This window comes from Stenotrophomonas sp. YJH_SMC_46, from assembly GCF_059370315.1.
The window spans coordinates 615,446-672,547 of record NZ_JCAFTO010000003.1 but is presented as its reverse complement, the minus strand read 5'-3'; the positions used below and the strand labels follow the sequence as shown (position 1 = coordinate 672,547).

The window sequence follows — 57,102 nt, the reverse complement described above, 5'->3', positions numbered from 1 at the left end:
TCAACCGCATCGATGACGCGATCATCGGCTGCGCCATGCCGGAAGCCGAGCAGGGCATGAACGTGGCGCGCATCGGCGTGCTGCTGGCTGGCCTGCCAAACACCATCGCCGCGCAGACCGTGAACCGCTTCTGCTCCTCCGGCCTGCAGGCCGTGGCGCAGGCCGCCGACGCGATCCGCCTGGGCAACGCCGACCTGATGCTGGCCGGTGGCACCGAGTCGATGTCGATGGTGCCGATGATGGGCAACAAGATCGCCATGGCACCGAGCGTGTTCGACAACGACCACGTGGCCATCGCCTACGGCATGGGCATCACCGCCGAGAAGGTGGCCGAAGAGTGGAAGGTCTCGCGCGAAGACCAGGACGCCTTCGCCCTCGCCTCGCACCAGAAGGCCATGGCGGCGATCCAGAACGGCGAGTTCAAGGACGAGATCAGCCCGTACGAGATCGTCTCGCACCTGCCGGACCTGGCCGACGGCCAGCGCATCATCACCCGCAACAAGATCGCCGACACCGACGAAGGCCCGCGCCCGGATTCCTCGGCTGAAGGCCTGGCCAAGCTGCGCCCGGTGTTCCGCAACGGCCAGTTCGGCGGCACCGTCACTGCTGGCAACTCGTCGCAGATGAGCGATGGCGCCGGTGCCGTGCTGCTGGCCTCGGAACAGGCGATCAAGGACTACGGCCTGACCCCGCTGGCCCGTTTCGTCAGCTTCTCGGTGGCCGGGGTGCGCCCGGAAGTGATGGGCATCGGCCCGATCGCCGCGATCCCGAAGGCACTGAAGCAGGCCGGCCTGACCCAGGACCAGCTGGATTGGATCGAGCTCAACGAAGCGTTCGCCGCGCAGTCGCTGGCGGTGATCCGCGATTGCGGCCTGGACCCGGCCAAGGTCAACCCGCTGGGCGGCGCGATTGCCTTGGGCCACCCGCTGGGTGCAACCGGCGCGATCCGTACCGCGACCCTGCTGCACGGCCTGCGTCGTCGCCAGCAGAAGTACGGCATGGTGACGATGTGCATCGGCACCGGCATGGGCGCGGCGGGTATTTTCGAGGCGCTGTAAGGTTCAAAGCGTTGCCGGCTGATTGCTGGCGGTGGGGCCCGGGTGGATGAGACTGCCCGGGACACGCCGTAAACCCGTCCCTGGGGGCTTGGCAGCGGCTTGCTAGCGTGCGCAATCCTGCGCACGCAGCAAGGCCGGGGTTGGGCGTCCTGCCCAACCTGCCAGGCGCATGCGCCTGGCCCATGCCGCTGACAGTCCCGGTCAGCCTCACCCACCCGCGCCACCCAACATTCCGCGCGGCGGAGGGGTGAGCAAAGGCAGGGTCAAAGGCCGGGGTCAGAGCCCTTTGCTGCGCAAAGGGATCTGACCCCAACAATCAAAAAAGGCAGCCAGAGGCTGCCTTTTTTGATTGTGCTTCTGCCTTTGATTCCGCCCTTCCCGTCCGCGCCGCACGAAAACTGTCGAGAGGGGGCGGATGGCCCTCTCCAAAACCGTTGGCGCCATGGGCCCGAGGCATGCCTCGGGCGGGTTGGGCAGGACGCCCAACCCCGGTCTTGCCGTGTGCGCAGGACAGCGCACACGAGCAAGGCGCCATCGAGCCGCCATGGACGGGTTTACGGCGTGTCCTGCAACGGCCCACCCGTCCCGCCCATCACGTATCAATCAAGGCGCTGCACGGAACGCTTGATAAACCTTATTCCGCCAACATCGCCGTCAGCTTCTCCCGCGCCGGCCCTGCCAGCTTCGGGTTGTCCAGCGCAAAGCGGATCGTCGCCTCCACCAGCCCCAGGTGCGTGCCGCAGTCGAAGCGGGTGCCCTCGAAACGATAGGCATCGACTTCTTCGGTCTTCAGCAGCTGCGCGATCGCATCGGTCAGCTGGATCTCGCCACCGGCACCACTGCCGGTCTGCTCCAGCAGCTCGAAGATCTTCGGGCTCAGCACATAGCGGCCGACCACAGCCAGGTCGCTGGGCGCGTCCTCCGGCTTCGGCTTCTCCACGATCTGCGAAATGCGGCCCTTGCGGCCATCGAACGCCTCGGTGGCAACGATGCCGTAGCTGGCGGTCTTGTCATGCGGCACGTCTTCAACAGCGATGACGCTGGCGCCACTGGCCTCGTTGAGGTCGGCCATCTGCTTCAGTGCGCCGTCGCCGCGGTTCCAGATCAGGTCATCCGGCAGCAGCACCGCGAACGGTTCGTCGCCGATCACGGCCTTGGCGCACAGCACTGCATGGCCCAGGCCCAGTGCTTCGGCCTGGGTCACGAAAATCGCGCGCACGCCATTGGGCAGCACATGACGGATCATCTCCAGCTGCTCCTGCTTGCCGGCGCGCTCGAGCTTCTGCTCCAGCTCGTAAGCCTTGTCGAAGTAGTCGGCCACGGCATGCTTGTAGCGGTTGGTGATGAACACCAGCGTGTCGCAACCAGCTTCGATTGCCTCATCGACCGCGTACTGGATCAGCGGACGATCAATGATCGGCAACATTTCCTTCGGAACCGTCTTGGTTGCCGGCAAGAAGCGCGTCCCGAGCCCTGCCACTGGAAAAACTGCCTTGCGAATTCGCTTGCTCATTGGTGCCTGTTGGCCTCACGTGCCGGAAAGGGCACGACTTTAGCGGATGAAATGTAAGCATCCTGTTCGATTGGCGAGAACTCCGGCATTGTCGCGAACAGGATCTCCTGGATGCTGGTGGTGTCGTAACCAGCCACGGCATCGCGCAGGCGCGGAACATTGCCCAGCACCAGGTCACGTGAGAACGCGCGCACACCGGCCTCGAGAATCTTCGGGTGCGCGGTGGAACGGTAGTCCTCGTCCGAATAGAACAGCGTCTCGTGCAGCTTCTCGCCCGGACGCAGCCCGGTGTAGATGATCGGAATGTCCTTGTAAGGCTGCTTGCCGGCCAGGCGGATCATCTGCTCGGCCAGTACGCGGATCGGCACCGGCTCGCCCATGTCGAGGGTATAGATCGCACCGTGCGACGCCGAGGCGGCGGCCTGCAGGATCAGCTGGCAGGCCTCCGGGATGGTCATGAAGTAGCGGCTGACTTCCGGGTCGGTGACGGTCACCGGCCCACCCCTCAGGATCTGTTCGCGGAACAGTGGCACCACGCTGCCGGCCGAGGCCAGCACGTTGCCGAAGCGCACCGTGACGAAACGGGTATGCGTGGACTTCTGGTCCAGGCTCTGGCAGATCATTTCCGCATAGCGCTTGCTGGCGCCCAGCGCATTGACCGGGTCGACGGCCTTGTCGGTGGAAATGAACACGAAGTGCTCGACGCGCGCTTCCAGGCAGGCGCGGGCCACGTTCTCTGTGGCCAGGATGTTGTTGCGCACCGCCTCGCGCAGCTGCCGCTCCAGCACCGGTACATGCTTGTAGGCGGCGGCATGGAAGGCGGTGTCGACGGGATGCAGCGACAGCGCATGGCGGATCACCGCCGGGTCGCCGCAATCGCCCAGCACTGCTTCAACCTCGACGTCCGGGAAGCTGCGTCGCAGCTCACCCTCGATGGTCAGCAACAGCAGCTCGCTGATCTCGAGCAGGATGATGCGACCGGCACCGTGACGCGCGCACTGGCGGCACAGCTCGGAGCCGATCGAGCCGCCAGCGCCGGTGACCATCACCGTACGCCCGCCCAACCAGCCACGGATCAGGTTCCAGTCCGGCATGATCGGCTTGCGGCCGAGCAGATCCTCGATTGCCACTTCCTTCAACTGCCCCGGCAGCGACTGGCCCTGCAGGATGTCGCTGAGCTTGGGCACGGTGCGGAACGGCACGCCGGTGCTTTCGCAGATGGCCACGATCCGCTGCATGCCTGCGGCGTCCAGCGAGGGGATGGCGATCACCAGCAGCTTGGCCGCCGTCTCACGGACCACGGTCGGCGCATCGTCCAGGGTGCCGAGGATCGGCAGGCCCTGCAGCTTGGCACCGCGCAGGTGCGGCGCATCGTCCAGCAGGCCGACCGGCTCGAAATTGCCTGAACGGCGCAGGTCACGGACCAGGGTCTCGGCGGCCTGGCCGGCACCCAGGATCAGCACGCGACGCGCGGATGAGTCCGACTGCAGCGCCTGGTAGTCCTTCCAGGCCCGGTACAGCAGGCGCGGCGCGCCCAGCAGCGCCGACAGCGCGAACGGATAGATCACCAGCACCGACATCGGCACGCCATCGAAGCGCTTCCACATCAGCACCAGCACGATGGCCACCATGCCGATGAAGCTGGCCTTGAAGATGTTCAGCAGGTCGCTGACGCTGGCGAACCGCCACAGCCCCCGATAGAGGCCCACGCGCCAGAACACCAGGCCCTGCAGCAGCAGCACCAGCGTGGTGTCGACGTTCCAGAGAGGGAGCTCGGGGGCGTTGGCCAGGATCGAGTACCGCCCTGCATGCAGCAGCTGCCAGCATGCCCAGACCATGAACAGGTCGTGGCAGACGATGGCCGAACGCGGCATCAGGCCGAGGATTCTGTCCCGCCAGGGTGAAGCCATAAGTCAGGTATTTCCTTTTCGGTGGCGCAATCCATTGCGCAGGAGGAGCCAGAGGACGCTCAGCGCAATGAACCACGCGATCGCCACGGCAGCCTCCCACCTCGGCTGCAAGTTGGAGCAGACATTAAGCACTGTAATACTGAACAGGCCTAAAGCAAAGTACATCCCTGTTACCCGGGCGTGACTGGCTCCTGCCTGCACCGCGCGCTGGTAGACATGCTGGGTATGGGGTTCCATCCAGCGTTGTCCTGAAATGATGCGCGCCAGCAGTGTGAAGCCCGCGTCCACAAGGAACGGCGATGCCGACACAAGCAGCAGTATCCAGTTGATGTCGGTCTTGACACTGGCCATTGCCAGCACCGCCGCAACCGCATAACCCAGCGCGCCACTTCCGACATCGCCCATGAAGATCCGGGCCCGTGGGAAGTTGAACGGCAGGAAGCCCAGGCACACCAGGCCCAACGCGATGGCCGCCAGCGAGTACGGCCAGGGCAGCAACGGCGCCAGCCCCAGGGCCACCACAACGGCCTGGCTGGCCGCGATGCCGTTGATCCCATCCATGAAATTCCAGATGTTGATCAGAGAGGCAGTGAACAGCAGGACCAACACGGCCAGCAGCCAGCTGCCACCATGCACCCTGACCAGCGCGGCCAGCAGCGCGGCGGCGATGAAATGCACCATCAGGCGGCGCATGGCCGGAAGCGGCCGATGGTCATCCCACCAGCCGATACCCGCCACCAGCGCCAGGCCAAGGGCGGCCACGAGCAGGCTCGGAAGCGCTGCGGGCCAGGCCCACATGGCAACACCGGCGGTCACCAGCAGGCTGATGACGATGGCGATGCCGCCACCTCGAGGGGTCGCTACGCTGTGACTGCGGCGCTCGCCCGGCTGGTCAAACAGTTGCCGGCGCAGCGCATAGCCCCGCGCCGCCCAGGTCAGTGCCGCACTCAGCAGGGCCAGGCCCAGCAGCGCGCCCATCACGAGCCACGGCATGGATCAGAGCACCGCGTAATTCAACAGCGGCTTGACCGTACCCCACTCCTTGCAGCTCGGGCACTGCCAGTGATGGGTGCGCGCCCCGAAACCACAGCGGGTGCAGCGATAGGCCGGGTTGCGTACCAGCAACTGGTCGGTGATGTGCTTGAGGTCGTGCAGGGTCGCCGTGGAATCAGCGCCTTCAGCAAGGGTCAGGTCGATCAGCGCGGACTCGCCACGCACCGACGGGCGGTCCTTGAGCTGGCGGCCCAGGTAGGCACGGGCCGGGGCCACGCCCTCCTGCTCTTCCATCAGGCGGGTCAGCGCCAGCACCGGGGCAATGCCACGGTAATGCTCGGTCATCTCCGACAGGAAAGCGCGCGCGCCTGCCAGATCACCCACCTTGCGGTAGTTCTGCATCAGCGCCGGCAGCAGCTCCGGCAGGTACTCCGGATCATTGCGCGCAGCACGCTCGAACGCGCGTACGGCCGCTTCCGGATTGCCCGCGTCGGTTTCCAGGCGCCCTTCGATGATGCCGGCACGCACCGACATCGCATCGGCCTGGTAGGCCCGGGCGATCGCCGCCCTCGCCTCTTCCAGCTTGCCGGCACCGCGGAAGCGTTCGGCCAGTTCGCACTCGAACTGCCCGATCAGCTTGCCCATCGGCTCGCCGGTGACGTCCTCGAAACGGGTCGCGTTGTCGATCGCCTTTTCCCAGTCACGCTCGGCCTGGTAGATGCCGATCAGGTGCTTGAGTGCCTGCGGGGCACGCTGGTCCAGCTGCGCCAGTTCGGTGAACACGGTCTCGGCACGGTCCAGCAGGCCGGACTTCATGTAGTCCTCGCCCAGCGCCAGCAGCGCCTGCACGCGTTGCGCATCGCTGAGGTCGTGTCGGTTGACCAGGCCCTGGTGCAGGCGGATGGCGCGATCGACTTCGCCGCGGCGGCGGAACAGGTGGCCCAGCGCGACCTGGGTCTCGAAGGTTTCCTTGTCCAGCTCGGCGATGTGCAGGAACAGCTCGATGGCCTTGTCCGGCTGCTCGTTGAGCAGGTAGTTCAGGCCACGGAAGTAGGTGCTGGACAGGCGGCTGACCTGGTTGTCACCGTGGCGTTGACCACCACGCCGTCCGATCACCCACCCGGCCAGTGCGGCCAGCGGAACGAACAGGAAGAACCAGAACCACTCGGTGACGAAATCCATCTTCGATCAGCGTCCATCAAAAGATTGAGGGGAGGCAACCGGTGCCGGCGTGGCGGCAGCGGACTTGTTGGCGCGGCGCAGCTGGCTGTAGAGCGGAATGACCACGCTCACCAGCACCAGGCCAGCACCAACGATGACGCCGATCAGCAACGCGGCAATGATGGCCACGCCGACCGAGGTCTTGAGCTGGGTGAACAGCAGGTTGATGGTCATCTCGTCCATGTTCATGGCACCGATGATCAACCCAACAATGAGTACCGCCAGCAGGACCAGCAGACGAAAAACCTTCATGCGACAGCTCCAGTGGCAGGAGTCCGTAGCTTATCCGACTCGCGGCTGGATTCGCACGCGGTGGCGCGACGGGAGGCTCAGGCCGGATCGGCGTCCAGCGGCAGCACACTGCTGACACGCTCGCGCAGTTCCTTGCCCGGCTTGAAATGTGGGACGTGCTTGCCCGGCAGGGCAACCGACTCGCCGGTCTTCGGGTTGCGACCCAGGCGCGGCGGCCGATAGTGCAGCGAGAAGCTGCCAAAACCACGAATTTCGATGCGATCCCCGGCGGACAGCGATCCGCCCATCATTTCCAGCAACGACTTCACCGCCAGATCGACATCATCGGCCTTCAGGTGCGCCTGGCGGCGCGCAAGGATTTCGATCAGTTCGGATTTGGTCATTACCGGCTCACATCAGGGGTATCTCAGCCTGAAACGGCCCGGGCAAGGCCCGGGCCGTCCAGGAAACAACGAACAGCCTAAGGCCGATTACTCGGACTTGTTGCCGTTCAGCTGTGCACGCAGCAGTGCACCCAGCTGGGTGGTGCCGCTGGAAGCCGAAGAGGACTGGTATTCCTCCAGCACTTCGCGCATTTCCGCGTCGTCCTTGGCCTTGATCGACAGCTGCAGGGTACGGCCCTTGCGGTCCATGCCCACGAACTTGGCTTCGACCTTGTCGCCGACCTTCAGGTGCTGGGTGGCGTCGTCAACGCGCTCGTTGGCGATGTCGCGGGCCGAGACGTAACCTTCGATGCCGTCAGCCAGCTCGATGATCGCGCCCTTGGCGTCGACTTCCTTCACCACGCCTTCGACCTTGGAGCCCTTCGGATTGGCAGCCATGTACTGGCCGAACGGATCCTGCTCCAGCTGCTTCACGCCCAGGGAGATGCGCTCGCGCTCCGGATCGACAGCCAGGACGACGGCGTCCAGGGTATCGCCCTTCTTGAAGTTGCGAACGACGTCTTCGCCGGTGGTGTTCCAGCTGATGTCGGACAGGTGGACCAGGCCGTCGATGCCGCCGTCCAGGCCGATGAAGATGCCGAAGTCGGTGATCGACTTGATCTGGCCCGACACCTTGTCACCCTTCTTGTGGGTGGCAGCGAAGGTTTCCCACGGGTTGGCGGCAACCTGCTTCATGCCCAGCGAGATGCGGCGACGCTCTTCATCGACGTCCAGCACCATCACTTCGACTTCATCACCAACCTGCACAACCTTGGACGGGTTGACGTTCTTGTTGGTCCAATCCATCTCCGAGACGTGCACCAGGCCTTCGACGCCCGGCTCGATCTCAACGAACGCACCGTAATCGGTGACGTTGGAGACCTTGCCGAAGACGCGGCTGTTGGCCGGGTAACGACGGCCGATGTTGTCCCACGGATCCTCGCCCAGCTGCTTCAGGCCCAGCGAAACGCGGTTGCGCTCGCGGTCGAACTTCAGCACGCGGACGTCCAGCTCGTCGCCGACGTTCACGACTTCCGACGGGTGACGCACGCGCTTCCACGCCATGTCGGTGATGTGCAGCAGGCCGTCGATACCGCCCAGGTCCACGAACGCGCCGTAATCGGTCAGGTTCTTGACGACACCCTTCAGGATCGCGCCTTCCTGCAGCTTGTCCATCAGCTGCTCGCGCTCTTCCGAGTGCTCGCTTTCGACGACAGCGCGGCGCGAGACCACGACGTTGTTACGCTTGCGGTCCAGCTTGATGAGCTTGAACTCGAGCTCCTTGCCTTCCAGGTAGGCCGGATCGCGCACCGGGCGCACATCGACCAGGGAACCCGGCAGGAAGGCGCGGACATCCTTGATGTCCACGGTGAAACCACCCTTGACCTTGCCGCTGATGCGGCCGGTGATGGTTTCGTTCTTTTCCAACGCTTCTTCCAGCTCGTCCCACACCATCGCGCGCTTGGCCTTCTCGCGCGACAGGACGGTTTCGCCGAAGCCGTTCTCGATCGAGTCGAGGGCGACCTTGACGATGTCGCCTTCGGCGACGTCGATTTCGCCAGCGTCGTTACGGAACTGTTCGATCGGCACGATGCCTTCGGACTTCAGGCCAGCGTTGATCACCACGACGTCGCCGCGGACTTCAACAACGGTACCGCTGACGATGGCGCCCGGCTTCAGCTTGGCCAGGTTGGCCTGGCTGGCTTCAAACAGTTCGGCAAATGATTCGGTCATTAGATTTACTCTGTTGGACACATGGGTCGGTGGCGTCCCCTTCAGGGGAATGGCGACCGCCCGCCTGTTGGTCGACCCCGGAAACGCAGGTCGTGTGTAGTAGGAAAACCGCCACGCATCAGTGCGCGACGGAGCGGGTACAGCACTGCTTTGCGCGACCACTGCCGATGCGGCTGGCAGTGCTCCCGCGCGAACGGATCAGGCAGCCGGAACCGGAAGCAGATCCATCACTCGGGCAACGACATCATCGATGCCGATGCCTGTGGTGTCGATGAGGACAGCATCGTCTGCCGGCTTCAGGGGCGCCACGGTACGCTGGGCATCACGGGCGTCGCGGGCCATGATCTCGCGCAGGAGGTCATCAAAGTTAACAGAAACCCCCTTGTCTTTCAACTGCTTATGCCGGCGCTCGGCGCGCTCCTCGGCGCTGGCGGTCAGGAAGACCTTGTGGGGGGCATCCGGGAAGATCACCGTGCCCATGTCGCGGCCGTCGGCGACCAGGCCCGGCAGCTCCCTGAATGCGCGCTGCCGCTCCTTCAGGGCGGCCCGGACCTCGGGGATGGCGGCGATGGCAGAGGCCAGGGCGCCGGTGGTCTCCAGGCGCAGCTCGTCGGTGGCATCGGTGCCGTTGACCATGACCCGCATGGCATCGCCCTGCTCGACAAACTGAACATGGGTATCGAAGGTGCAGCGCACCAGCGCCGAGGCGTCGGAGGTGTCGATGTCGGCCCAGCTTGCGGCCACGCCCACCGCCCGGTACAGCGCACCCGAATCCAGGTAATGCCAGCCCATGCGGCGCGCGATGATGCGGCTGATGGTACCCTTGCCGGCCCCGGATGGGCCGTCGATGGTCAGGACGGGAGCGAGTGGATTCATGGGGGTCCCAGAGCGTGTGAAGGGGTCATTCTAGCCCCTGCCAGACGCCCCCAGCGGGGTCTTTTGTGCAACCACTTGAAACCACGAGGAAAAGCCCGGTAGAATGGCGGGCTTGAACGAGCGTCAACTGCCGATTGTCTTTCGCATATCGCGGCCACGCTCCACCCGAACAACTACTGTTTACGCCGAGGTATGCCATGAAAGTCCTGTCCTCCCTGAAGTCGGCGAAGGCCCGTCACCGCGACTGCAAGGTCGTCCGTCGTCGCGGCAAGATCTTCGTCATCTGCAAGTCGAACCCGCGTTTCAAGGCGCGTCAGCGCTAAGCCTCACAGCCTTCCGGCTGCGGCTGGCCCTACGCGGGGCCGACCCGATGCAAGAAACCGCCTTCGGGCGGTTTTTTGTTTATGCGGCTTTTTCCTGCCGTTTTTGCTGTAATCGCCTTTCTTGACCACTGGGGAGTAGATCGAGATGAAGCGTTACCTGTCCGCCCTGGCCGTAATGGCCACCCTGGCCGCCGCCACGCCGGCGCTGGCCGATACCCTGCTTGTCGACCGCGCCCGCGAGAAGCCGGCCGGTGCCCTGCCCGTGCGCGGCCAGAGCATGCAGCAGGTACAGGCGCAGTTCGGCGCGCCGAGCGAACAGCTGCAGCCACGCGGTGGGCAGAAGCGGCAATGGCCGACCATCAACCGCTGGGTGTACCCGCAGTTCACCGTCTACTTCGAGAAGCAGAAGGTGATCGACGTGGTGGCCAACCAGGCGGACCCGAACGAAATCGGCCCGAAACCGCCGATCCGCTGATCCCCTTACCCGCCGTGGGCGGGCCTGTGTAGCGAGACCATGAACCAGACCCTTCGTTTTCCTGCCGAGTGGGAAGCCCAGAGCGGCGTCCTGATTGCCTGGCCCACCGCCGATACCGACTGGGCTGACCGCCTGGGCCAGGTGGAAGAGACCTACATTGCCCTGGTCGCGGCCATCACCCGCTTCCAGCCGGTGCTGATCTGCGTGGCCGACGACGATGTGGAGACCTACGCCGAGATGCGGCTGCGCTCCAACCGCATCGACATGGACAAGGTCCACTTCACCACGGCGGCCTACGACGATACCTGGCTGCGTGACTCCGGCCCGATCACCCTGCGCCGTGCCGACGGCGGTTTCCAGCTGCTGGATTTCCGCTTCACCGGCTGGGGCGGCAAGTTCGACGCCACCCTGGATGACCAGCTGGTGGGCGTGCTGGACCAGGCCGGCGTGTTCAACGACGCGCCGGTGCGCAGCATTCCGTTCGCGCTGGAAGGCGGCGGCATCGAGACCGACGGCGAAGGGACCCTGCTGACCACCTGGAAGTGCCTGCACGAGCGCCACCCGGACCGCGACCGGGCAAGCCTGAGCGCCGACCTGGCCAACTGGCTGCAGCAGGACCGCGTGCTGTGGCTGGACCACGGCTACCTGGAAGGCGACGACACCGACGCCCACATCGACACCCTGGCCCGTTTCGCCTCGCCTGACAGCATCGTCTACCAGGCCTGCGACGACGCGAGCGACTCGCACTACGCCGAACTGCAGGCGATGGGCAACGAACTGGCCGCGCTGCGTACCAAGGATGGGAAGCCGTACCGCCTGTTCCCGCTGCCGTGGGCACAGCCGGTGATCGACGAAGGCCGCCGCCTGGCGGCGTCGTACGCCAATTACCTGATCATCAACGGCGCGGTGCTGATGCCGGCCTACGGCGATCCGGCTGATGACCTGGCCCGCGACGTGCTGGCCCAGGCCCATCCGGGCCGCGAGATCGTGCAGGTGCCCTGCCGCTCGCTGATCTGGCAGAACGGCAGCCTGCACTGCATCACCATGCAGCTGCCGGAAGGGCTGTTGAAGGCATAAGCCGGACCGGTAGCGCCGGGCCAAGCCCGGCGAGCGCAGCGACGACCTGAAAATCCGCCGGGCATGGCCCGGCGCTACCGTGTGCGGTCGCCATTCAGCGCGCAACACGCTGCGGCCGCCCATCCGCGCTAACATGCAGGTTTTCTCCCGCAGGAACGCCCCGCATGAACTCGCGCAGCCCCCTTACCGTCGCCCTGGTCCAGGAGCGCAACCACGGTGATGCCGCCGCCAACCTGGCGGTGATCGAAGCACGCGTGGCCGAGGCGGCTGCGCAGGGTGCCAAGCTGGTGCTGCTGCAGGAACTGCACAACGGTCCGTATTTCTGCCAGCACGAATCGGTCGATGAGTTCGACCTGGCCGAACCGATTCCGGGCCCGAGCACCGAGCGCCTGGGCGCGCTGGCGAAGAAGCATGGCGTGGTGCTGGTGGGCTCGCTGTTCGAGCGCCGCGCTGCCGGCCTGTACCACAACACCGCCGTCGTCTTCGAGAAGGACGGCACGTTGCTGGGCAAGTACCGCAAGATGCATATCCCGGACGACCCGGGCTTCTACGAGAAGTTCTACTTCACCCCGGGCGACATCGGCTTCAAGCCGATCGACACCTCGGTGGGCCGCCTTGGCGTGCTGGTGTGCTGGGACCAGTGGTACCCGGAAGCGGCACGCCTGATGGCGCTGGCCGGTGCCGAACTGCTGCTCTACCCGACCGCGATCGGCTGGGACCCGGACGACGTGCAGGACGAGAAGACCCGCCAGCGCGACGCCTGGGTGCTGAGCCACCGCGGCCACGCCGTGGCCAACGGCCTGCCGGTGCTGAGCTGCAACCGCGTCGGCCACGAGGCTTCGCCGCTGGGCGCGTCGGGCATCCAGTTCTGGGGCAACAGCCACGTGCTCGGCCCGCAGGGTGAGTTCCTGGCCGAAGCCGGCACCGACGCCACCGTGCTGCTATGCGATGTCGACCTGCAGCGCAGCGAGCACGTGCGCCGCATCTGGCCGTTCCTGCGCGACCGTCGCATCGACGCGTACGGTGACCTGCTCAAGCGCTACATCGACTGAGCCGGAGCCGCGCATGGCCGTCCTCATCCGTGATGTCGGCCCGGCCGACATCGCCGCGATCACCGCGATCTATGCGGTGGAAGTGACCGACTTCGTCAACACCTACGAGTACGACATTCCGGACGCGACCGAGATGCTGCGCCGCATGCGCGACATTGTTGATCGCGGCTTTCCCTACCTGGTCGCCGAAATCGACGGCCAGGTGGCCGGCTACGCCTACGCCAACACCTACCGCACCCGCATTGCCTACCAGTGGACCGTGGAGAACTCGGTCTACGTCAATGCCGCGTTCCAGGGCAAGGGCGTCGGCACCAGCCTGCTGCAGGCCCTGATCGATGCCTGCGTGGCGCGTGGCTACCGGCAGATGGTGGCCGTGATCGGCGAACCGACCAACACCGCCTCGATCAAGCTGCACGAACGCTTCGGCTTCGAGCTGGTGGGCGTGTTCCGTGGCCTCGGCCGCAAGCATGGCCGCTGGCTGGACACCGTGCAGATGCAGCGCGCGCTCGGCGATGGCGCCGAAACCGCACCTTTCAATGAATGAACCCATGACCGAAACCCTTCCCGAGACCGGCGACGATCTGTTCGCCGGCCAGCCGGTGCGCGTCGTCGAACGCGACGGCGTGCGCTACACCCTGCTGGGCACCGCCCACGTTTCGCGCGCCAGCGTCGAAGCAGTGGAGAAAGCCATCGACAGCGGCCGCTTCGATGCCGTTGCCGTTGAACTGGACCCGCAGCGCCTGCAGGCGCTGAGCGACCCGGATACGCTGGCCAAGCTCGACCTGGTCGAGGTGATCCGCAAGGGCCGCGTCGCCCTGTTCGCCGCCAACCTGGCCCTGTCCGCCTACCAGCGCCGCCTGGCCGAACAGCTCGACATCGAGCCCGGTGCCGAGCTGAAGCGCGCGGTGGACCTGGCGCGCGAGCGCAACCTGCCGGTGCACCTGATCGACCGCGAGGTCGGCCTGACCTTCCGTCGTGCGTCGCAACGGCTGGGCTTGTTCGGCAAGCTGAAGCTGGTTGCCGGGCTGGGCGCGGGCCTGTTCTCGTCGGAAGAAGTGGGCGAGAACGAGATCGAGAAGCTCAAGCAGGGCGACATGCTGGAATCGAGCTTCGGCGAGTTCGCCAGCGAGAGCCCGGCACTGTACGAGACCATCATCGGCGAGCGCGACCGCTACATGGCCACGCGCCTGCGCGAGGAACACGACCCGCAGCAGCGCGAAGTGCTGGCGGTTGTGGGTGCAGGTCACCTTGCAGGCCTGGCACGCCACCTGGAAACCGACACCGAGGCACCGGCACCGCTGCGCGCCGAGCTGGAGGCGGTGCCGAAGAAGCGCAACATTCCGTGGTTCACGCTCGGCATTCTGGCCATCGTGGCGACCGGCATCGGCGTGGGCTTCTACCGCGGTGGTCTGGGCGTGGGCACCGAACTGCTGGCGACCTGGGCGATGTATACCGGCGGCTTGGCGGGCCTGGGCTGCCTGCTGGCAGGCGGTCACCCGCTGAGCATCCTCACCGCCATCGCGGTGGCCCCGTTCAAGCCGTTCCGCCTGAGCATCCCGACCGGCGCATTCTCGGCGCTGGTGGAAGCGCGCCTGCGCAAGCCGGCGTACGAAGACTTCCTCAAGCTGCGCGACGACGCGCAGAGCCTGAAAGGCTGGTACCGCAATCGGGTCACGCGCGTGGTGCTGACGTTCATGCTGACCAACATCGGCAGCATGCTCGGCCTGTGGCTGACCACGTTCAAGGTGTGGGGCAAGGTGGCGGGGTAAACCCCTCAACCGGCCACAGAATCTGTAGCGCCCGAGCCCACGCTCGGGCGACGCGGCGACGCGGCGAACAGCAGCCGAGCATGGCTATGCCGGCCGTCCTGGCCGACACCCTCCGGGCCGTCGCAAGCGACGTTGGCAGCGGCTCCTGCCGCTGCCTTCGGTTCTACAGAGACAAACAGACGCGGCGAGCCAAAAAAAGGGGGAGGCCGCCCCACTACGACCGGCCTCCCCCACACCACAACACGTTGTCGCGCATTACGGCCGGGCAGCGCCCGGCTCTACCCTCTCCACACCTCGGGCACGGCGGATCAGCCGCGTCACCGCACTGCGCAGGTCATCCAGCACTGCATAGATGGTCGGCAGGAACAGCAGGCTGACCACGGTGGAGAACGCAAGCCCGCCGGCAATCGCGCGCGCCATCGGCGCGTACTCCGGACCATTGCCGAACATCTGCGTGTTGGTCAGCGAGATCGGCACCATCGCCAGGATCGCCGTGCCCATCGTCATCATGATCGGGCGCAATCGCTCGCGTGAGCCCTCCACCAGCGCCTGGGTACGGCCCATGCCGCTGCGCCGCAGGTTGTTGATGTGCTCGATCATCACGATGCCGTTGTTCACCACCACCCCCATCAGCACAAGGATGCCGATGAAGGACATGATCCCGAACGAGGTGCCGGTGATCCAGAACAGCCAGAACACGCCGAAGATCGAGAACAGCACGCCGCTCATGATCGCCGCCGGGAACAGCAGCGACTCGAACACCGCTGCCATCACCACGTAGATCATCACCAGCGCGATCAGCAGGTTGAACACCATCTGCTGCATGGCTTCGTCATCGTTGCCGTAGTCGCCGCCATCGAAGGTGAAGCCATAGCCGGCCGGGAAATTCATCGGCTTGAGCACCGACTCCATCGCCTTGCGGCCATCCGGCGCGGTGACCTTCTCGGCCAGGTTGGCCTTGATGGTCAGCGTGGTCTGGCGGTTGGTGCGGCCGATCTGGGTGGCCGACGAACCGACGTCAACGGTGACCAGGCTCAGCAGTGGCACGCTGCGGCCGTCGCCGGTGCGCACGCTGAAACCGGCCAGGTCTTCCGGGCTGCTCTGCTCGGCACCCGCGAAACGCACCCACACCGGCACTTCGTTGTCACCACGGCGGAACTCGCGCATCGGTGCACCACGCAGGGCCAGGCCGACGAAGCTGGCCACCTGCTCGGCATTGAAACCGAACGCCGCAGCACGCTCGCGGTCAACGCGCACCTTCAGCTCGCCGCCCTTCTCACCATTGTCGATGCGCACATCGCGCAGCTCGGCACGCTGGGCCAGCAGCGGCACCACTTCCTGGCCGATCTCCTGCAGCATCGAACTGGAGTCGCCGACCAGCTGCACCTGCACGCCCTGGTTGCCGCCACCGCCGCCATCACCGCCCTGGTTGCCGACGAAGTAGTCGGTGCGCGCCGACTTCGGCAGGCCCTTGCGCAGCTCTTCCTGCAGCGCCTTGATGTCCTTGGCGTACTTCTCGTCCAGGGTGACCACCGTCGAGCTGCCTTCCTGCTCGCTGTACCAGGAGTACACCTGCTTGACGTGCAGGCGCTCGCGGTTGGCGTCGATCCAGTTCTCCACGCGCGCCACCTCCTCGGACATCTGCCGATAGGTATAGGCGCCCTTCCACATGTAGCCGATGAAGATGTCCTTGCCGCCATCACCGCCGAACATGTCGACCTTGGTCAGCTTCATCGGCACCAGGCTGACCAGCACCACCAGCACGATGCCGAGCAGGCTCCAACCGCGATGGTGCAGCGACCAGTCCAGCAGTCTGGCGTAGCGGCGCTGCAGCCGCGCGATCAGGCCGGTCTGCGAGTGCACCAGCTTGGGCGTGGCCATGCGCGCGGACAGCATCGGGATCAGGCTGACCGCGACCAGCCACGAGGCCAGCAGCGAGACCGAGATGGTGATCGCGATCTGCGCCATGAAGATGCTGATGTTGTTGGTCTCGCCGAACAGGTTCGGCACGAACACGATGCAGTGGCACAGCGTGCCGGCGCTGAGCGCGATGGCCACGTTGCGGGTGCCGATGATCGAGGCCAGGCGCGGCTGTCCCGGCATGCGCTCGCGCTCCTGGTAGATGCTCTCCACCACCACCACGGCGTTGTCGACCAGCATGCCCACCGCCAACAGCAGGCCCATCATGGTCAGGATGTTCAGCGTCACCCCGACGAAGTACATGAAACCCAGGGTGATGGTGAAGCAGATCGGAATGGCCAGGGTCACCATCAGCGTGGACGGCCAATGGCGCAGGAAGAAGAACAGCACCGTCACCGACAGGATCAGGCCGACCGCACCGGCCTCGGCCAGTTCCAGCAGCGAGGAGGTCACCGCCTTGCCCTGGTTGTCGATCACCTTGATCTGCACGTCGCGCATCGATGCTTCGGCACGGATCGATTCGACCTCGGCCAGCGCCGCGCGCGAGACTTCCACCAGGTTGGCGCTGCGCTCCTTGAAGATGTCCAGGCCGACGGCCGGGTTGCCGTCCAGGCGGCGCCCGTAGTTCATCCGCGCCGGCTTCAGGCGCACGTCGGCGATGTCGCCCAGGCGCAGGCCCTTGGCGTTGATCACCAGGTCGCGCATTTCCTGCAGGTCGGTGATCTCGCCCACCGGCTGCACGCGCACGCGCTGGCCGTTGTCGTCGATCTGCCCGGCCGAGATCGAGAAGTTCAGCGTGCGCAGGCGCTCGCTCAGCTCGTTGATGCTCAGCCCATGCGCGTTGAGCCGGTTCGGATCGATGGCGATCTCCACCTCGTTCGGCGGCGCGCCGGTGATGTCGACGCGGGCCACGCCGGGGATGCGCTCGATGCGCCGCTTGAACTCGCGGTCGAGCATGTCGTAAGCGGTGGTCAGGTCGGTGGTGCTGGCCAGGCGCACCTTCAGCACCGGCTGGTCGCTGCTGGACCACTTGAACACGTTGTAGCGCTGCAGGTCATCGGGCAGGTCGCTGCGGATCGCATCGATGCGCTCGCGTGCATCGGACGCGGCGATGGCGATGTCCCGGTCCCAGTCGCTGAACTCGATGAAGATCAGCGCCGCCTCGGAGGTCGCCGACGAGCGCATCCGCTTGATGCCGGTCATCGTCGCCAGCGATTCCTCCACCGGGCGGATGATGGTCCGCTCCACTTCCTCCGGGGTTGAACCGGTGTACGGAATCTGCACGAACAGGAACGGCGCGGAGATGTCCGGCAGCGCTTCCAGCGGCAGCCGGAACGAGGCGATCAGGCCGATCACCACCAGTGACACGAAACACATGATGGTGGTGACCGGACGGCGGATGGAGAACTCGGCAACACTCATGCCGGTTCCTCCGCACCCGCCGCGCTGCCTGCTGCACCCGGCTCGATCTCGCCGGCGTGCTTGCGGCCACGCTCGCGGTAGTAGGCGTCACCGCGCCGATCCATCAGGTCGTATACCACCGGGATCACCAGCAGGGTGAGCAGGGTTGACACCAGCAGGCCACCGATCACGGTGATCGCCATCGGTGCACGCACTTCAGCGCCCTCGCCCATCGCCACCGCCAGCGGCAGGAAGCCGAACAGCGTGCACAGGGTGGTCATGATGATCGGCCGCAGGCGCGAGCGCGCCCCTTCCACCAGGGCCTCGTGCTTGGCCACGCCGGCCTCGCGCAGCTGGTTGACCTTGTCGATCAGGATGATCGCGTTCTTGGTGACCAGCCCGACCAGCAGGATCAGGCCGATGAACACCACCACCGAGATGGGCTTGCCGGTCAGTGCCAGCGCCAGGATGGCACCGACCAGCGCCAGCGGAATGGTGAACAGGATCACGAACGGGTGCAGGAGCGATTCGAACTGCGAGGCCATCACCAGGTAGACCAGGAAGATGGCCAGGCCGAAGGCGAAGATCAGCGACTTCGCCGCCTGCGCCAGCTCCTCACCCTGGCCACCGATGTGCAGGCCGACACCCGCGCCCAGCGGTTGCTCGGCGACCATCTGCTGCACTTCACGCATGGCCGCACCCAGATCGATGTCGCGCAGGTTGGCCGAGACCACCGCAACGCGGGTCTGGTCGGCACGATGGATCTCGCTGGGGCCAGTGGTGGCAACCACGTCGGCAACCGCGTCCAGCGTCACCGGACGGGTACTGCCGGGATTGACGATCAGGCGGCGGATGCTTTCCACGCTGGCACGATCACCTTCCTGTGCACGCACCAGCACGTCGATCTTGCGGTCGCGGAAGCTGTAGCGGGTCGCCACGTCGCCGCGCACCTTCTTCACCACCACATCGGCGATCTGGCGGGTGGTCAGGCCCAGCGCACCGGCACGCTCCTGGTCGAAGCGGATCTGGATTTCCGGGAAGCCCTCTTCCACCGTCGACTTCACGTCAGCGTAGTGCGCATTGCCACGCAGCATCGCCGCCAGGCGCTGGCCAGCCACTTCCAGTGTCGCCATGTCCTGCCCGCGCAGCTCGATTTCCAGCGGCGTGGAGAAGCTGAACAACGCCGGCCGCGCGAAGTCGACCTGTGCGCCTGGATGCTGGCCCATGGTGTCACGCAGGCGCTCGGTGATCTCCGCCTCGGTACGCGCGTTGCCGCCGCCTTCCATCACCACGGTCAGCTTGCCGATGTTCTCGCCGCTCTCGGTCGGGCTGGCATCCAGGCGGGTGCCGCTGCCGCTGACGCCATACAGCGAGGCCACGCCCTCGCCGTTGCCGTGGGCCAGCTGCAGCTCGCGCACCAGCGCATCGGTCTGCTTCAGCGGCGTGCCGGCCGGCAGCTTCACCGTCATTTCGAAACGGTCCTGCGCCAGCTGCGGGATCAGGTCGGCACCAAGCATCGGCACCAGCGCTATGGTCGCCACGAAGATGATCGTGGCCACGCCCAGCACCTTGCCCGGATGGGCCAGCGCGCTCGGCAGCAGGCGCAGGTAGCCGCGCTCGGCACCGGCATAGGGCTTCATCGCCAGATCGCTGGCCTTGCGCATCACCGGGCCAACCACGGCCACCACGCCACGCCACGCCCGCACGACCAGCCAGGCCAGTGCATAGAAGCTCCAGCGCGCGGTCGCCACGGCACCACGGCGACCCAGCGCCACCGGCTTCTGCCAACGGTTCTGCGGCTGCCACGGTTCGTTCGGTGCCTCTTCCGGGAACGCCAGCGGCGGCCGTCCCTTCAGCGAGCTCAGCATCGGGATCAGGGTCATCGACACCAGCAGCGAGATCGCAATGGCGATCGCCACGGTCAGTGCCTGGTCGCGGAACAGCTGGCCGGCGATGCCATCGACGAACACCAGCGGCAGGAACACCGCGATGGTGGTCAGGGTCGAGGCGACCACCGCCATGCTCACTTCGCGGGTACCGACGATGGCCGCCTGCAGGATACCCAGGCCACGCTCACGCGCCTTGGCGATGCTCTCCAGCACCACGATCGAGTCGTCCACCACCAGGCCGGTAGCCAATGCCAAACCGCCCAGCGACATCACGTTCAAGCTGAGGCCGAGCTGGCCCATGAAGAAGAACGTGGCGATGATCGAGACCGGCAACGACAGGCTGATCACGAAGGTGCTCCAGCCATCGCGCAGGAACAGGAAGATGATCAGTATCGCCAGCAGGCCACCGATCACCGCATCCTTCTTGACGTCGGCGATGGCGTGCTCGATGAAGCGCGACTGGTCCTCGATGGTGGTCATCTCGACATCGGACGGGAACGTGCCCTTGATCTGCTCCAGGCGCTTGCGCAGCGCTTCGGCGGTGGACACGGTATTGGCGTCGCCTTCCTTGTAGATCGCCAGTTCCACCGATTCCTTGCCGCCCAGGCGGATCACCGCTTCACGCTCCTTGTAGCCCTGGCGCACGGTGGCCACGTCCTTCAGGCGCACCGGCACGCCGTTGGCGACCACGCTGGAGCCACTACCGGACGATGCGCTCTGTGCCGCCGACGCCGCCGCGATGGCCGCCGCCGACCCGGTCGACGCGGCGATGTTGAACATCTGCTGCAACGCCGAGTCGGCCGCGCTGCCGTTCGAGCCCTGGGTGGTGACCAGCAGGTTGCGGATTTCCTCCAGGTCGGCGAACTGGTTGACGGTACGCACCAGGAAGCGCTGCGAGCCCTCCTCCAGGCGGCCACCGGAGATGTTGATGTTCTCGTCCTTCAGGCGCTTGATGACGGTGTCGATCGGCAGGTTCAGCTGGGCCAGCTTCTGCTGGTCGATGTCGACCTGGATCTCGTCCTCGAGGCCGCCACCGACCTTGACCGCTGCCACGCCGGTGACCGGCTCCAGCTTCTTCTTCAGGTCTTCATCGGCATAGCGGCGCAGGCCGGTCAGCTCGCGGATCGCATCGGCATCGGTGGCTGGCGCGTCCTTGCTCGACAGCACCAGGCGCATGATCGGCTCGGTGGATGGATTGAACCGCAGCAGTACCGGGGCCTTGGCCTCCAGCGGCAGGTTCAGCGCTTCCATCTTGTCGCGCACCTCCAGGCTGGCCTGGTCCATGTTGGTGCCCCAGGCGAACTCCAGCACCACATCGCTCTGGCCGGTGCGCGAGACCGACTTCAGCTTGCGCAGGTTCTTGACCACGCCCACCGCTTCTTCGACCGGCTGGGTGATCAGGGTTTCGATTTCAGTCGGCGCCGCACCGGTGTACTCGGTGCGCACGGTCAGCGTCGGGTAGCTCAGGTCGGGCAGCAGGTTGACCTTGAGGTTGCCCAGCGCGATCAGCCCGAACAGCAGCAGGGTGACCGTGCACATGGCAATGGTCACGCGGCGGCGGGTAGCGAACTCCACCAGGCCGCCGCGCATGCCGGCGGCGGCACCGTCGCTCTCCGGCGAGGCACCGTGGTCGTGGCCCTGGGCGGTCATTGCTTGCTCCCGGCCTTGTCTGCCGGCTTGGCTGCCGCTGCGACCGTCTTCGCCTTTGCCTTCGGATCGGCGATCACCTGCACTGCGGTACCGTCGCGCAGCGCGACCTTGCCGGCGGTGACCACCTGATCACCGGCCGCCAGGCCATCACGGATCTCCACCCACGGGCCCTCGGCGTAACCCAGCTTGACCGGAACGCGTGCGACCTTGCCTTCGCGCACCCGGAACACCGCCGGGTCACCGTCGTCGAGCAGCGCCAGGCGCGGCACCACCAGCGCATCGGCACGCTGGTCGTAATCGATGCGGATGCGCCCGAACATGCCGGGCTGCAACGCGTGGTCAGCGCCATCGAAGGCGCTGACCACGCGAAACGTGCCGCTGCCCGAATCCACCACCGGCGCGATGCGGTCGACGGTGCCGGTGAAGCTCTGGCCCGGCAACGCGTCGGCGGCCAGGGTTACCGGCTGACCGGCACGCAGCGTGGCCAGCTCGCGTTCGGGCACGTTGAGGGTGGCTTCCAGGCGCGAGTTGTCGACGATGCGGAAGATCGGCGTGTTGATCTGGACGAAGTTGCCCGTCTTGATCGAGCGCGAGGCGATCACGCCGGAGATCGGCGCCACCACCGTGGTATAGGACAGTTCCAGCGTGGCCAGGCGGTACTGCGCGCGGACGTTCTCCAGGTCGAAACGCAGCTGGTCGACATCGGCCGCACTGACCATCTGCTGGCCGACCAGCTTCTGCGCGCGCTGGTAGTTGTTCTCCAGCTTGCGCATCTGCGCTTCGCTCTGGGCTACGGCCAAGCGTGCGCGGTCCGGGTCCAGGCGCACCAGCGGCTGGCCGGCGGTGACCCGCTGGCCTTCCTCGACCAGCACCGCCAGCGCCACACCGGAGGTCTTGGCCACCACCTGCGACTCGGCGCGTGGTTCCAGCGCGGCGGTGCCTGTGTAACTGGCCGCGACCGCGCGATGGCTGGCCACGGCCACTTCGACCGGGACCGCATCGACCTTCTTCTCCTCCTTGGTGTCGGCGGCCTTGGCTTCGGAATTGGGCCCTGCGGCGCAACCGCCCAGCAGCAGGGAGGTGGAGATCAGCAGTGCGGCAGCGCAGATTCCGCTGCGACGGCCGGACGGGAAGGTTGGGTGCGACATCGTCAGGTCCCTGGAGGATGCGTGGACAGGTGTGGTAGCAAAGTAATGCACCACTTCACGGCCACACCATATCCCAAAGGTCATGGTGCCTTCACGCCACCGGTCGGACCGACCCCATTTCAGCTAGATGAAACCTGAGGCTATACTCGGGTCGTTCCGTACCCCACGCCGGAACGACCAGACCCGAATCCCCGGAAACGACACCATGCGCCCGCAGCCGCTCGCCGCTTGTCTCGCTCTGGCCGTCCTCCTGCCCCTTGGGGCCGCCGCACAGCCCGCTCCTGCTTCTGCTCCCGCCACACCTGCCCCGGCCCCGGCTCCCGCCGCCGCGCCGGCGCCTGCCGCGCCCACCGGCAACTTCGACAATGGCCGCGTGCTGGCCTACACCTGCCAGGGCTGCCACGGCATCACTGGCTACAAGAACGCCTACCCCAGCTACCGGGTGCCGAAGATCGGCGGCCAGACCCAGCAGTACCTGGCCCAGGCCCTGGCCGAGTACCGCCAGGGCAAGCGCCGGCATCCGACGATGCAGGCGCAGTCGATGAGCTTCAGCGAACAGGAGATCGCCGATCTCTCTGTTTACCTGTCCACCGTCAAGTAAGGCCCGCCCATGTCGAAAGCCGCGCATCCGATGCGTCATGCCATCGCCCTGTCCGTTGCCCTGCTGCTGGCCGCCTGTTCGCAGTCGCAGGTGGAAAACAGCGAGAAATCTGCCGCCGACCCGGGCCACGCCAGCGGCGAACACGGCTCTTCGTCTTCGGCCGGCCTGCCCGCAGGCCGCGAGGCCGCCGGTGAAGCCCGCGCCAAGGTGAAGGGCAAGGCCACCAACCAGAGCTGCATCGACTGCCACGGGGCCGATGGCAATGCGCCGATCGATCCGACCTACCCGAAGCTGGGTGGGCAGTACGGCGACTACCTGGCGCATGCACTGCAGGCCTACCGCGCCGGTGACCGCCAGCATGCGCTGATGACGCCGCAGGCGAAGGACCTCAGCGATCAGGACATCGCCGATCTGGCGGCGTATTTCGGCAGCCGGCCGAGCCAGCTGCGGGATCTGCACGGGGTCAAATGACGGCCGGCCCCCCGGTCGGTGCGGACCGTCGGTTGGTAGGTGCGGACCGTTGGTCCGCACAGATTCCGGATATCCACGCATGGCGTGGATCTGCTGAGCCGAGCGTGGGCTCGGCTCTACATCAATCGGCGCGATCGCTGGCGCCGGTCAACGCTCAGCCTTCCAGCTCTTCCCAGCGCGCGTAAGCGGCATCCAGTTCGGCCTGCACCTTGGCCAGCTGCTGGGTGTGCGCCGTCACTTCAGCACTGCTGCGGGTGTAGAACGACGGGTCGTTCATCGCCGAGGTCAGGCCTTCGACATCGCCTTCCAGCTTCTCGATGGTCTTCGGCAGCTGCTCCAGTTCGCGCGCTTCCTTGTAGGCCAGCTTGCGCTTGGGTGCGGCCGGAGCTGCGGTAGCCGGGGTGGCCGGCGCAGCGGCCGCCGGCTTGGCCGCAGGGGCCGCGGCAGGCGCTGCGATGCTGGCCGCATAACGCTGCCAGTCGCTGTAACCGCCCACGTACTCGCCGATCACGCCATCGCCCTCCATCACCAGCGTGGAGGTGACCACGTTGTCGATGAAGTCACGGTCGTGGCTGACCAGCAGCAGGGTGCCGGTGTATTCGCCCAGCAGCTCTTCCAGCAGCTCCAGGGTTTCCACGTCCAGGTCGTTGGTCGGTTCGTCCATCACCAGCAGGTTGGACGGCTGCGCGAACAGCTTGGCCAGCAGCAGGCGGTTGCGCTCGCCACCGGACAGGCGGGTAATCGGCGCACGCGCACGTTCCGGGGTGAACATGAAGTCCTGCAGGTAGGCATGCACGTGCTTGCGCTTGCCGTTGAACTCGAGGAAATCGCGGCCTTCGGCGACGTTCTCGATCGCGCTCCAGTCTTCGCGGAGCACCGCGCGGTACTGGTCGAAATACGCGATCTGCAGGTTGGTGCCGGCATTGACTTCGCCCTTGGCCGGCTGCAGCTCGCCCAGCAGGAGCTTCAACAGCGTGGTCTTGCCGCTGCCGTTGGGGCCGATCAGGCCGATGCGGTCGCCGCGCAGAATGGTCGTGGTGAAATCGCGGACCATGGTGCGCTCGCCGAAGGCGAACGAAATGTCCTTGACGTCGATGACCTTCTTGCCGGAGCTGATGCCCTGCGCGGCTTCCATCTTGACGTTGCCGCTGAGATCACGGCGCTGCGAACGCTCCACGCGCATCGCCTTCAGGCGGCGCACGCGGCCCTCGTCGCGGGTGCGACGGGCCTTGATGCCCTGCCGGATCCAGACTTCTTCCTGCGCCAGCAGCTTGTCGAAGCGGGCGTTTTCCTGCGCCTGCGCATTGAGGCGTTCCTCGCGGCGGCGCTCGTAGTTGGCCCAGTCGCCTGGCCAGCTGGTGACCTGGCCGCGGTCGATCTCGACGATGCGGGTGGCCAGGGCACGCAGGAATCGACGGTCATGGGTGACGAACACCACGCTGCCGCTCCAGCCCTTCAGGAACGCTTCGAGCCAGTCGATGGCCTCGATGTCCAGGTGGTTGGTCGGTTCGTCCAGCAGCAGCACATCGGGGCTGGACACCAGCGCGCGGGCGAGCAGCACGCGGCGCTTCATGCCGCCGGACAGGCGGCCGAACTCGGCCTCGCCATCCAGGTCGAGCTTGGTCAGGGTTTCGCTGACGCGCTGGTCCAGGCCCCAGCCGTTGGCGGCATCGATCTTGGCCTGCACGTTGCCGAGGGCTTCGCCATCGAAGACTTCGGCATGGCTGAGGTGGTGGAATTCGGCCAGCCACTGGCCCAGCTCGCCGAGGCCATCGGCGACGACGTCGAACACCGAGCCGGCGGCGCCGTGCGGCACTTCCTGCTCCAGGCGGGTGACGCGCACGCCCTGCTGCACGCGGACTTCGCCGTCATCGGGCTTGTGGTCGCCGGACAGCAGCTTGAGCAGGGTGGATTTGCCGGCGCCGTTGCGGCCGATCAGGGCGATGCGTTCGCCCGGCTCGATCGACAGTTCGGCTTTTTCCAGCAACAACGGGCCGCCGACGCTGAAGTCGACGTTCTGCAGAGTAATCAGAGGCATCCGGATATTGTACGGGTTGGGGGCGTCGGCCGGGTTGCACCCGGCACCCGCGGTAGTGCCGGCCGCTGGCCGGCAACGTCAACGGCAACGTCAAAAGCTGGTTTCCTGTGGGATGCCGGGGCGGTGCGGGTCTGCAGGACACGCCGTAAACCCCTCCTTGGGGGCTCGATGGCGCCATCCATGGCGCCAACGGTCCTGCAGACCCACACCGCCCCGCCTCTGACAGTTTCCCGCGATCTGTCGGAACGGCATTCTGCGCGGGTGGGTGTCGACCTTGGTCGACACGGCAGATCCAGGCCACGCGTGGATGAGCGCTGCAAGGCCTGTCGATCTGTCGGGGTCGGATCCCGTTGCTGCGCAACGGGCTCTGACCCCTTCGTGGAATTCGCGCAGTGCAAGACCGATCCCTGCTACTCCACGTCCCCCAGCAACGCCTGCAACCCCGGCAGCCACTGCTTGCCGGGATGCCGTACCAACCACAGGGTGCGCTGCAGGGGCGGCAGCGGGGTCTCCAGCACGCGCAGGCGGCCCAGGGCCAGCGGCTCTTCCAGCGCGTGGCGGGAAAGGCAGGCCAGGCCGAGGCCGGCGATGGCGGCCTGCTTGATCGCCTCGGTATTGCCCAGCTGCAGGGTCTGGGCGAAGCCGCGCAGGTGCGGCAACAACGCCTGCTCCACCGCTTCGCGGGTACCCGAGCCGGGCTCGCGCAGCAGCCAGCGTGCACGGCGCAGTTCGTCCAGCGTCCAGCATGCGGGGGCGTCGGCGGCGGCGACGATCACCAGCGGGTCCTGCTGCCAGGCCGTGACCTGGAGGCCACGCTCGTGGCACGGGCCTTCGATCAAGCCGGCGTCGACGTCCAGGCGCTGCACGGCGGCGACCACGCCAGCACTGTTGTCGATGCGCAGATCAACCTCGGCCTGCGGCGCCTGTCGCAGCAGCTCGGCGATGCGCGGCGGCAACAGGTAGTTGCCGATGGTGGTACTGGCGGCCAGCACCAGCCGCAGCGGCGCGCCCTGCCCCGGATCGCCGCCGGCGGCCAGCTGCCGCTCCAGGTCGGCGGCGTTGACCAGCAGCGTGCGGGCCGGCTCCAGCAGCGCGCGGCCGTGGCCGTTCAGGGCCAAGCGGCGGCCGATGCGGTCGAACAACGGGGTACCGAAGTGTGCCTCCAGTTCCTGCAGCGCAGCACTGCTGGCCGACTGCGATAGCGCGATGGCTTGGCCAGCGGCGGTGGTGCTGCCGTGATCGGCGATGGCGACGAAGACCTGAAGCTGGCGCAAGGTCAGGCGCATGTCATTTACCCGCTTGATAGGTAGATTTCACCCATATTATTCGTTTTACAGGTCAGCCATGCAGGCGCACGCTTGCCTGGCCATTCCAGACCTGCCGTTGCCATGAACGCCCCCGCTCTCTCCCCCTGGTCCCTGCCCGCTCTGCGCCAACGCTGGCTGCCGCGCCTGCCCGGCCTGCTGCTGGTCGGCCTGGTCGCGGCGGCGTCGCTGTACCTGGCCGAGCTGCCCTGGCTGCAGGCACACGGCTTGAGCGCGCTGACCGTGGCCATCGTGGCCGGCATCGTGGTCGGCAACACCTTCTACCCGCGGCTGGCACCGAGCAGCGCGGCGGGCGTGGGCTTTTCCAAGCACTGGCTGCTGCGTGCCGGCATCGTGCTGTACGGCCTGCGCCTGACCTTCCAGGACATCGGCCACGTCGGCGTCAGTGGCGTGCTGATGGACGTGCTGGTAGTGGCCAGCACCTTCGGCCTGGCCTGCTGGCTGGGCGTGCGCGTGTTCAAGATGGAACGCGAGGCGGCGATGTTGATCGGCGCCGGCAGCGCAATCTGCGGTGCAGCGGCAGTGATGGCCGCCGAACCGGTAGTGCGTGGCCGTGCGGCGCAGGTCACGGTGGCGGTCTCTACGGTGGTGGTGTTCGGCACGCTGGCGATGTTCCTGTACCCGGCGCTGTATGCGCTGGTGCAGTCGCACGGCTGGCTGGCGATGGACGCGCGGCAGTACGGCCTGTTCACCGGTGCGACGGTGCATGAAGTGGCACAGGTGGTGGCGGCCGGCCGTGCGGTCAACGAAGCTGCGGCTGATACTGCCGTGATCACCAAGATGGTGAGGGTGATGCTGCTGGCACCGTTCCTGGTCGCCCTGTCGCTGTGGCTGGCGCGTGGCGGCGAGGCCAGCGCCGACGGCAGCAAGGCACGCATCGTGGTGCCGTGGTTTGCGTTCGGTTTCGTGGCGGTGGCCGGGTTCAACTCGCTGCACCTGCTGCCGGCCGGCCTGCAGGCCGGGCTGGTGCAGCTGGATACCGTGCTGCTGGCGATGGCGATGGCCGCGCTGGGCCTGACCACCCACGTCTCGGCGCTGCGCCAGGCGGGCCTGAGGCCGCTGCTGCTAGCGCTGATCCTGTTCGCCTGGCTGCTGTTCGGTGGCCTGGCGATTCATCAGGGCGTGCTGGCGGTGCTGGGCTGAGCAGGAGCGTGCCGACCAGCCGTCGGCACCCACCCGTAGATCCACGCCATGCGTGAATGGCGGGCCCAGTTGGGGGTCAGAGCCCTTTCCTGCGGAAAGGAGGCCGACCCCACCCCATCAGGCGGGACCGGCCGCGCAGGCAGGTACAATGCGCCATGACTGACTTCTCGACCCTGCCGCTGAGCCCGGCCCTGCAGCCCGGCCTGGATGCCCTCGGCTACACCACTCTTACCCCTGTGCAGGCGCAGAGCCTGCCGGCCATCCTCGATGGCCGCGATGTGATCGCACAGGCGCCGACCGGCAGCGGCAAGACCGCCGCCTTCGGCCTGGGCCTGCTGCAGGCCATCGATCCCAGCCTGATCCGCGTGCAGGCACTGGTGCTGTGCCCGACCCGCGAACTGGCCGACCAGGTCGGCAAGCAGATCCGCAAGCTGGCTACCGGCATCCCCAACCTGAAGCTGTTGCTGCTGGTGGGCGGCGTGCCGCTGGGCCCGCAGCTGGCGTCGCTGGAAGGCCACGACCCGCACGTGGTGGTCGGGACGCCCGGCCGCGTGCAGGAGCTGGCGCGCAAGCGCGCGCTGAATCTTGGCGCGGTGCGCACGCTGGTGCTGGACGAAGCCGACCGCATGCTCGACATGGGCTTCGAGGAACCGATCCGCGAGATCGCCGGCCGTACCCACAAGGATCGACAGAGCCTGCTGTTCTCGGCCACCTTCCCCGACAGCATCCGTGCCATGGCACGCGACCTGCTGCGCGACGCGGTGGAAGTGACCGTGGAAGGCGCCGACCAGGCCCCGGCCATCCGCCATATGTTCTGCGAAGTGGAACCGGCGCACCGGCAGAAGGCGCTGGCCGGCCTGCTGCTGAAGTACACGCCGGAATCGGCGGTGGTGTTCTGCAACACCCGCAAGGACGTGGACGAAGTGGCGAACTCGCTGCAGCAGTTCGGCTTCTCGGCACTGGCCCTGCACGGCGACATGGAGCAGCGCGACCGCGAGGAAGTGCTGCTGCTGCTGGCCAACCGCAGCTGCAACGTGCTGGTCGCCAGCGACGTGGCCGCGCGCGGCCTGGACGTGGAAGAGCTGGCCGCGGTGATCAACTACGAGCTGCCGATCGACGTGGAGAGCTACCAGCACCGCGTGGGCCGTACCGGCCGTGCCGGTGCCAGTGGCCTGGCGATCAGCCTGGTGGCCGGCCGCGAGAAGACCCGCGCCGAAGCGATCGAAGCACAGATGGGGCAACCGCTGGATTGGCAGAAGACGCCGCTGGCGACGGCGCGCCCGGCCGAGCTGCCGCAGGCATCGATGCGCACGCTGCGCATCGATGGCGGCAAGACCGACAAGCTGCGCCCGGGTGACATTCTCGGCGCATTGACCGGCGACGCCGGCCTGTCAGCCAAGTTCATCGGCAAGATTGCGATCTTCCCGACCCGCTCCTACGTGGCGATCGCCCGTGAGCAGGCCAACAAGGCCGTGGCCAAGCTGGAAGCCGGCAAGATCAAGGGCCGTCGTTTCCGCGTGCGGATGATGTAAGGAACAGGGTGGTCGCCGGGCGTGGCCCGGCGACACGCTCAGAACACCAGTTCGGTGTGCAGCGGCAGGTCCGCTTCCCAGCGCGCGCGGCCGCCGAGTCCGTCCAGTTCGACCAACACGCCGGCACCCACCACCTCGACACCCAGGCGGCGCACCAGCGACAAGGCAGCGACCAGCGTACCGCCGGTGGCCAGCACGTCATCGATGATTGCTACGCGGGCACCGGCCGGCAGTGCATCGGCATGCACCTCGATGCAGTCGCTGCGGTATTCGAGCGTGTATTCCTCGCGCAGCACCTGGCCCGGCAGCTTGCCCGGCTTGCGCACCGGCACGAAGCCCACCCCCAGTTCCAGCGCCATCGCGGCGCCGAGGATGAAGCCGCGCGATTCGATGCCCACCACGGCATCCAGCTTCTGGTCGCGCCAGCGGTCGGCCATCGCGGTGATCGCGCCGTGGAAATCCCCGCCGTGGGCGAGCAGCGGCATGATGTCCTTGAACAGGATGCCAGGCTTGGGGAAGTCGGCGATGTCGCGCAGGCGGGAGGACCAGGCGGGGAGGGCCATGGTGGCGTCGGTCATTGCAGCTACCAGCGTGTATGGCGGCATAGGGTAACCGGTTCGCCTGCGCCCTGCCCGTTCCCGGTACCTGCGCGCCAATGCGTTCCATCAATGGCGACGCGCCGTCACGTCAAAATCGCACACTAGTGCGATAATCGCCACAACCGGTCATTCACCCAGCCTGCGCCATAAGCAGGCCGACGCCTGCCCGCCTTCACCGGCCCGCAGCCGCCCGGGATGCCGACGGCCCCCGCCACGCCTGGCGCGCGCGGGGCTTCCCCGCCTCCGCGCGGGTTTTTCGCAATGAGGTTCATGCAACGTGGACGAGACGACGGAGGTTCCGGCCCTGTGCCGTGTGCTGGTGGTCCTGCTCGGCATCCTGGTGACCCTGTTCGGCCTGGCTCTGCTGGTCGGTGGTGTTCGCCTGGTAATGCTGGGGGGCAGTTGGTATTTCCTGCTGATGGGTGCTGTGTCGGCGGTCGCCGGGGTGCTGCTGGTGATGCGTCGGCCGAACGGTGCGCTGCTGTACGGCCTGGCCTTCGTGGCCACGCTGGTCTGGGCGCTGGTGGATGCGGGCTGGGAGTTCTGGCCGCTGGTCTCGCGCCTGGTGATGCCGGCCGTGCTGGCCCTGCTGGTCGCGCTGGCTTGGCCGGTACTGCGCCGCAGCCGCGGCCAAGTGGCCGGTCGTGGCGCCTATGGCGTAGCCGTGGTGCTGCTGGTCGGCCTGCTGGGCACGGCCTTCTCCGCCTTCCAGCCGCGCCCGGTGCAGACCGCACAGGGCACGACGCCGCCGGTGGTACCGGTGGCCAAGGGCGCTGAACAGCGCGACTGGATGCATTGGGGCAACACCACCGCCGGCACCCGCTTCGCTGCACTGGACCAGATCACCCCGGCCAACGTGAAGGAGCTGCAGGTCGCCTGGACCGCGCACACCGGCGACGTGCCGGAAAGCAACGGCTTCGGTGCCGAGGACCAGAACACCCCGCTGCAGATCGGCGACACCCTGTACCTGTGCACCCCGCACAACCAGGTGATCGCCATCGACGCCGACTCCGGCAAGCAGCGCTGGGCCTTCGACCCCAAGGCCACCGCGCCGAACTGGCAGCGCTGCCGTGGCCTGGGCTACTTCGATGCGGCCACCGCAGCGGCAGCCACAAAGACCGCTGCGCCAGCACCCGCACCGCAGCCGGCCACTGACACCGCCAGCGCCGGCCCGGCCCTGTGCGAAAAGCGCATCCTGATGACCTCCATCGATGCGCGCCTGTTCGCGCTCGATGCCAGGACAGGCGCGCTGTGCCCGGACTTCGGCAGCAACGGCGTGGTCGACCTGAAGACCGGCATGGGCGAGATCAAGCCCGGCTTCTACACCCTCACCGCCGCGCCGCTGGTGGCAGGCGACCTGGTCGTGGTCGGTGGCCGTGTGGCCGACAACATCGAAGTGGGTGAACCGTCCGGCGTGGTGCGTGCGTACAACGTGCGCACCGGTGCGCTGGCCTGGGTCTGGGACCTGTCGAAGGAAACCCCGGATGTGCCGCTGGATCCGTCGATCCACTACACGCGCGCCACGCCGAACGTGTGGACCTCGATGGCCTACGATCCGCAGCTGGGCCTGGTCTATCTGCCCACCGGCAACACCACGCCGGACCAGTGGGCCGGTGAACGCACCCCGCAGGACGACAAGTACAGCTCGGCCGTGGTCGCGCTGGATGTCGCCACCGGCAAGGAGCGCTGGGTGTATCAGACCGTCCACCATGACCTGTGGGACTACGATCTGCCCGCACAACCGACCCTGGTCGACGTGCCCGACGGCAAGGGCGGCACCTTGCCGGCACTGCTGCAGGTCACCAAGGCAGGCCAGATCTTCATGCTCAACCGGCAGACTGGCGTACCGATCAGCGAAGTACGCGACATCCCGGCGCCGCAGGGTAACGCTGAGGGCGAGCGCTACGCCGCCACCCAGCCGCTGTCGGTGGGCCTGCCGCAGATCGGCGCGGAAACGCTGACCGAGTCGGACATGTGGGGGGCGACTCCGATCGATCAGATGCTGTGCCGGATCCAGTTCAAGCAGTTCCGCTACGACGGCATGTACACCCCGCCGGGCGAGGATCTGGCGCTGCAGTGGCCGGGCTCGCTGGGAGGCATGAACTGGGGCAGCGCTTCGGTCGACCCGACCACGGGCTACCTGTTCGTCAATGACATGCGCCTGGGCCTGTGGACCAAGCTGATCCCGCGCGCACAGATGACCAGCGGCGCCGGGGGCGTGGAAATGGGTGCGGCGTCGCAGACCGGCACGCCCTACGGCTCGCTGCGCGACCGTTTCCTGTCCAAGCTGGGCATTCCCTGCCAGAAGCCGCCGTTCGGTACGATGTCGGCGATCAACCTGGCCACCCGCCAGCTTGTCTGGCAGGTGCCGGTGGGCACGGTGAAGGACACCGGGCCGATGGGCATCAAGATGGGCCTGCCGATTCCGATCGGCATGCCGACCCTGGGCGGTTCGCTGGCCACGCAGTCGGGCCTGCTGTTCTTCGCCGGTACGCAGGATTACTACCTGCGCGCCTACGACAGCCGCACCGGTGAGGAAGTGTGGAAGGCCCGCATGCCTGTCGGCAGCCAGGGCACGCCGATGACCTACGTTTCGCCGAAAACCGGTCGCCAGTACGTGGTGATTTCCGCCGGTGGTGCCCGCCAGTCGCCGGACCGTGGCGACTACGTGATCGCCTACGCGCTGCCCGAGCGCAGGTGACCCACGCCACGCGGTGCAGCCTGCCAGGCTGCCCCGCGTGGGTACCGGTTGCCGGTTCCAGCGCTTACCATGCAAGGTCGAACCTGATGAAAGCTGCTGCCATGCCTGCCGTTCCTCCCAGCCGTCGTCCCAAGCGCCCGCCCGCGCCGCCGCAGGATCGTGGCTTGGCCCATGAGCTGATGCAGCAGATCCAGGACAACCAGGGCGATCCGGATTTCATGACCTCGCTCGGCCGCGGCCTGGCCGTGCTGAGCGTGTTCTCGCAGCATCCGCGCGAAGTGACCATGTCGCAGATCAGCACTGATACCGGCATCTCGCGCGCTGCAGTACGGCGCGTGCTGTACACGCTGGAAAAGCTGGGTTATGTGGGCGAACAGGGCCGTGGCTACGTGCTGCTGCCGCGCGTGCTGGGCATGGGCGGCGCCTATGTGGCGTCGTCGTCGATGACCGCTGCCGCGCAGCCGGTGCTGGATGCCCTGCGCGATGATGTGCACGAATCCTGCTCGCTGGGCGTGCTGGACGGCGATGACATCCTGTATGTGGCGCGCGCGGAAACCGTGCGCATCATGTCCATCGGCCTGCGCGCGGGCAGCCGCCTGCCGGCCTACTGCACCTCGATGGGCCGCGTGCTGCTGGCCGCGTTGCCGCGTGACACGCTGGAAGGCTACCTGGAACGCAATCCATTGCGGCCGCGCACCGAACGCACCATCACCCGCATGGATGTTTTCCTTGACGCCCTGGAAAAAGTGCGACGCGACGGCATGTCGCTGGTCGACCAGGAGCTGGAGATCGGCCTGCGTTCGATCGCCGTGCCGGTGCGCTCGCGCAGCGGCGATGTGGTCGGCGCGTTGAACATCGGCACCCAGGCAGGCCGCATCGGCCTGGGGGTGATGCAGACCCAGCTGCTGCCTCGCCTGCGCGAAGCCGCGCAGCGCTTGGGTACGCTGTTGAACTGAAATGTACTGAATCTGGTAGTGCCGGCCGCTGGCCGGCATTGCCGATGTGCAGGAGGTTGCTGGCCAGCCGACGGCACTACCGTTCCGAAGCCTGCTCTTCCAGGATTGGCTTGGCCAGTGCGAACGCGTGGTTCGCCGCCGGGACGCCACAGTAGATCGCTGCCTGCAGCAGCACTTCCTTGATCTGCTCCGGCGTCACCCCGTTGTTGCGGGCCGCGCGGATGTGCAGCTTGAACTCCTCGTCATGGCCCAGCGCAACCATCATCACGATGGTCAACAGCGAGCGCGTATGCCGCGGCAGTCCGTCGCGTGTCCACACCGTGCCCCATGCGGTGCGGGTGATGAATTCCTGGAATTCGGTGGTGAACTCGGTGCGTGCCTGCAGAGAACGTTCCACATGCGCCTCGCCCAGCACCTCACGGCGCACCGCCAGCCCGGCTTCGTAGCGTTCCTGTTCGTCCATCGTCGTAACCCTGTTGAGTGATTCAGTACTGCGCGGAAAGCTGCGCGGCGAGTGCCGCAGTGAACGCCTGCGGCGATTCCAGATTGCAGATATGCCGGCCCGCAACGGCGGCATATCGCCCGTGCGCCACGCCCTCGGCGATCGCCTGCAGTTCGGCCGGCACGCAGACCGGATCGTCATCACCGGCAATGGCCAGCAGCGGCACGCCGATGAGGTCCAGTGCATCACGGAAGTCAGCCGTGCCCACCGCATTGCAGCAGCCAGCGTAGCCTTCGACGCTGGTGGCGAGGAAACGTTGCAGGATGTCCTCTACTAGGCTGGCGTGGGTCTGCGCGAAGCCCGCGGTGAACCAGCGCTCGCGTGTGCCATCCACCAGCGACAGCAGGCCATCATGCTGGACCTGGGCGATGCGTGCCTGCCAGCCGTCCAGCGTGCCGATCTTCGCAGCGGTAGCCGCCACGGTGAGCGTGTGCAGACGGTTGCCGGCGTGCACGCCCAGCCACTGCCCGGTCAGGCCGCCGATCGACAGGCCGCAGAAGTGGCTGCGCTCGATGCCGAGGTGATCCCACAGGGCCAGCACGTCGGCGCCCAGCTCGGCCACGGTGTACAGCCCCGGCGGCGCACTGGACTGGCCATGGCCACGGCGGTCATAGCGCAGGATACGGTACTGCGAGGCCAGTGCATCCACCTGCGGCTGCCACATGCCCAGGTCGGTACCGAGCGAGTTGCACAAGGTCAGCCACGGGCCATCGGCGCGGCCTTCGGTCTGGTAATGCAGGCGATGCTGCGGAAGGTCGAGGAAAGACATGGGGGCTCCAGCGTTGAACGTAGGAATCAGCCGCGCGCCAGCACGCGGTCGATCCACGTATCGGCCATGCCGCGCCAGCTGTCGGCGGCGAACAGGGCATCCAGTTGTGCGGGCGACAGCTGCGCGGTGATCTCCGGCGTCTGCGCCAGCACGTCGCGCAGGTGCAGCGACTGCGCCAACGACTGCCTGGCCGCCTGTTCCACCAGCGCATGTGCGGCCGGCTTGCCGATGCGCTCGCCCAGGGTGACCGCCACGGCTTCGGCATAGAGCAGGCCGCCATGGCTGTCCAGGTGCTGGCGCATGCGCGCGCGATCCAGCTGCAGCCCCTGCACCACCACGGTCACCTGGGCCAGGCTGCCGGCGCACAGGCGCACGATCTCCGGCACGGTGTCCCACTCGGCATGCCACTGCCCGGCGGCGCGTTCATGCGGCTGCGGCATGGCCGTGAACAACGTGGACAGCAGGCCAGGCACGCGCGTGGCCGCAGCGATGGCGGCCACGCAGCCGACCGGGTTGCGCTTGTGCGGCATCGCCGACGAGCCACCCTTGCCCTCGCCCGCCGGCTCGAAAGCTTCAGCAACCTCGGACTGCATCAGCAGCACGATGTCGGTGGCGATCTTGCCCAGGCTACCGGTCAGCAATGCGAACACGCTGCCGAACTCGGCGATGCGGTCCCGTGCGGTGTGCCAGGGCAGCGCCGGCAACGGCAGCTGCAGCTCGGTGGCCAGCGCTTCGGCCACGTCCAGCCCACGCGTCTGCAGCGAAGCCAGGGTGCCAGCGGCCCCACCGAACTGCAGGACCAGGGTGTCGTCGGCCAGCGCATCGAGACGCCGCTGGCTGCGCTGCAGGGCATCGAGCCAGCCGGCGGCTTTCAGGCCGAAGGTGACCGGCACCGCCTGCTGCAGCAGCGTGCGCCCGGGCAGGCCGGTGCCGCGCTCGGCCTCGGCCAACCGCGCCAGCGCGGTACACAGCAGCTGAAGGCGCGCCTGCACGTGACTGACCGCCGCGCGCAGCTGCAGCACCGCGCCGCTGTCGATGATGTCCTGGCTGGTGGCGCCCCAGTGCACCCAGCGCGCGGCCTCGGCATCGCTCGCCCTGACCTGCGCGGTGAGTGCCTTGACCAGCGGAATGGCCGGGTTGCCGGCCAGTGCGGTCGCCGCCGACAGCGTCGGAAGCGCATACAGATCGGCGCTGCACGCCGCTTCGATCGGGGCCAGTGCAGCGGCGGGGATCACCCCGCACTGTACCTGCGCGCGCGCCAGGGCGCGTTCGACATCCAGCATCGCCTGCAGGCGTGCTTCATCACTGAACACGGCGTCGACGGCGGGGTCGCCGAACAGACCGCCCAGCAGCGTTGGGGAGTGGCTCATCGGTGCAGTCCATCCGGGGTGGCCACAGCTTACCCGCGCCCGCTGCACGCGGGCGTGGAGTGGCCGGAAGGCGCGTTGGCCGCGCCGCGATCAGTAAGCGAAGAACACGGTCTCGTCCGGACCCTGCATGCGCACGTCCCAGCGGTACAGGCCCTTGCCCTGCGCCTGCGCCTGCGCGACCAGGGTATGGCGGCGCTCGGCCGGCACCAACGCGAGGATGCCGTCCTCGCCATTGCTGGCTTCGTCACTGAAATAGATGCGGGCACGGGTGGCCTGCAGCAGGCCGCGCATGAACACCAGCACCATCAGGTGCGGTGCCTGCGCCTCCCCACGCAGGCCCGGCACGCGGCCCGGCTTGACGGTGCTGAAGGCGAAGCGGCCCTGGTCGTCGGTCGGTACGCGGCCCCAGCCATCGAAGGCCGGATCGTGGTCATCACGGCGCGGGTCCTCGCCATGGGCGTAGATGCCCTGCGCGTCGGCCTGCCAGATTTCCAGCACGGCATCGGACACCGGCACGCCATTGCCATCGAATACCTGCCCCTGCACTTCGATGCGATCACCCTGCGCGGTGGCCGGGGCGATCTCGGTGCGGTACAGCGGTTCCAGGCCCAGGCGGTAGTACGGGCCTACGGTCTGCCACGGAGTGGATTGGAAACTCATGGTCTTACTCCCAGACGGTCATCTTGCGACCGCGCAACACGATGTCGAAGCGGTAGCCGAGTGCGAATTCGTTGGCGGTGTTTTCCCAGTCGAACGAGGAGACCATGCGCTCGCGCGCCTTGGCGTCGTCCGTGCAGTTGTAGATCGGGTCGAACGCCAGCAGCGGGTCGTTGGGGAAGTACATCTGGGTGACCAGGCGCTGGCCGATGCCATCGCCGTGCAGCGAGAAATGGATATGCGCCGGGCGCCAGGCGTTGTAGTGGTTGCGCCACGGGTACGCACCCGGCTTGATGGTGGTGAAGCGGTAGCGGCCTTCGCTGTCGGTCAGCACCTGGCCGGTGCCCTTGAAGTTCGGGTCCAGCGGCGCATCGTGCTGGTCGCCCTTGTGCAGGTAGCGGCCGGCGGCGTTGCACTGCCAGACCTCGACCACGGTGTTGCGCACTGGGCGGCCATTCTCGTCCAGCACGCGGCCGCTGACGATGATGCGCTCGCCCTGCGGCTGGCCGGGGAAGCCGGCGGTCAGGTCGGCGGCATGCTCACCCAGGGTGATGCGGTTGATGCTCGGCCCGGTCACCTCCGAGAGCGTCACCGGGATCGCGATCGGGTCGGTACCCGGTCCACGCAGCGCGGTGGAGGCATACGGCAGATGGATGCGCAGCGGCTGGCTGCCGGGGTACGGCTTGCGATAGCCGCGCAGTTCGGTGGGATCGCTCATGGCGTGCTCCTGTTGGCGAGCGGCCCGAAGGCCGCGGCTTTCTTGCAGATCATGGATACGGGGGAAGGCTTACACGCGTTCGATGGCCAGCGCCACGCCCTGCCCCACGCCGATGCACATCGTCGCCAGGCCGCGGCGGCCGCCACTGGCTTCCAGCTGGCGCAGCAGGGTCAGCGTCAGGCGCGCGCCGCTCATGCCCAGCGGGTGGCCCAGGGCGATGGCGCCGCCGTTGGGGTTCACGTGCGCGGCATCGTCGGCCAGGCCAAGCTGGCGCATGCAGGCCAGGCCCTGCGAGGCGAAGGCTTCATTCAGTTCGATGGCATCGAAATCGGTGATCGACAGGCCCAGGCGTGCCATCAGCTTCTGGCTGGCCGGCACCGGGCCCATGCCCATGATCGCCGGCTCGACGCCGGCGCTGGCGAAGCCGAGGATGCGCGCGCGCGGGGTCAGCCCCAGCGCCTTCACCTGCGCGCCCGACGCGAGCAGCAGCGCGGCGGCGCCGTCATTGATGCCCGAAGCGTTGCCGGCGGTGACCGTGCCCGGCTGGCGGAACAGCGGCTTCAGCCTGGCCAGTGCCTCGGCGGTGGTATCGCCGCGCGGGTGTTCATCGCGGTCCACGGTCACGGTCTCACCGCGCCTGCGGCCCGGTACGTCCACCGCCACGATCTCGCCGTCAAAGAAGCCGTGCGCCTGCGCAGCGGCGGTGCGCTGCTGGCTGCGCAGGGCGAACGCATCCTGGTCCTCGCGGCTGATACCGTAGCGCTCGGCCACGTTCTCGGCGGTCTGGCCCATGGTCTCCACGCCGTGCAGTTCGCGCAGGCGCGGGTTGATGAAGCGCCAGCCCATGGTGGTGTCTTCGATCTGCTGGTCGCGGGCGAACGGCGAAGTCGCCTTGCCCATCACGAACGGCGCGCGCGACATCGATTCAACGCCACCGGCAATGGCCAGGCCCAGCTCGCCGGCGGCGATGCCACGGGCCACGGTGCCGATCGCATCCAGGCCCGAACCGCACAGGCGATTGATCGTGCTGCCCGGCACCGTCACCGGCAGCCCGGCCAGCAGCAGGCTCATCCGGGCGACGTTGCGGTTGTCTTCACCGGCCTGGTTGGCACAGCCGAGGTAGACATCCTCGACCCGCGCCGGGTCCAGCTGCGGGTGGCGCGCGAGCAGCGCCTTCAACGGGATCGCGCCAAGATCATCGGCGCGCACGCCGGACAGCGCGCCGCCGTAACGGCCGATCGGGGTGCGGATGCCATCGACGATGTAGGTCTCGTGCAGGCTCATCTCAGGCTCCCTTGGCCTGTGCCAGCGGCAGGCCGGTCAGTTCACGCAGTTGTTCGATGTCCATGCCCTCGACCATTTCCAGCACGGTCGCGCCGTCGGCGCCAAGGTCAAACACCGCCACATCGGTATACACCCGTGACACACAGCGCAGGCCGGTCAGCGGGTAGCTGCATTCGGCCACCAGCTTGCTCTCACCCTTCTTGGTGAACAGGTCCATCATCACGAAGACCTGCTTGGCACCGATGGCCAGGTCCATCGCGCCGCCCACGGCGGGAATCGCGTCGGGCGCACCGGTGCTCCAGTTGGCCAGATCGCCGTGTGCCGACACCTGGAAGGCACCCAGCACGCAGATGTCGAGGTGGCCGCCGCGCATCATCGCGAACGAATCGGCATGGTGGAAATAGCAGCCACCGGTAAGCAGGGTGACCGGCTGCTTGCCGGCGTTGATCAGGTCCGGATCTTCCTGGCCAGGGACCGGCGCCGGGCCCATGCCGAGCAGACCGTTTTCCGACTGCAGGAAGATCTCCTTGTCGGCCGGCAGGAAGTTGGCCACCGTGGTCGGCAGGCCGATACCCAGGTTGACGTAGGCGCCTTCGGGAATATCACGCGCCACGCGAGCGGCCATCTGTTCGCGGCTGAGCCTGTTCATGCCTGCACTCCTTCTGCGGCCACCTGCACCACGCGCTGCACGAAGATGCCCGGGGTCACCACGGCCTCCGGATCCAGTTCGCCCAGCGCCACCACCTCACGCACCTGCACGATGGCGCAGCGTGCGGCCATCGCCATCAGCGGGCCGAAGTTGCGCGCGGTCTTGCGGTACATCAGGTTGCCCCAGCGGTCGCCACGGTCGGCCTTGATCAGCGCGAAGTCGGCATGCAGCGGGTACTCGAGCACGTAGTGGCGCCCATCGATCTCGCGCGTTTCCTTGCCCTGCGCCAGCTCGGTGCCGTAGCCGGTGGGGGTGAAGATCGCGCCCAGGCCGGAACCGGCGGCGTGGATGCGTGCGGCCAGGTTGCCCTGCGGCACCAGCTCCAGTTCGATCTCACCGGCGCGGTAGGCCGCATCGAAGTGCTGCGAATCGGCCTGGCGCGGGAAGGAGCAGACGATGCGGCGCACGCGCTTGTGCCTGATCAGCGCGGCCAGGCCGGTATCGCCGTTGCCGGCATTGTTGTTGATGATGGTCAGTTCGCGCGCGCCCTGTGCAATGAGCGCATCGATCAGCTCATCGGGCATGCCGGCGGTACCAAAGCCGCCGATCATCACGGTGGCGCCATCATGGATGTCGGCCACCGCTGCTTCCACGCTGGCCACGGACTTGTCGATCACTGCATTGCTCCTTGCCCTGCCTGCCGGCGGTCATCGCCGCCACGCTGCAGGGCCACTGCGAAGGGAAAACGCGACCCGGACATGGTCGCCATGGCGCCCTGTCCGGTCAATGCGATATTCGGACATATGCGTCGATAATCGCACATTGCATGACGTGCCTTGGACATGGGGTTCAGCGCGTTTTCTGTCCCACGCCTACACGTAAGCCAAGGCATGCCCAAGCCGCGAGCAGAAGCGGCAAGGCGCACAGCACGTACAGCGCAGACGGCTGCCAGCGGCCGTCCACCAGCACGCCCACGGTGAGCGGCGAGAGAATCGCGCCGACGCGGCCGATGCCGATCGCCCAGCCCAGGCCCGTGGTGCGCACCTCGGCGGCGAACACCACCGGCGCCGCCGCGTACAGGCCGGCCATCGCTGCAAACAGGGCCGCGCCGATCACGAAGGCCAACGGGAAGGCCACGCCCAGCTGCGTGTTGAAGGCGGCGAAGCCCAGCATCGACACCATCGCCAGCAGCAGCGCACCGGCAGTCAGCTTCGACAGCGACCAGCGCGATGCCAGCCAGCCGAACAGGCTGCCGCCGACGATGCCACCCAGGTTCAGCAGCACGCCGCCGGTGATGCCCTGCTGTGCCGACACACCGGCAGACACCAGCAGCTTCGGTGTCCAGCTCAAGACGAAATAGAAGGCGAACATGTGCAGGAAGAAGGCCAGCGCGATCAGCAGCGCGACGCGGCGCAGGTCACCCACGAACAGCGCCGCGTAGCCCTGGCGCTGGCCATTGCTCGCCGGCACGGGTGGCAGCGCCTGCAGTTCCGGCATGCGCATGCGCGACAGCAGCACGTTGAGCCGAGTCAAGGCATTGGCCGGGCGCCGCGCGACCAGGAAATCCAGCGACTCGGGCAGGCACTTGAGCACGAGCGGGATGCAGACCAGCGAGGCGCCGGCGCCGATCAGGAACACGCTGTGCCAGGACCAGTGTTCCAGCATCCACGCCGCCAGCAGGCCACCGGCGGTGGCGCCGATGGGATAGCCGGTGGCCTGCAGCGCCACCGCCGTGCTGCGCCACTTGGCGTTGGCGTACTCGGCGGTGATCACGCCCACCCCGGCCAGCATGCCGCCGATACCGATGCCGGTGTACACGCGCAGCGCGCCCAGCTGCCACGCGCTGGCGGCCAGCGCCGACAGCGCCATGCCGCTGGTGAGGATCAGCAGGCAGCAGATGATCATCGGCCGCCGGCCCCAGCGATCCGCCAGCGGCGCCAGCAGGAACGAACCCAGCGCCATGCCGACCAGGCCGGCACTGAGCATCAGCCCCAGCACCTTGCCCGACAGTTCCCAGTCCGCCGACACATGCGGCGCGGTGAAGGCCATGACCATCACATCGAAGCCATCGAGCATGTTCAACAGTACGCAGATGGCGATGGCGGTCCACTGGAAGGGACTCATCCGCTCAAGGACAAGCGGCGGTGCAGCGGCGGAGGCGTGGCTCATGGTGCGGTTTCCTGCAACAGCGTGAGGCGGTGGAACGTCCGGCGGGGTGGTCTCAGTGACCGGCCTGGCTGGATGCGTGGATGACCTGCAGGACGTCCTGCAGGCGATCGACCTCGACCTGGCCCGGCGCCGACGGGGTGCCGATCATGCCGAAGGTCAGGGCCTGGCCGAAGGTCTCGCCGGCCAGCCGGGAGACCACGCCGGTGCCGCCCATCGACATGGTCAGCAGCGGCTTGTCGCTCTGCTGGCGCACCTGCCAGGTGGCGTCGAGCAGGGCCAGCACATCGCCGGCGTCGCGCGGCATCACCGCGATCTTCAGTACGTCCGCGCCCAGCGCCTGCTGCTTCAGCAGGCGCGCGACGATTTCCTCGCGCGGCGGCGTGGCATGGAAGTCATGGTTGGACATCACCACCTTCACTCCGGCTTTGTGCGCCTGCGCCACCAGCGCCTGCACCACCTTCGGGTCGCGGAACATCTCCACGTCGATCAGCTGTGCAACGCCGCCGCGCAGCAGGGTGGCGTAGAGCGCGCCGTAGTCGGCATCGCTGATCGCCTTGGCACCGCCTTCGGCCTTGGTGCGGAAGGTGACGATGACGGGCTTGCCGCCGAGCATGGCCTGGATGCGCTTGCCGAGCGCGACCAGTGCCTTTCCATCGGTGGCGATATCCAGGTAGTCGATGCGCCACTCGGCGATGTCGGTGGCCTTGCTGGCAGCGATGGCTGCAGCCTGCTGCAGGGCGACGTCGGCAGTGGCACCGGTGATTGGCACGATGGTGCGGGGGCTGCCCTCGCCGATGCGCAGCGATCCCACCTGCAGTACCGTCGGCGGTGGCGCGGCCATGGCCGGTACGGACCCGGTGCACAGCGCACCAGCAAGGACGACCGAGGCAAACGGAATCTTCATGGCAGTCACCAGAGCGGGAATGGAGCGCGCGACCATCAGAAGGTCACCTTGGCCTGGACGCCCACGGCCCAGGCGTTGTCGGTGCCGCTGTAGTTGAACGTGCCCGGGTTGACGATGTACTGCACGTCCGGGCGGATCATCAGCCACGGGTTCACCTGGACGCTGTAGGACAGTTCGAACAGTTCTTCGGCCTGGCTGAGGTTGTACAGCGGCGAATCGACGGGCACGCCGCCGGCGGCCAACGTGGCGCGCCGCGCATCGACCAGCCGGTTGTTGATGTCCGCGCCCACGTAGCCCAGCGCAATGCTGTCCTGCGCGCGCGAGCCGATGCCCTGGTAGACACCACCCAGCGCGTACCAGCGCTTGATCTGCGCGGTATCGGTGTCGGACACCATGTATTGCGCGAAGGCGGTGAGGCCGCGGCTCGGGTCGGCCGATTCCTGGGTCAGGCGCTGCTCTGCCAGCACGTAGGCGCCGTGGCGGCCGGTGGTCGGCGTGGTGTCCAGCCCGCGCTTGTCCACGCGCGAGGTGTCGTAGTAACCACCGAACTTGTAGACGCCGGCATGGCGGCCACCCTTGGCCGGGGTCCAGGTCACTTCCACCGGGAACAGCGAACCGGTGGTGCCCGAGACGAACGGACGGAACGCATTGCGCTCGATGTTGCCACCCAGGTTTGGGTTGACCTGGAACCAGCCGGTGCGCACGTTCACCGCCGGGCTGATCTGCTGCGCGAACTCACCGCCCCAGCGCGCCATCGGGTAGTTGTACCAGCCGCTGTTGCCGGACATCGCCAGCGGATGCGCGCAGAAGGCGGCGTTGACGAAGTGGGTCAGCAGGCTGTGCAGGCCGAACTGGTTGCCCATCGCGTAGTAACCCAGCTTGTAGTACGACTGGCCTGCGTTGAAGGTCTGGTCGTAGCTCAGCTCGGTCAGGCGCGTGTACTGGCCGCCGTACGCTTCCTGGATCGGGAAGCGATTGCCGACGAAGTCCACCGACGTGCTGCGGCCGCGACGGTCGTTGAGGGTGAAGTGGAACGCACCGCCGTCCCAGCCCGCCAGCTTGCCCATGTCCAGGTCCATGCCCACGCGCACCTGCTGTGCATAGCGCGCGCCGGTCTCGCCGTAGCCACCATCGACCACGCCCATGGCCTCGCCCACATAATCGCCGCGGAAGGCGATGCCACGCTCGAACAGCTCGGTGCGGGTGCCGCCCCAGTCGCCGGTGAGCGTCTTGCCTTCATAGCGGTTGCTGGACTGCGCGCTGGCCAGGGCCGGCAGCAGCGCGGTGGCCAGGATGCCCAGGGACAGGCCCAGTGACGGGGATTTCGCAGGATTCATGATCGCGGTCTCGTGGAGGTGATCAGCGCAGCGACAGCGGCGCGCTCAGGGGGGAGGTGGCGCCCTGCGCCGAGGTGACGGTAGCGGTCAGGCTGCCGGCAGCGGCAGCATCTGCCCCGGTACCGAGCGGGAAGGTGAAGCTGCCCTGCCCCTGCGCATCGGTGCGGGCTTCGACGCTGCCCAGCACCCACTCGGCCTCGCGGCCGTTGGTGGCGCGGTTGCCGAACACTTCCACCTGGTAGTGGGAATCCGGCACACCCTTGAAACGACCGTTGAGCTGGCGCTGCGCGCCCTTGCCCTGCACGGCGGTCAGCTGCGGCGCGGCCTGGCCGAGGTTCGGCAGCGGCTGGCAGTCGGCCTGGCCGGCAGCGGTGCAGATGTGCGCACGCTTGGACGGATCGTTGTCGACGCCACGGCCGCGCGAGCCGACGAAGCTGGCGTGCTCCAGGCCCGGCACACCGAACACGATGGCACCGCGCGGCTGGCCCTTCTTGCAGGCGCCGCCGGCTTCGCAGCGCTCGATCAGCAGGCCGTTGCCGTAGATGCGGTTGGCAGTGAAGCGGTTCGGCGCGCTGACCGGCTGCGGGCGCACACCAATCCCGATGCCGTTGCCGGTGATGGTGTTGCCATCGACCACGTTGCCGCTGCCGGTGATGCTGAGCCCGATCGAATTGCCGGTGAAGGTGTTGGCAGCGATGTAGTTGCGGTTGCCCCAGTTGATCTGCAGGCCATCGGAATAATCGACGAAGCGGTTGCGGACCACGCTGTTGTCGTTGCCCCACAGGATCTCGATGCCCTGCGAGGGTTCCGGATTGGCGGGGGTGGACTGGAACAGGTTGTCGGCCACCAGGTTCCAGGCCGCGCCACGGGTCAGCTCCAGGCCGTCGCCGTTGTCGAGGAATTCGTTGCGCACGATACGGTTGTGCATGGTAGTGGTGGCGGTGGACTGGCCCTTGCCATCGTCGCCGGTGAGCATGATGCCGGCACCGCCCTTGTTGGCGACGATGCGGTTGTCATGGATCTCGTTGTGACTGGAACGGTTGACCAGCACGCCGATGCAGAAGTTGCGGATCTCCAGGCCGGCCAGCTCCACGCCCTGCGTATCGCGCAGGACCAGGCCCGGCAGCGTGGTGGTGCGCACATTGGTGCCGGACTGCCCCGGCTCGGCGCCCGGGCAGGCATCGGTACCGGTACCGGTGACGTAGGCCGAGCCATCGATGGCGATGTACTGGCCATCGCGCGCCCAGGACGTACCGATGATCTGCACCGGCCCCTTGATCTCCGGCAGCGGCGAGGCCGGCCTGATGACGTAGGGCGCAACGCCGACGGCGTCAATCTCGATGCGGTAGCGGCCCGGAGCGGCATTGGCGGTGGTGATCGCCCAGCGCAGCGAACCGGCGTTGGCGTCGTCGGTATAGCGATCCACGCGAAGCACTTGCAGCGGCGCGCGCGGCGGCTCGGCCTGGTAAGCCAGCGCCAGCGTCGGCAACACGGCAAGCAGGGACAGGGCAACAACGGACAGACAACGGGACATGCGAACACTCCGCACAGGTGAAGGGAAATCCTGCGGCCTTCCCCTGCACCTGGCTTCAGCACCGGACCGGCTGCTGCCCTCGCCCCGCCAGGGGTGGATCGCTTGGACTGCTACGAAACTGTGGAGTGAAATTAGGTTTATCGCACTGCACCATTCAAGTGCGGTAATCGACTGCGCGTGCGAATATCGCACTGAATGGGTGATACCATCGTTGTAGGGGAGGTTCGGCAGGGCCGCCGCCCTGTACCTGCTACGAGCCGAAGCAACGTCAAAGGCGGCGTTCTGTGGGATAGCGGGGCACTGTGGATTCGCGGGGACGCCGTGAACCGGACCCACCCCGCCATCCCACGGAATGCCGCACTGGGTTTTGACGTTGACGTTGACTCTGAGGGTGCAGGGCTGCAAGCCCTGCAGAGAAACCCCTACGAACTGCAGGACAGCATCGAGCAGCCGGCGCGGTTGTCGGCCCACGCCGGACGCTTGCCGGCAAAGTGCTCCAGCCCGGCGCGTTCGGTATACGGGTCACGCAGTACGTCCTGCAATGCGTGAACACCGCCCAGGTCGCCCTGCTCGGCGCGATCGATGGCCTCCTGGGCCAGCCAGTTGCGTAGCACGTACAGCGGATTGGCCGCGGCCATTTTCGCCGTGCGCTCGCTGGCCGACAGCGGATCCACGCGCAGTCGCGCCGCGTAGTCCTGCAACCACTGCTGCAGCGGCGCCTGCACCGACTGCTGGCGCGCCTCGTCGTAGTACACCGCGTCAAGCACGCCCACATCGGGCGACGTTGGATCAACGCGCATCAGCGCGCGCCAGGCCAGCGTCATGTCCATGCTGCCGTCCTGCATCAGCTGCTGCCAGCGCAGGTAGAGCTGCAGGTCCTCATCATCCGCCGCTGCCAGGCCGAGCTTGGCCGCTGCATCGCGACGGGTGCAGGCAACGAACGTGGACTGGTACGCCGCCAGTCCCGCTTGCAACGGTTCGACATCGGCAAACAATGGCGACAACGCCTGCGCCAGTCGGCTCAGGTTCCAGTACGCCACCTGCGGTTGGGTGTCGAAACGATAGCGCCGGCCCTGGGCATCGGTGGTGTTCGGCGTCCAGTCCGGATCGAAGTCCTCGACCCATCCATAGGGACCGTAATCCAGCGTCAGGCCTAGCACGGACAGGTTGTCGGTGTTCATCACGCCATGCACGAAGCCGACGCGCATCCAGTGCGCGATCATCTCGGCAGTGCGCACCGCGATCTGCGCGAACCAGTCACCGTACAGCGGCTCGCCCTGCCCTTCGAGCTCCGGAAAGTCGCGGGCGATGCACGCGTCGACCAGCTGCCGCAACAAGCCAGTTTCACCACGCGAGGCCGGCAGTTCGAATGAGCCGAAGCGCAGGAACGACGGCGATACACGGCACACGATGGCGCCGGGTTCGGCGCGGGGATGACCGTCGTAGAACATGTCACGCACCACGTCTTCGCCGGTGCCGACCAGCGACAACGCGCGCGTGGTCGGCACGCCCAGGTGATGCATCGCCTCGCTGCACAGGAATTCGCGGATGGACGAGCGCAGCACCGCGCGGCCATCGGCGCCCCGCGAATACGGGGTGGGGCCGGCACCCTTCAGCTGCAGCTCCCAATGACACCCATCGGGTGCGACCAGTTCGCCCAGCGAGATCGCGCGGCCATCACCCAGCTGCCCCGCCCAGTGGCCGAACTGATGCCCGCCATAATTGGCCGCCCACGGCTGCATGCCGGGGTACAGCGCATTGCCACCGAACACATCGGCGAAGCCATCGCTCTCCACTTCATCGGCATCGAAGCCGAGCATCGCCGCCACCTCCGGCGACCAGGCCAACAGCGTGGGCGCCGCCACGGGCGTCGGCATCACCGGCGACCAGGCGGCGCCCAGCACTTCACGCCTGCGCGGGCCGGACTCTGGGTCACCCGGCAGGGCATTCAGCAGGCGATTGTCGAAACGGGGGCTGTCGTTATCCATGGTGTTGAAGATGGGGGCGACGGCCGACGGCCTCAATTGCCGCTCAGCGCCTGCAGATGTCCACCGTGGGCCTCGGCGCGCTGGTAGGCCGGGCGCTCGCCAATGCGCTTGAGAAAGCCGCGCAGCGCCGGCTTGTCGTCGAGGCCACCGCCGCGCGCGGCCGCAGCCTGGATCGGAAAGCTCATCTGGATGTCGGCTGCGCTGAACCGATCACCCGCGAACCAGGGGCTTTCGGCCAGGCGGCGCTCCATCCAGTCCAGGTGCAGGCGCCGCTGCGGACCAATGAAGCCGCGCTCGGCCTTGTCGGCAACGCTGCGCGCGATCGGGCGGGCGAAGAACGGCATCGGCGCGTTGCGGATGCGGCCCATCACCAGGGTCAACAGCAGCGGCGGCATCGCTGAGCCTTCGGCGTAGTGCAGCCAGTAACGGTAGGCGATGCGCTCGGCACCATCGGCCGGCATCGGTGACGGCGACAGCTGGCGCTGCGTGTCGTAGCGGTCAGCGAGGTAGTCGAGGATCGCGCCGGACTCGGCCAGTACCAGCTCGCCATCCTGCAGCACCGGCGACTTGCCCAGCGGATGCACGTTGCGCAGCTCCGGCGGCGCCAGCAGCGTCTTCGGATCACGCGGATAGCGGCGCAGTTCGTAGTCCAGCCCGAGCTCCTCCAGCATCCACAGCACGCGCAGGGAACGGGAGTTTTCAAGGTGGTGGACGATGCGCATGGGTGGTTCCGCGACGGAAGGAGTCGCCCGATGTTAGCGCGCCCGGCTGCATGCCTTTTGTAGAGTCGAGCCATGCTCGACGTTACAGAACAGCGGGCAAAAAAAAAACGCCGGAAGCTTTCGCTTCCGGCGTTCTGGCTACCAAACGGCAGCAGACGGATTAGACCGCCTGCACCTGGTCAGCCTGCATACCCTTCTGACCCTGGACGGCGATGAAGGTAACCTTCTGGCCTTCCTGCAGGGTCTTGAAGCCGGTGCCCTGGATGGCACGGAAGTGCACAAACAGGTCCGGGCCGCTTTCCGGGGTGATGAAGCCGAAGCCCTTGGCGTCGTTGAACCACTTGACGGTGCCGGTCTGACGATCAGACATTTGACTAACTCCTGAAACACATGTTGAAAAAATCGCAGCCACCGGGTATCGGGGCCGAGACTGAGTTGCAGGCGTTGGTAAAGCGGATCGATGAGCGGATCGTGAGATCAACTGCACCAGGCCACGATTCACGGTGACCCTAGCAAACACAGTGGGGCCAACGATACGCGTGTTTTCTGCAAAAAGCGATAGCCGGGGCGTTCATGGGCTGGCCCCGCCCGCTAGACGTGGCAAGGGTTGGCAGCCGGTCGAGGCTAACCCTGAGCCCCCATTCAGGATTTTCCTACCCTACACTGGGTAAATGACTGAAGCTGAAACCCAAGCTGAACTGGCCCTCCCCCGTATCTGGGTGGACGCGGACGCCTGCCCCGCCGTCATTCGCGACATCCTGTTCCGGGCCGCTGAACGGGTCGGGATCGAACTGACCCTGGTCGCCAACCAGTGGATCCGCACCCCGCCCTCGCGCTGGTTGCGCTCGATCCAGGTGCCGCAGGGCCTCGACGTGGCCGACAGTGCCATCGTCGAACGGGTCGCCGCTGGAGACCTGGTCGTCACCCAGGACATTCCGCTGGCCGCGCTGGTGCTGGAGAAGAAGGCCGTGGCGCTGAACCCGCGCGGTCAGCTGTACACCCCGAACAACATGGCCGAGCGGCTGTCGATGCGCAATTTCATGGAGGAACTGCGCGGCGCCGGGGTGCAGACCGGCGGCCCGCCGCCGCTGGGCCCGCGCGACCGGCAGCTGTTCGCCGCCGAGCTGGACCGCTGGCTGGCGCGGCGACCGGCCCGCTGAACGGGCCTAGTCGCCCTGACCCGGCAGCACCAAGCGGTGCTGGCTGCGGAAGCGCCGTCGCTCCCCGCTCAACGGATCATTGAAGGCCAAGCCCTGCGCCAGCAGCTGCAGGGGCGGCTCGTCCGCCCCCTCCGGGCGCACTCTGAGCTGCGGATACAGGTCGTCGCCCACGATGGGCCCACCCAGCATCGCCATGTGCACCCGCAGCTGGTGCTTGCGGCCGGTTTCCGGCAGCAGCCGGTAGCGCCAGATCGCCCCCTCGGCTTCGACCAGTTCGACCCGGCTGCGCGCATTGGGCTCGCCCGGCACTTCAGCCATGCGGAAGAACGGCTCGTCTGGCGCCAGACGGCTGTGCCGCAGCAGCGGGAACGCCAGCCCAGGCAGCGCCGGTGCCAGCGCCTCGTAGGTCTTTTCAATGCGGCGCTCGCGGAACAAGCGCTGATAGGCATCGCGTGTCGCCGGCTGGGTCGAAAACAACACCAGCCCCGCCGTGAGCCGGTCCAGGCGGTGCAGTGGTACCAGATCCGTGTTGCCGGTGCGGGCGACCAGGCGCGACAGCAGGGTTTCGCGCACATACCCACCGGCCGGCGTTACCGGCAGGAAGTGCGGCTTGTCGGCCACCAGCAGGTGCGCATCCAGATGCAGGAGGGTCTCGGCGAAGGGAATCACCGGCTCGTCGGCCACTTCGCGGAAGTACTGGATTTCCAGCCCCACCTGCCAGGGCATGTCCGGCGCCAGTGCCCTGCCCTGCGCATCCTGCACACGGCCTCGGGCGAAGCGGTCCTGCCATTGCGCGCGACCGATGCGCGGGAAACGCACGCACAGGCCATCGAGCAGGCTGGGCCAGTGGCCGGGGGGCAGCTGCAGGTGGCTGGGCAGGGTCATGGCGTCCATTCCGGCCACGGGAAAGAGCGCCAAGAGTGCCACCGTTGACGCTGCGCAGACAGCCCGGCAACGGACACCCTTCGAGCAAACCTCTATCATTGACGTCTTTAGTCCACGGATCCCCCATGGCTCTTACCGCCACCATCCGCAAGGCCGAACTGCAGATCAGCGACATGGATCGCGGCTACTACGCGACCCACAACCTGACCCTGGCCCAGCACCCGTCCGAGACCGACGAACGATTGATGGTGCGCCTGCTCGCCTTCGCGCTGAACGCCGGCGACCGCCTGGAATTCGGCCGCGGCCTGAGTACCGACGATGAGCCGGACCTGTGGGAACACGACTACACCGGCGACATCCTGCAATGGATCGACCTGGGCCATCCCGACGAAACCCGCATCCGCAAGGCCAGCAACCGCAGCCGACAGGTGCAGGTGGTCAATTACGGCGGCAACGCCTCGGAAATCTGGTGGGGCAAGCAGGGAAAGGGCCTGGCGCGCTTCGACAACCTGTCGGTGGTTGACCTCGATGGTGCCTTCGTCGAACTGTGGGGCCAGCAGATCCAGCGCGCGATGCGCTGGAGCGTGCTGATCCAGGACGGTGAAGTGCAGCTGCTCAACGATCAGATGCAGCTCGACGTGATCCCGAACTGGCGCAAGCGCGCCAAGGCATGAGCACGATCCGTTGCGACGTGGTGGTCATCGGCGCCGGCGCGGCCGGGCTGATGACCGCGATCACGGCTGGCCAGCGCGGCCGCCAGGTGCAGGTGATCGACCATGCCAACAAGGTCGGCAAGAAGATCCTGATGTCCGGCGGTGGCCGCTGCAACTTCACCAACACCGGCACCACCCCGGCCAACTTCCTGTCGGCCAACCCGCACTTCTGCAAGTCCGCGCTGGCGCGCTACACGCCCTGGCACTTCATCGAGCTGGTCAGCAAGCACGGCATCGCCTATCACGAAAAGGAACTGGGCCAGCTGTTCTGCGACATCTCGTCCAAGCAGATCGTGAAGATGCTGGTGGACGAATGCCAGGCGGCCGGTGCCCAGATCCGCACCGAATGCAGCGTGCAGCGCATCGAGCACGGCAGCGATGGTTTCCGCGTGCACACCACGCAGGGCCTGTTCCATTGCGCCTCGCTGGTGGTTGCCACCGGCGGCCTGTCGATTCCGAGCATGGGCGGCACCGGCTTCGGCTACGAAATTGCCCGCCAGTTCGGCCACCAGGTGCTGCCGACCCGCGCCGGGCTGGTCCCGCTGACGCTGAGCGGCAAGCACCAGGAGCGGCTGGCCGACCTCAGCGGCGTCGCACTGCCGGTCGAGGCGCGCTGCAACGGAAAGAGTTTCCAGAACTTCATGCTGCTGACCCACCGCGGCGTGAGCGGCCCGGCCATCCTGCAGATTTCGTCGTTCTGGCAGCCCGGCGATGCGCTGGAGCTGGACCTGTTGCCGGGCCAGGATGCGGGCGAGTGGCTGCGCCAGATGAAGCGCGAGCGGCCCGCCGCCGAGCTGCGCACCGTGCTGGGCGACGTGATGCCCAAGCGGCTGGCGCAGCGCCTGTGCGAGCACTGGCTGCCGGACCGCCCGGTGCGTCAGCTGGACGAGCCGGTGCTGCGCCAGGCCGCGCAGCTGCTGGGCGCGTTCCCGCTGGTGGCCAGCGGCACCGAGGGCTATCGCACCGCCGAAGTCACCCTGGGCGGCGTGGATACCGCCGAGGTGTCGTCCTCGACAATGGAATCCAAGCGCGTACCCGGCCTGCATTTCGTCGGCGAGGTGCTGGATGTGACCGGCTGGCTGGGCGGCTACAACTTCCAGTGGGCCTGGGCCAGCGGCCACGCGGCCGGTGGCGTGGTGTGAACCACATCGCCGTTCGTTGCGCGCAAGGGGTGCGCGCATGGACGGTTCGGCGCGCATCGTGTATCTAGATTTGCAGATTGGGGAGCAGTGCATGCAGAACGCGAACGACATCACCATCCGCCTGCTGATCGTCGATGACAGCGGCGAGAATGCCGAAGCCATCGTCAGCACCCTGCGCAACAGCGGCATCGCGGTGCGTCCGTGGCGCCCGCAGGATGCTGCCGAGCTGGCCCAAGTGCTGGCCAGCCAGGCCATCGACCTGGTGCTGGCCTCGCCTTCGCAGGGCATTCCGCTGCCGCTGGTGGCCCAGCATATTGCCGCCAGCGGCAAGGATATTCCGCTGGTACTGCTGGCCGAGCGCATCGACGAAGACGAACTGGTACAGGCCAGCAGCCATGGCATCCGTGCCCTCGCCCTGCGCCAGCGTTCCGAGCACCTGCTGGCCGTGGTCCGTGACCAGTGGGTGGACCTGCAGGCACGGCGTGGCCTGCGCCGCATCGAGGCGCAGATGCGTGAGACCGAGCGCCGCTGCGATGCGCTGATTGCCTCCTCGCGCGATCCCATCGCCTACGTGCATGAAGGCATGCACATCCGTGCCAACGACGCTTACCTGGAGATGTTCGGTTACGAGCATTTCGACGATATCGAAGGCATCTCGCTGCTGGACATGGTTGCCGCGCAGCACGTGGAAGGCTTCAAGCAGCTGCTGAAGGGCCTCAGCCGCGGCGAAGCGCCGCCGCCGCAGTACCAGCTCGACGCGCGCCACCAGGATGGCAGTGCGTTCCCGGCGACGATGGAATTCACCGCCGCCACCTACGAGGGCGAATCCTGCCTGCAGGTGGTGCTCCGCCGCCGCATGGAGTTCGATCCCGAGTTGGCACGCGAGGTCGAGGACCTGCGCCAGCGTGACCAGGTGACCGGCCTGCTCAACCGACCGACCTTCATGCTGCAGTTGGAAAGCGCAGTGGCCCAGGCCGGGCGCAGCGAGGGCCAGTTCGGACTGCTGCTGATCGAGCCGGACCACTATGCGCGCCTGCTGCCGGACATCGGCCTGGCCTCGGCCGATACGCTGATCGGCGCCCTCGCCGGCCTGCTGGCCGAAGTAGTTGGCGCGGACGCGCAACTGGCCCGCTTCGGCGAACACAATTTCGCCGTGTTGCAGGCCGGGCCCTACGCGCAGACCGTGGCGCTGGCCGAGCGCATCCGCGAAGCCTACGCCGCACACGTCTTCAGCATCGGCGCGCGTTCGGCCACGGTAACGGTCAGCATCGGTGGCGTGCAGGTGGGCGAGAAGATCGCCAGCATCGGCCAGGTGCTGGCACGCGCGAGCGAATGCACGCAGGCCGCCGCCGAACTGGGCAACACCTGGCGCATCTTCGACCCGGCCGCCGCCGACCGGGTCGAGGAAGAGCGCGTGCTGCGCTGGGTCGCCCGCATCCGCGAGGCGCTGGCTGGCGACGGCTTCCAGCTGCACTACCAGCCGGTGCTGAACCTGCAGGGCGAGCCACTGGAGCTTTACGAGGCCTACCTGCGCCTGGAACACAATGGCGAACTGCTGAGCCCGACCGCGTTCCTGGGCATCGCCGAAGAACACGGGCTGCTGGCCGACATCAACCGCTGGGTGGTCTCGCAGGCGATCGCGGTGCTGGGTGAACGCGCGCGTGCGGGTCATGCCACCCAGGTGCTGGTGAAGGTCACGCCGGAATCGTTCGATGACCCGCAGATGATCGCCACCCTGCGCCGCGAGCTGCAGGCGCAGGGTGTACCCGGCGAACGGCTGTGGCTGCATGCGCCGGAAGCCAAGGTGTTCACCCACCTGCGCAGTGCGCAGCAGTTCCTTGCTGAAGTGGCGCCCCTGGGCTGCCGCATCGGCCTGGAACAGTTCGGTTCCGGACTGGATTCGTTCCAGCTGCTCGCCCACTTCCAGCCGCAGTTCCTCAAGCTGGACCGCGGTTTCACCAGCGATCTGGCGGCCACCCGCGAGAACATCGACCGCATCAGCCAGATTACCGCACGCGCGCAGGAGGCCGGTATCCGCACCATCGCCGAGTTCGTCAGCGACGCCAATTCGATGACCCTGCTGTTCAGTGCCGGCGTGGATTACGTGCAGGGCGATTTCGTCGGCCCGGCGTTGCCGGAGATGGGGTTCGAATTCGGGTGATGCCTCTCTGTAGAGCCGAGCCATGCTCGGCTGCGGGACTCAAGCGAAGAGCAGCCGAGCATGGCTCGGCTCTACACAAAGAGAAGGCCGGCTTTCGCCGGCCTTTTCGTTGATCAGGTCATGTCGACCAGGTTGTCGATCTTCACGTCCGGATTGACGTCGGCCTCGTAGTCGACGCCCTCCACGCCAAAACCGAACAGGCGCAGGAAGTCGGCCTTGTAACCGGCCAGGTCGCTGATTTCGTACAGGTTCTCGTTGGTCACCTGCGGCCACAGCGCGACCACCTTGCCCTGCACGTCCGCCGCCATTTCCTTGTAGTCGGCACGCAGGCGGCCTTCCTCGTCGACCAGCGCAACGGTGTGGCCATCGCCATCGACCAGATCGTGGCGCAGGCGGTCGACCGCCGTGCCATCGGCCCTGCCGCCGTAAAGGATGTCGTACAGCACGTCGAGCTGCTCGATGCAGCCTTCGTGAGTACCCTTTTCCTTCATCACCTTGAACAGCAGCGACAGGTACAGCGGCATGGTCGGAATGGCCGAGCTGGCCTGGGTCACCACGGCCTTCAGCACCGACACGCGCGCGTCGCCGCCGATTTTCGCCAGCTTCTCGCGCAGGCCCAGCACCTTGGTGTCCAGGTCCTTCTTGGCGGCGCCGATCGAGCCGTTCCAGTAAATCGCCTGGGTGATCTCTTCGCCCACGTAGGTGAAGGCCGTGGTGGTGCAGCCGTTGGCCAGCACGCCGGCATCGGCCAGCGCGTCGATCCACATCTGCCAGTCTTCGCCACCCATCACCGCAACGGTGCCGGCGATCTCTTCCGGCGTGGCAGGCTGCAGAGTGGTCTCGGTGATCACTTCCTTGTCGGTATCCAGGCCACGCAGGGTGATCGGCTCGCCGATCGGCTTCAGCGTGGAGCTGATGATCTCGCCGGTCTTGGGGTGCTTGCGGCGCGGTGCAGCCAGGCTGTACACGACCTGGTCGACCTGGCCGAGATCGGCCTTGATCATCTCGATGGTTTTCGCCTTCACCTCATCGGAGAAGGCATCGCCGTTGATGCTCTTGGCATACAGGCCGGCTTCGTCGGCGTACTTGTGGAACGCGGCCGAGTTGTACCAGCCGGCGGTACCCGGCTTGGATTCACTGCCCGGGCGTTCGAAGAAGATGCCCAGCGTTGCCGCGCCACTGCCGAACGCGGCGGTGATGCGTGCGGCCAGGCCGTAGCCGGTGGAGGCGCCGATCACCAGCACGCGCTTGGGGCCGTTCTGGATCGGCGGGCGGGCGCGGATGTAGTCGATCTGCTGCTTGACCGCGGCTTCGCAGCCAGTCGGGTGGGTGGTGACGCAGATGAAGCCGCGGACACGCGGTTTGATGACCATGGATACCTCGGGTTGGCAGATGCGGCGCACGGGGCGCTCAGCAGGAATACGGGCGCGCGCCTGTGCGCGCGAACCGCAGGATCGTAGTGTGCGGGGGCCGAATGCACAACCGACGCTGCCGTAGGGTGGTGTTTGTTTTGCAGGGTTGCACCCTGCACCCGCAGAGGCAACGTCAACGGCAGAAGCTGGGTTCCTGTGGGTTGGCGGGGTGGGTCCGGTTGCGGGGGACGCCGTTAACCCGTCCATGGGGGCTTGGCCGCGGCATCCATGCCGCGGACACCCCCGCAACCGGACCCACCCCGCCTTTGACAGTCTTCCGCGATCTGTCGGAACAGCTCTTGGGGTCAGATCCGTTTTTCGAAGGAAAACGGATCTGACCCCAGAATTGTTTCGATATCTGACAAATGTGTCGACCAAGGTCGACACCTACCCACAGCCGTGGGGATCTGTCAGAGGCGGGGCGGTGTCGGAGTGCGGGGTGTCAGCCGCATGGGCCCGAGGCATGCCTCGGGCGGGTTGGGCAGGACGCCCAACCCCGGTCTTGCCGTGCGCGCAGGACTGCGCGCACGAGCAAGCGGCTGCCAAGCCTACAGGGACGTACTTGCGGCGCCCCCGCACTCCGACACCGCCCCACCAATCCACGGAATGCCCGCTGTTGCTGTTGCTGTTGCTGTTGCCTCTGCAGGTGCAGGGCTGCAAGCCCAGCCAACAAAAAACCCCGCTTGCGCGGGGTTCTCTGCGTGTTGCGTGCAGCGGGACGCTTACGGGCGACGGGCCAGGGCCTCGACGTCCTTCGCCTTCGGCAGCAGGTCCTGCTTGCTGACGCGCAGGAAACCGATCGTCAGCATCGGCACCGCCACCAGGATCGAGGACAGCACCACGATCACTGCACCGATCATGTGCGTCTCGGCCAGGCCTTCCATCGAGCTGCCACCGTACAGGTACAGGGCCAGCGCGGACAGGAAGAACATCACCGCGGTGATCACCGTACGCGACAGCGTCTGGTTGATCGAGCG

At 67.0% G+C, this 57,102-nt stretch carries 49 protein-coding genes (2 of these 49 only partly in view); 17 read left to right on the top strand and 32 right to left on the bottom strand.

The annotated features are described in order from the left end of the window. Positions 1-1,058 carry the 3' portion of an acetyl-CoA C-acyltransferase gene (locus AC5P8C_RS12700; RefSeq protein ID WP_019661304.1) on the top strand. 151 nt of this gene lie to the left of the window's left edge, so 1,058 of the gene's 1,209 nt are visible here — the last part of the coding sequence; its start codon lies off the left edge, out of view; its stop codon occupies positions 1,056-1,058. A gap of 634 nt (positions 1,059-1,692) precedes the next feature. Here AC5P8C_RS12700 and galU read toward each other — a convergent pair. The 8 genes from galU to cmk form a co-directional block, all read right to left on the bottom strand. Further along, positions 1,693-2,571: a UTP--glucose-1-phosphate uridylyltransferase GalU gene (gene galU, locus AC5P8C_RS12695; protein WP_019661303.1), complete on the bottom strand. Its 879-nt coding sequence runs from the start codon at positions 2,569-2,571 to the stop codon at positions 1,693-1,695. Continuing rightward, positions 2,568-4,481: a polysaccharide biosynthesis protein gene (locus AC5P8C_RS12690; protein ID WP_019661302.1), complete on the bottom strand. Its 1,914-nt coding sequence runs from the start codon at positions 4,479-4,481 to the stop codon at positions 2,568-2,570. The genes galU and AC5P8C_RS12690 overlap by 4 nt, the downstream gene beginning before the upstream one ends. 3 nt (positions 4,482-4,484) lie before the next feature. Continuing rightward, positions 4,485-5,474 (bottom strand): MraY family glycosyltransferase, encoded by a 990-nt coding sequence (locus AC5P8C_RS12685; RefSeq protein WP_019661301.1) that lies wholly within the window; start codon positions 5,472-5,474, stop codon positions 4,485-4,487. Positions 5,475-5,477: 3 nt separating this feature from the next. Continuing rightward, the gene (lapB, locus tag AC5P8C_RS12680; RefSeq protein ID WP_019661300.1) at positions 5,478-6,656 is read right to left on the bottom strand and encodes a lipopolysaccharide assembly protein LapB; all 1,179 of its coding nucleotides are present in this window, start codon (positions 6,654-6,656) and stop codon (positions 5,478-5,480) included. A gap of 6 nt (positions 6,657-6,662) precedes the next feature. Then, positions 6,663-6,947: a LapA family protein gene (locus tag AC5P8C_RS12675; protein WP_019661299.1), complete on the bottom strand. Its 285-nt coding sequence runs from the start codon at positions 6,945-6,947 to the stop codon at positions 6,663-6,665. 77 nt (positions 6,948-7,024) lie between these two features. Beyond that, complete coding sequence (locus AC5P8C_RS12670; protein WP_005409286.1) at positions 7,025-7,330, bottom strand: integration host factor subunit beta; 306 nt, start codon at positions 7,328-7,330, stop codon at positions 7,025-7,027. Positions 7,331-7,417: 87 nt separating this feature from the next. Continuing rightward, positions 7,418-9,103, bottom strand: a complete 1,686-nt coding sequence (gene rpsA, locus AC5P8C_RS12665) for a 30S ribosomal protein S1 (RefSeq protein ID WP_005416230.1) — start codon at positions 9,101-9,103, stop codon at positions 7,418-7,420. Between the two features lie 198 nt (positions 9,104-9,301). After that, positions 9,302-9,979, bottom strand: coding sequence for a (d)CMP kinase (cmk, locus tag AC5P8C_RS12660; RefSeq protein WP_019661298.1), 678 nt, complete (start codon positions 9,977-9,979; stop codon positions 9,302-9,304). Between the two features lie 197 nt (positions 9,980-10,176). Between cmk and ykgO the strand changes: the two genes are divergently transcribed. The 6 genes from ykgO to AC5P8C_RS12630 all read left to right on the top strand — a co-directional run bounded on the left by ykgO (position 10,177) and on the right by AC5P8C_RS12630 (position 14,675). Continuing rightward, positions 10,177-10,302: a type B 50S ribosomal protein L36 gene (gene ykgO / locus AC5P8C_RS12655; protein WP_005409283.1), complete on the top strand. Its 126-nt coding sequence runs from the start codon at positions 10,177-10,179 to the stop codon at positions 10,300-10,302. Positions 10,303-10,477: 175 nt separating this feature from the next. Then, positions 10,478-10,777 (top strand): hypothetical protein, encoded by a 300-nt coding sequence (locus AC5P8C_RS12650; protein ID WP_227837998.1) that lies wholly within the window; start codon positions 10,478-10,480, stop codon positions 10,775-10,777. 39 nt (positions 10,778-10,816) lie between these two features. Then, positions 10,817-11,854, top strand: a complete 1,038-nt coding sequence (locus AC5P8C_RS12645; protein ID WP_019661297.1) for an agmatine deiminase family protein — start codon at positions 10,817-10,819, stop codon at positions 11,852-11,854. Positions 11,855-12,018: 164 nt separating this feature from the next. Continuing rightward, entirely contained in the window at positions 12,019-12,906 is an 888-nt protein-coding gene (locus AC5P8C_RS12640; protein WP_164146922.1) for a carbon-nitrogen hydrolase, read from the top strand. Positions 12,907-12,919: 13 nt separating this feature from the next. After that, positions 12,920-13,450 (top strand): GNAT family N-acetyltransferase, encoded by a 531-nt coding sequence (locus AC5P8C_RS12635; protein WP_019661295.1) that lies wholly within the window; start codon positions 12,920-12,922, stop codon positions 13,448-13,450. A 4-nt stretch (positions 13,451-13,454) separates the two neighbouring features. Continuing rightward, entirely contained in the window at positions 13,455-14,675 is a 1,221-nt protein-coding gene (locus tag AC5P8C_RS12630) for a TraB/GumN family protein (RefSeq protein WP_019661294.1), read from the top strand. A 255-nt stretch (positions 14,676-14,930) separates the two neighbouring features. Here AC5P8C_RS12630 and AC5P8C_RS12625 read toward each other — a convergent pair whose 3' ends face one another. Genes AC5P8C_RS12625 through AC5P8C_RS12615 form a run of 3 tightly spaced genes read right to left on the bottom strand, consistent with a single transcriptional unit; the run spans position 14,931 to position 22,683 of the window. Then, the gene (locus AC5P8C_RS12625) at positions 14,931-18,017 is read right to left on the bottom strand and encodes an efflux RND transporter permease subunit (RefSeq protein ID WP_019661293.1); all 3,087 of its coding nucleotides are present in this window, start codon (positions 18,015-18,017) and stop codon (positions 14,931-14,933) included. Continuing rightward, positions 18,014-21,475 (bottom strand): efflux RND transporter permease subunit, encoded by a 3,462-nt coding sequence (locus AC5P8C_RS12620; protein WP_154081354.1) that lies wholly within the window; start codon positions 21,473-21,475, stop codon positions 18,014-18,016. Before AC5P8C_RS12620 ends, AC5P8C_RS12625 begins: the two co-directional genes overlap by 4 nt. Positions 21,476-21,531: 56 nt before the next feature. Then, positions 21,532-22,683, bottom strand: coding sequence for an efflux RND transporter periplasmic adaptor subunit (locus tag AC5P8C_RS12615; protein WP_495218869.1), 1,152 nt, complete (start codon positions 22,681-22,683; stop codon positions 21,532-21,534). Positions 22,684-22,888: 205 nt separating this feature from the next. Here AC5P8C_RS12615 and AC5P8C_RS12610 point away from each other — a divergent pair, with 205 nt between their 5' ends. Next, the gene (locus tag AC5P8C_RS12610) at positions 22,889-23,284 is read left to right on the top strand and encodes a c-type cytochrome (RefSeq protein ID WP_019661290.1); all 396 of its coding nucleotides are present in this window, start codon (positions 22,889-22,891) and stop codon (positions 23,282-23,284) included. Between the two features lie 9 nt (positions 23,285-23,293). Beyond that, complete coding sequence (locus AC5P8C_RS12605) at positions 23,294-23,755, top strand: c-type cytochrome (RefSeq protein ID WP_005416218.1); 462 nt, start codon at positions 23,294-23,296, stop codon at positions 23,753-23,755. A gap of 154 nt (positions 23,756-23,909) precedes the next feature. On the opposite strand, the gene AC5P8C_RS12600 is transcribed toward AC5P8C_RS12605, so the two are convergent. Beyond that, a complete protein-coding gene (locus AC5P8C_RS12600) occupies positions 23,910-25,793 on the bottom strand; it encodes an ATP-binding cassette domain-containing protein (protein WP_019661288.1) in 1,884 nt (627 codons plus the stop codon). A 410-nt stretch (positions 25,794-26,203) separates the two neighbouring features. Next, a complete protein-coding gene (locus tag AC5P8C_RS12595) occupies positions 26,204-27,079 on the bottom strand; it encodes a LysR family transcriptional regulator (protein ID WP_019661287.1) in 876 nt (291 codons plus the stop codon). Between the two features lie 102 nt (positions 27,080-27,181). Between AC5P8C_RS12595 and AC5P8C_RS12590 the strand changes: the two genes are divergently transcribed. Both AC5P8C_RS12590 and dbpA read left to right on the top strand, forming a co-directional pair. Beyond that, positions 27,182-28,261 (top strand): YeiH family protein, encoded by a 1,080-nt coding sequence (locus AC5P8C_RS12590; protein WP_019661286.1) that lies wholly within the window; start codon positions 27,182-27,184, stop codon positions 28,259-28,261. Between the two features lie 155 nt (positions 28,262-28,416). Continuing rightward, entirely contained in the window at positions 28,417-29,793 is a 1,377-nt protein-coding gene (gene dbpA / locus AC5P8C_RS12585; protein WP_495218867.1) for an ATP-dependent RNA helicase DbpA, read from the top strand. Between the two features lie 38 nt (positions 29,794-29,831). Here the strand turns inward: dbpA and AC5P8C_RS12580 are convergent, their stop codons facing one another. Then, the gene (locus AC5P8C_RS12580) at positions 29,832-30,371 is read right to left on the bottom strand and encodes an adenine phosphoribosyltransferase (protein WP_019661284.1); all 540 of its coding nucleotides are present in this window, start codon (positions 30,369-30,371) and stop codon (positions 29,832-29,834) included. A gap of 298 nt (positions 30,372-30,669) precedes the next feature. Between AC5P8C_RS12580 and AC5P8C_RS12575 the strand changes: the two genes are divergently transcribed. Together AC5P8C_RS12575 and AC5P8C_RS12570 are read left to right on the top strand one after the other, a co-directional pair. Beyond that, on the top strand, positions 30,670-33,093 hold the full coding sequence (locus AC5P8C_RS12575; protein WP_019661283.1) for a membrane-bound PQQ-dependent dehydrogenase, glucose/quinate/shikimate family: 2,424 nt from the start codon (positions 30,670-30,672) through the stop codon (positions 33,091-33,093). A 101-nt stretch (positions 33,094-33,194) separates the two neighbouring features. Continuing rightward, positions 33,195-34,049, top strand: coding sequence for an IclR family transcriptional regulator domain-containing protein (locus AC5P8C_RS12570; protein WP_026347165.1), 855 nt, complete (start codon positions 33,195-33,197; stop codon positions 34,047-34,049). A 76-nt stretch (positions 34,050-34,125) separates the two neighbouring features. Here AC5P8C_RS12570 and pcaC read toward each other — a convergent pair whose 3' ends face one another. The 15 genes from pcaC to AC5P8C_RS12495 all read right to left on the bottom strand — a co-directional run bounded on the left by pcaC (position 34,126) and on the right by AC5P8C_RS12495 (position 49,022). Beyond that, the gene (gene pcaC / locus AC5P8C_RS12565) at positions 34,126-34,512 is read right to left on the bottom strand and encodes a 4-carboxymuconolactone decarboxylase (RefSeq protein ID WP_019661281.1); all 387 of its coding nucleotides are present in this window, start codon (positions 34,510-34,512) and stop codon (positions 34,126-34,128) included. Positions 34,513-34,534: 22 nt separating this feature from the next. After that, positions 34,535-35,320: a 3-oxoadipate enol-lactonase gene (gene pcaD, locus AC5P8C_RS12560; protein ID WP_495218866.1), complete on the bottom strand. Its 786-nt coding sequence runs from the start codon at positions 35,318-35,320 to the stop codon at positions 34,535-34,537. 26 nt (positions 35,321-35,346) lie between these two features. Further along, positions 35,347-36,690: a 3-carboxy-cis,cis-muconate cycloisomerase gene (locus AC5P8C_RS12555; protein WP_495218865.1), complete on the bottom strand. Its 1,344-nt coding sequence runs from the start codon at positions 36,688-36,690 to the stop codon at positions 35,347-35,349. A gap of 90 nt (positions 36,691-36,780) precedes the next feature. Further along, entirely contained in the window at positions 36,781-37,350 is a 570-nt protein-coding gene (gene pcaG / locus AC5P8C_RS12550) for a protocatechuate 3,4-dioxygenase subunit alpha (RefSeq protein WP_495218864.1), read from the bottom strand. A gap of 4 nt (positions 37,351-37,354) precedes the next feature. Then, a complete protein-coding gene (gene pcaH / locus AC5P8C_RS12545) occupies positions 37,355-38,065 on the bottom strand; it encodes a protocatechuate 3,4-dioxygenase subunit beta (protein WP_495218863.1) in 711 nt (236 codons plus the stop codon). Positions 38,066-38,134: 69 nt separating this feature from the next. Then, on the bottom strand, positions 38,135-39,349 hold the full coding sequence (gene pcaF / locus AC5P8C_RS12540; RefSeq protein ID WP_495218862.1) for a 3-oxoadipyl-CoA thiolase: 1,215 nt from the start codon (positions 39,347-39,349) through the stop codon (positions 38,135-38,137). Between the two features lies 1 nt (position 39,350). Beyond that, a complete protein-coding gene (locus AC5P8C_RS12535; RefSeq protein ID WP_019661275.1) occupies positions 39,351-39,998 on the bottom strand; it encodes a 3-oxoacid CoA-transferase subunit B in 648 nt (215 codons plus the stop codon). Continuing rightward, a complete protein-coding gene (locus AC5P8C_RS12530) occupies positions 39,995-40,675 on the bottom strand; it encodes a 3-oxoacid CoA-transferase subunit A (protein WP_495218861.1) in 681 nt (226 codons plus the stop codon). The genes AC5P8C_RS12535 and AC5P8C_RS12530 overlap by 4 nt, the downstream gene beginning before the upstream one ends. Positions 40,676-40,847: 172 nt before the next feature. Continuing rightward, entirely contained in the window at positions 40,848-42,167 is a 1,320-nt protein-coding gene (locus tag AC5P8C_RS12525; protein WP_495218860.1) for an MFS transporter, read from the bottom strand. Between the two features lie 52 nt (positions 42,168-42,219). After that, positions 42,220-43,071 (bottom strand): type I 3-dehydroquinate dehydratase, encoded by an 852-nt coding sequence (gene aroD / locus AC5P8C_RS12520; RefSeq protein ID WP_495218859.1) that lies wholly within the window; start codon positions 43,069-43,071, stop codon positions 42,220-42,222. 35 nt (positions 43,072-43,106) lie between these two features. After that, on the bottom strand, positions 43,107-44,408 hold the full coding sequence (locus tag AC5P8C_RS12515) for a carbohydrate porin (RefSeq protein WP_019661271.1): 1,302 nt from the start codon (positions 44,406-44,408) through the stop codon (positions 43,107-43,109). A gap of 22 nt (positions 44,409-44,430) precedes the next feature. Then, on the bottom strand, positions 44,431-45,942 hold the full coding sequence (locus tag AC5P8C_RS12510; protein WP_495218858.1) for a right-handed parallel beta-helix repeat-containing protein: 1,512 nt from the start codon (positions 45,940-45,942) through the stop codon (positions 44,431-44,433). Positions 45,943-46,364: 422 nt separating this feature from the next. Further along, positions 46,365-47,930, bottom strand: coding sequence for a protein adenylyltransferase SelO (locus tag AC5P8C_RS12505; protein WP_495218857.1), 1,566 nt, complete (start codon positions 47,928-47,930; stop codon positions 46,365-46,367). 32 nt (positions 47,931-47,962) lie between these two features. After that, on the bottom strand, positions 47,963-48,652 hold the full coding sequence (locus tag AC5P8C_RS12500; protein WP_019661268.1) for a glutathione S-transferase family protein: 690 nt from the start codon (positions 48,650-48,652) through the stop codon (positions 47,963-47,965). 160 nt (positions 48,653-48,812) lie between these two features. Then, positions 48,813-49,022, bottom strand: a complete 210-nt coding sequence (locus AC5P8C_RS12495) for a cold-shock protein (protein ID WP_004153307.1) — start codon at positions 49,020-49,022, stop codon at positions 48,813-48,815. Positions 49,023-49,323: 301 nt separating this feature from the next. Here AC5P8C_RS12495 and AC5P8C_RS12490 point away from each other — a divergent pair, with 301 nt between their 5' ends. Then, positions 49,324-49,812 carry a YaiI/YqxD family protein gene (locus AC5P8C_RS12490; RefSeq protein WP_134730503.1) on the top strand — a complete coding sequence of 163 codons (489 nt, stop codon included), beginning with the start codon at positions 49,324-49,326 and terminating at the stop codon, positions 49,810-49,812. Positions 49,813-49,818: 6 nt separating this feature from the next. On the opposite strand, the gene AC5P8C_RS12485 is transcribed toward AC5P8C_RS12490, so the two are convergent. After that, positions 49,819-50,697, bottom strand: a complete 879-nt coding sequence (locus AC5P8C_RS12485; RefSeq protein WP_495218856.1) for a pseudouridine synthase — start codon at positions 50,695-50,697, stop codon at positions 49,819-49,821. Positions 50,698-50,822: 125 nt separating this feature from the next. Between AC5P8C_RS12485 and AC5P8C_RS12480 the strand changes: the two genes are divergently transcribed. The 3 genes from AC5P8C_RS12480 (at position 50,823) to AC5P8C_RS12470 (ending at position 54,713) form a co-directional block, all read left to right on the top strand. Further along, complete coding sequence (locus AC5P8C_RS12480) at positions 50,823-51,371, top strand: YaeQ family protein (protein ID WP_019661265.1); 549 nt, start codon at positions 50,823-50,825, stop codon at positions 51,369-51,371. Beyond that, complete coding sequence (locus AC5P8C_RS12475; RefSeq protein WP_495218855.1) at positions 51,368-52,552, top strand: BaiN/RdsA family NAD(P)/FAD-dependent oxidoreductase; 1,185 nt, start codon at positions 51,368-51,370, stop codon at positions 52,550-52,552. Before AC5P8C_RS12480 ends, AC5P8C_RS12475 begins: the two co-directional genes overlap by 4 nt. A gap of 91 nt (positions 52,553-52,643) precedes the next feature. After that, positions 52,644-54,713, top strand: a complete 2,070-nt coding sequence (locus AC5P8C_RS12470; RefSeq protein ID WP_495218854.1) for an EAL domain-containing response regulator — start codon at positions 52,644-52,646, stop codon at positions 54,711-54,713. Between the two features lie 113 nt (positions 54,714-54,826). Here AC5P8C_RS12470 and fabV read toward each other — a convergent pair whose 3' ends face one another. Together fabV and secF are read right to left on the bottom strand one after the other, a co-directional pair. Continuing rightward, on the bottom strand, positions 54,827-56,086 hold the full coding sequence (fabV, locus tag AC5P8C_RS12465) for an enoyl-ACP reductase FabV (protein WP_111099175.1): 1,260 nt from the start codon (positions 56,084-56,086) through the stop codon (positions 54,827-54,829). Between the two features lie 761 nt (positions 56,087-56,847). Then, a protein-coding gene (gene secF / locus AC5P8C_RS12460) for a protein translocase subunit SecF (RefSeq protein ID WP_495218853.1) crosses the window boundary here: on the bottom strand, positions 56,848-57,102 show its 3' end. The gene runs 726 nt beyond the window's last position; only the last 255 of its 981 coding nucleotides appear in the window; the start codon falls outside the window, past its right edge; it ends in the stop codon at positions 56,848-56,850.

Coding starts and splice junctions, on each gene's coding strand:
- AC5P8C_RS12625 (WP_019661293.1), bottom strand. CDS start 18,017: ATGAGTGTTGCCGAGTTCTCCATCCGCCGTCCGGTCACCACCATCATG.
- dbpA (WP_495218867.1), top strand. CDS start 28,417: ATGACTGACTTCTCGACCCTGCCGCTGAGCCCGGCCCTGCAGCCCGGC.
- AC5P8C_RS12535 (WP_019661275.1), bottom strand. CDS start 39,998: ATGAACAGGCTCAGCCGCGAACAGATGGCCGCTCGCGTGGCGCGTGAT.
- AC5P8C_RS12485 (WP_495218856.1), bottom strand. CDS start 50,697: ATGACCCTGCCCAGCCACCTGCAGCTGCCCCCCGGCCACTGGCCCAGC.
- AC5P8C_RS12645 (WP_019661297.1), top strand. CDS start 10,817: ATGAACCAGACCCTTCGTTTTCCTGCCGAGTGGGAAGCCCAGAGCGGC.
- pcaH (WP_495218863.1), bottom strand. CDS start 38,065: ATGAGCGATCCCACCGAACTGCGCGGCTATCGCAAGCCGTACCCCGGC.
- rpsA (WP_005416230.1), bottom strand. CDS start 9,103: ATGACCGAATCATTTGCCGAACTGTTTGAAGCCAGCCAGGCCAACCTG.
- ykgO (WP_005409283.1), top strand. CDS start 10,177: ATGAAAGTCCTGTCCTCCCTGAAGTCGGCGAAGGCCCGTCACCGCGAC.
- AC5P8C_RS12685 (WP_019661301.1), bottom strand. CDS start 5,474: ATGCCGTGGCTCGTGATGGGCGCGCTGCTGGGCCTGGCCCTGCTGAGT.
- AC5P8C_RS12635 (WP_019661295.1), top strand. CDS start 12,920: ATGGCCGTCCTCATCCGTGATGTCGGCCCGGCCGACATCGCCGCGATC.
- AC5P8C_RS12490 (WP_134730503.1), top strand. CDS start 49,324: ATGACTGAAGCTGAAACCCAAGCTGAACTGGCCCTCCCCCGTATCTGG.
- AC5P8C_RS12495 (WP_004153307.1), bottom strand. CDS start 49,022: ATGTCTGATCGTCAGACCGGCACCGTCAAGTGGTTCAACGACGCCAAG.
- pcaC (WP_019661281.1), bottom strand. CDS start 34,512: ATGGACGAACAGGAACGCTACGAAGCCGGGCTGGCGGTGCGCCGTGAG.
- AC5P8C_RS12510 (WP_495218858.1), bottom strand. CDS start 45,942: ATGTCCCGTTGTCTGTCCGTTGTTGCCCTGTCCCTGCTTGCCGTGTTG.
- AC5P8C_RS12670 (WP_005409286.1), bottom strand. CDS start 7,330: ATGACCAAATCCGAACTGATCGAAATCCTTGCGCGCCGCCAGGCGCAC.
- AC5P8C_RS12500 (WP_019661268.1), bottom strand. CDS start 48,652: ATGCGCATCGTCCACCACCTTGAAAACTCCCGTTCCCTGCGCGTGCTG.
- AC5P8C_RS12640 (WP_164146922.1), top strand. CDS start 12,019: ATGAACTCGCGCAGCCCCCTTACCGTCGCCCTGGTCCAGGAGCGCAAC.
- cmk (WP_019661298.1), bottom strand. CDS start 9,979: ATGAATCCACTCGCTCCCGTCCTGACCATCGACGGCCCATCCGGGGCC.
- AC5P8C_RS12505 (WP_495218857.1), bottom strand. CDS start 47,930: ATGGATAACGACAGCCCCCGTTTCGACAATCGCCTGCTGAATGCCCTG.
- AC5P8C_RS12595 (WP_019661287.1), bottom strand. CDS start 27,079: ATGCGCCTGACCTTGCGCCAGCTTCAGGTCTTCGTCGCCATCGCCGAT.
- AC5P8C_RS12525 (WP_495218860.1), bottom strand. CDS start 42,167: ATGAGCCACGCCTCCGCCGCTGCACCGCCGCTTGTCCTTGAGCGGATG.
- AC5P8C_RS12480 (WP_019661265.1), top strand. CDS start 50,823: ATGGCTCTTACCGCCACCATCCGCAAGGCCGAACTGCAGATCAGCGAC.
- AC5P8C_RS12555 (WP_495218865.1), bottom strand. CDS start 36,690: ATGAGCCACTCCCCAACGCTGCTGGGCGGTCTGTTCGGCGACCCCGCC.
- AC5P8C_RS12650 (WP_227837998.1), top strand. CDS start 10,478: ATGGCCACCCTGGCCGCCGCCACGCCGGCGCTGGCCGATACCCTGCTT.
- AC5P8C_RS12615 (WP_495218869.1), bottom strand. CDS start 22,683: ATGTCGCACCCAACCTTCCCGTCCGGCCGTCGCAGCGGAATCTGCGCT.
- AC5P8C_RS12475 (WP_495218855.1), top strand. CDS start 51,368: ATGAGCACGATCCGTTGCGACGTGGTGGTCATCGGCGCCGGCGCGGCC.
- AC5P8C_RS12600 (WP_019661288.1), bottom strand. CDS start 25,793: ATGCCTCTGATTACTCTGCAGAACGTCGACTTCAGCGTCGGCGGCCCG.
- AC5P8C_RS12610 (WP_019661290.1), top strand. CDS start 22,889: ATGCGCCCGCAGCCGCTCGCCGCTTGTCTCGCTCTGGCCGTCCTCCTG.
- pcaD (WP_495218866.1), bottom strand. CDS start 35,320: ATGTCTTTCCTCGACCTTCCGCAGCATCGCCTGCATTACCAGACCGAA.
- AC5P8C_RS12620 (WP_154081354.1), bottom strand. CDS start 21,475: ATGCGCGGCGGCCTGGTGGAGTTCGCTACCCGCCGCCGCGTGACCATT.
- AC5P8C_RS12570 (WP_026347165.1), top strand. CDS start 33,195: ATGCCTGCCGTTCCTCCCAGCCGTCGTCCCAAGCGCCCGCCCGCGCCG.
- aroD (WP_495218859.1), bottom strand. CDS start 43,071: ATGAAGATTCCGTTTGCCTCGGTCGTCCTTGCTGGTGCGCTGTGCACC.
- fabV (WP_111099175.1), bottom strand. CDS start 56,086: ATGGTCATCAAACCGCGTGTCCGCGGCTTCATCTGCGTCACCACCCAC.
- AC5P8C_RS12590 (WP_019661286.1), top strand. CDS start 27,182: ATGAACGCCCCCGCTCTCTCCCCCTGGTCCCTGCCCGCTCTGCGCCAA.
- galU (WP_019661303.1), bottom strand. CDS start 2,571: ATGAGCAAGCGAATTCGCAAGGCAGTTTTTCCAGTGGCAGGGCTCGGG.
- pcaG (WP_495218864.1), bottom strand. CDS start 37,350: ATGAGTTTCCAATCCACTCCGTGGCAGACCGTAGGCCCGTACTACCGC.
- AC5P8C_RS12690 (WP_019661302.1), bottom strand. CDS start 4,481: ATGGCTTCACCCTGGCGGGACAGAATCCTCGGCCTGATGCCGCGTTCG.
- pcaF (WP_495218862.1), bottom strand. CDS start 39,349: ATGAGCCTGCACGAGACCTACATCGTCGATGGCATCCGCACCCCGATC.
- AC5P8C_RS12470 (WP_495218854.1), top strand. CDS start 52,644: ATGCAGAACGCGAACGACATCACCATCCGCCTGCTGATCGTCGATGAC.
- AC5P8C_RS12580 (WP_019661284.1), bottom strand. CDS start 30,371: ATGACCGACGCCACCATGGCCCTCCCCGCCTGGTCCTCCCGCCTGCGC.
- AC5P8C_RS12675 (WP_019661299.1), bottom strand. CDS start 6,947: ATGAAGGTTTTTCGTCTGCTGGTCCTGCTGGCGGTACTCATTGTTGGG.
- AC5P8C_RS12605 (WP_005416218.1), top strand. CDS start 23,294: ATGTCGAAAGCCGCGCATCCGATGCGTCATGCCATCGCCCTGTCCGTT.
- lapB (WP_019661300.1), bottom strand. CDS start 6,656: ATGGATTTCGTCACCGAGTGGTTCTGGTTCTTCCTGTTCGTTCCGCTG.
- AC5P8C_RS12515 (WP_019661271.1), bottom strand. CDS start 44,408: ATGAATCCTGCGAAATCCCCGTCACTGGGCCTGTCCCTGGGCATCCTG.
- AC5P8C_RS12630 (WP_019661294.1), top strand. CDS start 13,455: ATGACCGAAACCCTTCCCGAGACCGGCGACGATCTGTTCGCCGGCCAG.